This is a genomic window from Massilia sp. 05N420 (genome assembly GCF_056397205.1).
Genome location: NZ_JBFTMX010000024.1, coordinates 1 through 55943 on the forward strand (window position 1 = coordinate 1; position 55943 = coordinate 55943).

General features: G+C 65.3%; 55 protein-coding genes and 1 rRNA gene (1 of these 56 running past the window's edge). 35 read left to right on the forward strand and 21 right to left on the reverse strand.

Going from position 1 to position 55943, the window contains the following annotated elements:
• Positions 1–97, forward strand: a 5S ribosomal RNA gene (rrf, locus tag AC1DIX_RS16490); the annotation flags it as partial.
• On the opposite strand, the gene AC1DIX_RS16495 is transcribed toward rrf, so the two are convergent.
• The 4 genes from AC1DIX_RS16495 to AC1DIX_RS16510 all read right to left on the reverse strand — a co-directional run bounded on the left by AC1DIX_RS16495 (position 97) and on the right by AC1DIX_RS16510 (position 2942).
• On the reverse strand, positions 97–264 hold the full coding sequence (locus AC1DIX_RS16495) for a hypothetical protein (RefSeq protein WP_477325775.1): 168 nt from the start codon (positions 262–264) through the stop codon (positions 97–99). The two genes, rrf and AC1DIX_RS16495, sit on opposite strands and share 1 nt — an antisense overlap.
• Positions 265–315: 51 nt before the next feature.
• Positions 316–789 carry a YbhB/YbcL family Raf kinase inhibitor-like protein gene (locus AC1DIX_RS16500; protein WP_442123993.1) on the reverse strand — a complete coding sequence of 158 codons (474 nt, stop codon included), beginning with the start codon at positions 787–789 and terminating at the stop codon, positions 316–318.
• Between the two features lie 75 nt (positions 790–864).
• A complete protein-coding gene (locus AC1DIX_RS16505) occupies positions 865–2316 on the reverse strand; it encodes a DHA2 family efflux MFS transporter permease subunit (RefSeq protein ID WP_442123992.1) in 1452 nt (483 codons plus the stop codon).
• Between the two features lie 68 nt (positions 2317–2384).
• Positions 2385–2942 carry an acyloxyacyl hydrolase gene (locus AC1DIX_RS16510; RefSeq protein WP_477325777.1) on the reverse strand — a complete coding sequence of 186 codons (558 nt, stop codon included), beginning with the start codon at positions 2940–2942 and terminating at the stop codon, positions 2385–2387.
• A 111-nt stretch (positions 2943–3053) separates the two neighbouring features.
• Between AC1DIX_RS16510 and AC1DIX_RS16515 the strand changes: the two genes are divergently transcribed.
• Positions 3054–3956 carry an NAD(P)-dependent oxidoreductase gene (locus AC1DIX_RS16515; RefSeq protein ID WP_477325779.1) on the forward strand — a complete coding sequence of 301 codons (903 nt, stop codon included), beginning with the start codon at positions 3054–3056 and terminating at the stop codon, positions 3954–3956.
• Positions 3957–4013: 57 nt separating this feature from the next.
• On the opposite strand, the gene AC1DIX_RS16520 is transcribed toward AC1DIX_RS16515, so the two are convergent.
• The gene (locus AC1DIX_RS16520) at positions 4014–5207 is read right to left on the reverse strand and encodes a M20 aminoacylase family protein (protein WP_477251721.1); all 1194 of its coding nucleotides are present in this window, start codon (positions 5205–5207) and stop codon (positions 4014–4016) included.
• 129 nt (positions 5208–5336) lie between these two features.
• Here AC1DIX_RS16520 and AC1DIX_RS16525 point away from each other — a divergent pair, with 129 nt between their 5' ends.
• The 4 genes from AC1DIX_RS16525 (at position 5337) to AC1DIX_RS16540 (ending at position 12211) form a co-directional block, all read left to right on the forward strand.
• Positions 5337–7412: a molybdopterin-containing oxidoreductase family protein gene (locus AC1DIX_RS16525; protein ID WP_477325781.1), complete on the forward strand. Its 2076-nt coding sequence runs from the start codon at positions 5337–5339 to the stop codon at positions 7410–7412.
• 30 nt (positions 7413–7442) lie between these two features.
• Positions 7443–8570: an aminopeptidase gene (locus AC1DIX_RS16530; protein ID WP_477325783.1), complete on the forward strand. Its 1128-nt coding sequence runs from the start codon at positions 7443–7445 to the stop codon at positions 8568–8570.
• A 142-nt stretch (positions 8571–8712) separates the two neighbouring features.
• Positions 8713–10395 (forward strand): long-chain-fatty-acid--CoA ligase, encoded by a 1683-nt coding sequence (locus tag AC1DIX_RS16535; protein ID WP_477325785.1) that lies wholly within the window; start codon positions 8713–8715, stop codon positions 10393–10395.
• 142 nt (positions 10396–10537) lie between these two features.
• Positions 10538–12211 carry a long-chain-fatty-acid--CoA ligase gene (locus AC1DIX_RS16540; RefSeq protein ID WP_477325787.1) on the forward strand — a complete coding sequence of 558 codons (1674 nt, stop codon included), beginning with the start codon at positions 10538–10540 and terminating at the stop codon, positions 12209–12211.
• A gap of 36 nt (positions 12212–12247) precedes the next feature.
• Here AC1DIX_RS16540 and AC1DIX_RS16545 read toward each other — a convergent pair whose 3' ends face one another.
• The gene (locus AC1DIX_RS16545; RefSeq protein WP_477325789.1) at positions 12248–13828 is read right to left on the reverse strand and encodes an alkaline phosphatase D family protein; all 1581 of its coding nucleotides are present in this window, start codon (positions 13826–13828) and stop codon (positions 12248–12250) included.
• Positions 13829–13832: 4 nt separating this feature from the next.
• Positions 13833–14267, reverse strand: coding sequence for an acyl-CoA thioesterase (locus AC1DIX_RS16550; protein WP_442123983.1), 435 nt, complete (start codon positions 14265–14267; stop codon positions 13833–13835).
• Between the two features lie 185 nt (positions 14268–14452).
• On the opposite strand from AC1DIX_RS16550, the gene AC1DIX_RS16555 reads away from it, so the two are divergent.
• Together AC1DIX_RS16555 and AC1DIX_RS16560 are read left to right on the forward strand one after the other, a co-directional pair.
• Positions 14453–16303, forward strand: coding sequence for an ABCB family ABC transporter ATP-binding protein/permease (locus tag AC1DIX_RS16555; RefSeq protein ID WP_477325791.1), 1851 nt, complete (start codon positions 14453–14455; stop codon positions 16301–16303).
• An 11-nt stretch (positions 16304–16314) separates the two neighbouring features.
• Complete coding sequence (locus tag AC1DIX_RS16560; RefSeq protein ID WP_442123981.1) at positions 16315–17187, forward strand: Kdo hydroxylase KdoO; 873 nt, start codon at positions 16315–16317, stop codon at positions 17185–17187.
• 29 nt (positions 17188–17216) lie between these two features.
• Here the strand turns inward: AC1DIX_RS16560 and AC1DIX_RS16565 are convergent, their stop codons facing one another.
• Positions 17217–18110 (reverse strand): LysR family transcriptional regulator, encoded by an 894-nt coding sequence (locus AC1DIX_RS16565; protein WP_477325793.1) that lies wholly within the window; start codon positions 18108–18110, stop codon positions 17217–17219.
• 204 nt (positions 18111–18314) lie between these two features.
• Here AC1DIX_RS16565 and AC1DIX_RS16570 point away from each other — a divergent pair, with 204 nt between their 5' ends.
• The 4 genes from AC1DIX_RS16570 to AC1DIX_RS16585 all read left to right on the forward strand — a co-directional run bounded on the left by AC1DIX_RS16570 (position 18315) and on the right by AC1DIX_RS16585 (position 22488).
• The gene (locus tag AC1DIX_RS16570; protein WP_442123979.1) at positions 18315–19010 is read left to right on the forward strand and encodes an RraA family protein; all 696 of its coding nucleotides are present in this window, start codon (positions 18315–18317) and stop codon (positions 19008–19010) included.
• Positions 19007–19954 (forward strand): NAD(P)-dependent oxidoreductase, encoded by a 948-nt coding sequence (locus AC1DIX_RS16575; protein ID WP_477325795.1) that lies wholly within the window; start codon positions 19007–19009, stop codon positions 19952–19954. Before AC1DIX_RS16570 ends, AC1DIX_RS16575 begins: the two co-directional genes overlap by 4 nt.
• Positions 19955–20019: 65 nt before the next feature.
• Entirely contained in the window at positions 20020–21342 is a 1323-nt protein-coding gene (locus tag AC1DIX_RS16580) for an MFS transporter (RefSeq protein WP_477325797.1), read from the forward strand.
• Between the two features lie 90 nt (positions 21343–21432).
• A complete protein-coding gene (locus tag AC1DIX_RS16585; RefSeq protein ID WP_442123976.1) occupies positions 21433–22488 on the forward strand; it encodes a porin in 1056 nt (351 codons plus the stop codon).
• A gap of 24 nt (positions 22489–22512) precedes the next feature.
• On the opposite strand, the gene AC1DIX_RS16590 is transcribed toward AC1DIX_RS16585, so the two are convergent.
• The 4 genes from AC1DIX_RS16590 to AC1DIX_RS16605 form a co-directional block, all read right to left on the reverse strand.
• Complete coding sequence (locus AC1DIX_RS16590) at positions 22513–22995, reverse strand: sensor histidine kinase (RefSeq protein WP_477325799.1); 483 nt, start codon at positions 22993–22995, stop codon at positions 22513–22515.
• Between the two features lie 21 nt (positions 22996–23016).
• Positions 23017–23244: a hypothetical protein gene (locus AC1DIX_RS16595; RefSeq protein ID WP_477325801.1), complete on the reverse strand. Its 228-nt coding sequence runs from the start codon at positions 23242–23244 to the stop codon at positions 23017–23019.
• Between the two features lie 96 nt (positions 23245–23340).
• Positions 23341–24423, reverse strand: a complete 1083-nt coding sequence (locus AC1DIX_RS16600; protein WP_442123975.1) for a type II asparaginase — start codon at positions 24421–24423, stop codon at positions 23341–23343.
• Positions 24424–24534: 111 nt separating this feature from the next.
• Positions 24535–25806 carry a dicarboxylate/amino acid:cation symporter gene (locus AC1DIX_RS16605; RefSeq protein WP_442123974.1) on the reverse strand — a complete coding sequence of 424 codons (1272 nt, stop codon included), beginning with the start codon at positions 25804–25806 and terminating at the stop codon, positions 24535–24537.
• Between the two features lie 156 nt (positions 25807–25962).
• On the opposite strand from AC1DIX_RS16605, the gene AC1DIX_RS16610 reads away from it, so the two are divergent.
• Positions 25963–26688, forward strand: coding sequence for an amino acid ABC transporter ATP-binding protein (locus AC1DIX_RS16610; protein WP_442123973.1), 726 nt, complete (start codon positions 25963–25965; stop codon positions 26686–26688).
• Here AC1DIX_RS16610 and AC1DIX_RS16615 read toward each other — a convergent pair.
• A complete protein-coding gene (locus AC1DIX_RS16615; protein ID WP_477325803.1) occupies positions 26678–27571 on the reverse strand; it encodes a LysR family transcriptional regulator in 894 nt (297 codons plus the stop codon). The two genes, AC1DIX_RS16610 and AC1DIX_RS16615, sit on opposite strands and share 11 nt — an antisense overlap.
• A 95-nt stretch (positions 27572–27666) precedes the next feature.
• Between AC1DIX_RS16615 and AC1DIX_RS16620 the strand changes: the two genes are divergently transcribed.
• Positions 27667–28692: a YeiH family protein gene (locus AC1DIX_RS16620; protein WP_477325805.1), complete on the forward strand. Its 1026-nt coding sequence runs from the start codon at positions 27667–27669 to the stop codon at positions 28690–28692.
• Between the two features lies 1 nt (position 28693).
• Here the strand turns inward: AC1DIX_RS16620 and AC1DIX_RS16625 are convergent, their stop codons facing one another.
• The 3 genes from AC1DIX_RS16625 to AC1DIX_RS16635 all read right to left on the reverse strand — a co-directional run bounded on the left by AC1DIX_RS16625 (position 28694) and on the right by AC1DIX_RS16635 (position 31209).
• Positions 28694–29938, reverse strand: coding sequence for a cytochrome-c peroxidase (locus AC1DIX_RS16625; RefSeq protein ID WP_477325807.1), 1245 nt, complete (start codon positions 29936–29938; stop codon positions 28694–28696).
• Positions 29939–29946: 8 nt separating this feature from the next.
• Positions 29947–30396 (reverse strand): FixH family protein, encoded by a 450-nt coding sequence (locus tag AC1DIX_RS16630; RefSeq protein ID WP_477325809.1) that lies wholly within the window; start codon positions 30394–30396, stop codon positions 29947–29949.
• A 75-nt stretch (positions 30397–30471) separates the two neighbouring features.
• Positions 30472–31209 carry a sulfite exporter TauE/SafE family protein gene (locus AC1DIX_RS16635; RefSeq protein WP_442123968.1) on the reverse strand — a complete coding sequence of 246 codons (738 nt, stop codon included), beginning with the start codon at positions 31207–31209 and terminating at the stop codon, positions 30472–30474.
• 149 nt (positions 31210–31358) lie between these two features.
• Here AC1DIX_RS16635 and pyrC point away from each other — a divergent pair, with 149 nt between their 5' ends.
• From pyrC to AC1DIX_RS16670, 7 genes are all read left to right on the forward strand, one after another.
• Positions 31359–32408, forward strand: coding sequence for a dihydroorotase (gene pyrC, locus AC1DIX_RS16640; protein ID WP_477325811.1), 1050 nt, complete (start codon positions 31359–31361; stop codon positions 32406–32408).
• Positions 32409–32414: 6 nt separating this feature from the next.
• A complete protein-coding gene (locus AC1DIX_RS16645) occupies positions 32415–33236 on the forward strand; it encodes a DUF3025 domain-containing protein (RefSeq protein WP_477325813.1) in 822 nt (273 codons plus the stop codon).
• 8 nt (positions 33237–33244) lie between these two features.
• Positions 33245–34243, forward strand: a complete 999-nt coding sequence (locus AC1DIX_RS16650; RefSeq protein ID WP_477325815.1) for a Gfo/Idh/MocA family protein — start codon at positions 33245–33247, stop codon at positions 34241–34243.
• An 18-nt stretch (positions 34244–34261) separates the two neighbouring features.
• Complete coding sequence (locus AC1DIX_RS16655; protein WP_477325817.1) at positions 34262–34636, forward strand: 50S ribosome-binding protein YggL; 375 nt, start codon at positions 34262–34264, stop codon at positions 34634–34636.
• A gap of 141 nt (positions 34637–34777) precedes the next feature.
• Entirely contained in the window at positions 34778–35176 is a 399-nt protein-coding gene (locus tag AC1DIX_RS16660; RefSeq protein WP_477325819.1) for a hypothetical protein, read from the forward strand.
• Positions 35177–35263: 87 nt separating this feature from the next.
• Positions 35264–35644 carry a hypothetical protein gene (locus AC1DIX_RS16665; protein ID WP_477325821.1) on the forward strand — a complete coding sequence of 127 codons (381 nt, stop codon included), beginning with the start codon at positions 35264–35266 and terminating at the stop codon, positions 35642–35644.
• Between the two features lie 181 nt (positions 35645–35825).
• Positions 35826–36167, forward strand: coding sequence for a hypothetical protein (locus AC1DIX_RS16670; RefSeq protein WP_442123961.1), 342 nt, complete (start codon positions 35826–35828; stop codon positions 36165–36167).
• Between the two features lie 15 nt (positions 36168–36182).
• On the opposite strand, the gene AC1DIX_RS16675 is transcribed toward AC1DIX_RS16670, so the two are convergent.
• Positions 36183–36926 (reverse strand): lysostaphin resistance A-like protein, encoded by a 744-nt coding sequence (locus AC1DIX_RS16675; protein ID WP_477325823.1) that lies wholly within the window; start codon positions 36924–36926, stop codon positions 36183–36185.
• Positions 36927–37079: 153 nt separating this feature from the next.
• Between AC1DIX_RS16675 and AC1DIX_RS16680 the strand changes: the two genes are divergently transcribed.
• Positions 37080–37385 (forward strand): hypothetical protein, encoded by a 306-nt coding sequence (locus tag AC1DIX_RS16680; protein WP_477325825.1) that lies wholly within the window; start codon positions 37080–37082, stop codon positions 37383–37385.
• A 15-nt stretch (positions 37386–37400) separates the two neighbouring features.
• Here AC1DIX_RS16680 and recG read toward each other — a convergent pair whose 3' ends face one another.
• Entirely contained in the window at positions 37401–39485 is a 2085-nt protein-coding gene (gene recG / locus AC1DIX_RS16685) for an ATP-dependent DNA helicase RecG (protein ID WP_477325827.1), read from the reverse strand.
• A gap of 87 nt (positions 39486–39572) precedes the next feature.
• On the opposite strand from recG, the gene queA reads away from it, so the two are divergent.
• The 5 genes from queA (at position 39573) to secF (ending at position 45233) form a co-directional block, all read left to right on the forward strand.
• Entirely contained in the window at positions 39573–40592 is a 1020-nt protein-coding gene (queA, locus tag AC1DIX_RS16690) for a tRNA preQ1(34) S-adenosylmethionine ribosyltransferase-isomerase QueA (RefSeq protein WP_442123994.1), read from the forward strand.
• 6 nt (positions 40593–40598) lie between these two features.
• Complete coding sequence (tgt, locus tag AC1DIX_RS16695; protein WP_477325829.1) at positions 40599–41738, forward strand: tRNA guanosine(34) transglycosylase Tgt; 1140 nt, start codon at positions 40599–40601, stop codon at positions 41736–41738.
• 177 nt (positions 41739–41915) lie between these two features.
• The gene (gene yajC, locus AC1DIX_RS16700) at positions 41916–42251 is read left to right on the forward strand and encodes a preprotein translocase subunit YajC (RefSeq protein ID WP_477325831.1); all 336 of its coding nucleotides are present in this window, start codon (positions 41916–41918) and stop codon (positions 42249–42251) included.
• 51 nt (positions 42252–42302) lie between these two features.
• Positions 42303–44195: a protein translocase subunit SecD gene (gene secD / locus AC1DIX_RS16705; protein WP_477325833.1), complete on the forward strand. Its 1893-nt coding sequence runs from the start codon at positions 42303–42305 to the stop codon at positions 44193–44195.
• A gap of 15 nt (positions 44196–44210) precedes the next feature.
• Positions 44211–45233 (forward strand): protein translocase subunit SecF, encoded by a 1023-nt coding sequence (secF, locus tag AC1DIX_RS16710; RefSeq protein WP_477325835.1) that lies wholly within the window; start codon positions 44211–44213, stop codon positions 45231–45233.
• 213 nt (positions 45234–45446) lie between these two features.
• Here secF and AC1DIX_RS16715 read toward each other — a convergent pair whose 3' ends face one another.
• Positions 45447–46439: a MerR family transcriptional regulator gene (locus tag AC1DIX_RS16715; protein WP_477325837.1), complete on the reverse strand. Its 993-nt coding sequence runs from the start codon at positions 46437–46439 to the stop codon at positions 45447–45449.
• A 150-nt stretch (positions 46440–46589) separates the two neighbouring features.
• Between AC1DIX_RS16715 and AC1DIX_RS16720 the strand changes: the two genes are divergently transcribed.
• Entirely contained in the window at positions 46590–47045 is a 456-nt protein-coding gene (locus tag AC1DIX_RS16720; RefSeq protein ID WP_477325838.1) for a fasciclin domain-containing protein, read from the forward strand.
• A 42-nt stretch (positions 47046–47087) separates the two neighbouring features.
• A complete protein-coding gene (locus AC1DIX_RS16725; RefSeq protein WP_477251690.1) occupies positions 47088–48026 on the forward strand; it encodes a fasciclin domain-containing protein in 939 nt (312 codons plus the stop codon).
• Between the two features lie 444 nt (positions 48027–48470).
• On the opposite strand, the gene AC1DIX_RS16730 is transcribed toward AC1DIX_RS16725, so the two are convergent.
• Together AC1DIX_RS16730 and AC1DIX_RS16735 are read right to left on the reverse strand one after the other, a co-directional pair.
• Positions 48471–49304: an HDOD domain-containing protein gene (locus AC1DIX_RS16730; protein ID WP_477325840.1), complete on the reverse strand. Its 834-nt coding sequence runs from the start codon at positions 49302–49304 to the stop codon at positions 48471–48473.
• Positions 49305–49322: 18 nt separating this feature from the next.
• Complete coding sequence (locus AC1DIX_RS16735) at positions 49323–49604, reverse strand: hypothetical protein (protein WP_442123947.1); 282 nt, start codon at positions 49602–49604, stop codon at positions 49323–49325.
• 109 nt (positions 49605–49713) lie between these two features.
• On the opposite strand from AC1DIX_RS16735, the gene AC1DIX_RS16740 reads away from it, so the two are divergent.
• The 6 genes from AC1DIX_RS16740 to astD form a co-directional block, all read left to right on the forward strand.
• Entirely contained in the window at positions 49714–50625 is a 912-nt protein-coding gene (locus AC1DIX_RS16740; RefSeq protein WP_477325842.1) for a DMT family transporter, read from the forward strand.
• 30 nt (positions 50626–50655) lie between these two features.
• The gene (locus AC1DIX_RS16745; protein ID WP_442123945.1) at positions 50656–51597 is read left to right on the forward strand and encodes a GlxA family transcriptional regulator; all 942 of its coding nucleotides are present in this window, start codon (positions 50656–50658) and stop codon (positions 51595–51597) included.
• A gap of 279 nt (positions 51598–51876) precedes the next feature.
• On the forward strand, positions 51877–53118 hold the full coding sequence (locus AC1DIX_RS16750) for an acetylornithine/succinyldiaminopimelate transaminase (RefSeq protein WP_442123944.1): 1242 nt from the start codon (positions 51877–51879) through the stop codon (positions 53116–53118).
• A 63-nt stretch (positions 53119–53181) separates the two neighbouring features.
• On the forward strand, positions 53182–54225 hold the full coding sequence (locus AC1DIX_RS16755) for an arginine N-succinyltransferase (protein ID WP_477325844.1): 1044 nt from the start codon (positions 53182–53184) through the stop codon (positions 54223–54225).
• Between the two features lie 13 nt (positions 54226–54238).
• Complete coding sequence (gene astA / locus AC1DIX_RS16760; RefSeq protein WP_477325846.1) at positions 54239–55273, forward strand: arginine N-succinyltransferase; 1035 nt, start codon at positions 54239–54241, stop codon at positions 55271–55273.
• A protein-coding gene (astD, locus tag AC1DIX_RS16765) for a succinylglutamate-semialdehyde dehydrogenase (RefSeq protein WP_477325848.1) crosses the window boundary here: on the forward strand, positions 55266–55943 show its 5' portion. The gene runs 810 nt beyond the window's last position; 678 of the gene's 1488 nt are visible here — the first part of the coding sequence; it begins with the start codon at positions 55266–55268; its stop codon lies off the right edge, out of view. The genes astA and astD overlap by 8 nt, the downstream gene beginning before the upstream one ends.

Below are 55943 nucleotides of genomic sequence, written 5' to 3' on the forward strand. Positions count from 1 at the left end.
AGTCGGTACCACCCCTTCCCATCCCGAACAGGACCGTGAAACGACTTTGCGCCGATGATAGTGCTGCAACCAGTGTGAAAGTAGGTTATCGTCAGGCTAATTATTCGCAGAAGCCCGCTCAATTCGATTGAGCGGGCTTTTTGCTTTTCCAGCCAAGATCCGGGCATTCTGTCCGAGCAAATCGGCGGGCAGATAAAAGCAGGTTTTGTCCTGACCGGATTTTACGAAGACCACCAGCCGAATCCGCGCTTCGTGATCGACCATTACCTGCCGACCTTCCTCACCACGCAGGCCGGCAAACCCCGAGCGCTGAGGCTAGCGCTTGTGGTAAGTGCCGATCAGCTGCCCCTGCGCGAGCACATGCCCTTTCATCGCCTTTTCCAGCTCGGCCTTGGTTGGATGGCCGAGGTCCGGCAATTCCACATCCAGGGCGTAGAGCTTGTGCACATAGCGGTGCGTCCCCACCGGCGGGCAAGGGCCGCCATAGGCGCTCTTCTTCCAGTCGTTGAGGCCGGTGCGTGTGCCCGGCGGCAGGTCCGTGCCGCGCACGCTCGAGGGCAGGCTGGCCGCCGAGAGCGGGATGTTATACAGGACCCAGTGCACCCAGGTCATCTTGGGCGCCGCCGGGTCCGGTGCGTCGGGATCGTCGACGATCAGAGCGAAGCTTTTCGTTCCCGGTGGCGCGCCCGTCCACGACAGGGCGGGCGCGGTATCGGTTCCGTCGCAGGTGTGAATTGCCGGAATGTTGCCGCCGGCATCGAAGTCGGCCGAAACGAGTGACAGGCTCATGCTTTTCTCCTGACAGGACTGGATCTCTCCCTCGCTTCGACTCTATACCGCTCCGGCGCTTGCCGGCGCGAGGGATCAGGCTTGCGACAGCGGCGCCGAATCCTGGGTGGCGGCTTCCTCGGGGCGTTGCTTGCCGCGGCTGATGCTCTCTCCGTCGCTGCGGCGCAGGCGCCAGAACACGAAGGACGACAGCATCGTCGTGACTGCCAGCGTCAGGAAAGCGTGGTGCAGGGCCGAGGTCACCATCAACTGGTTGGTCTGCGGCACGCGGCCGAGGAACCAGGCCGTCACCAGCGAACCGCTCGCCAGTCCGAAACTCATCGACAGCTGCTGGAGGGAGCTGGCGATCGTGCTGGCCATGCTGGAATCCTGTTGCGGAACGTCCGCATAGGCTAGCGTATTCATGCTCGAGAATTGCAGCGAATTGAAGAAGCCCTGCAGCAGGCCGATGCCGGCGATCGCATACCAGGGCGTGCCCGGTCCCACCAGCGCGAACAGCGCGATCGTCAGGCCGATGCAGATGGTGTTCACGATCAGCACCTGGCGGTAGCCGAAGCGGGCCAGGACCCTGGGTGCGATCAGTTTCATGCCCATCGCCGCGGCTGCGGTCGGCATCATCAGGAGGCCGGACTGCCAGGCAGGCAGTTTCAGACCCAGCTGATACAGCAGCGGCAGCAGGAAGGGCAGGCCGCCGATACCCAGGCGGGTGATGAAACCGCCCAGCACCGCGATGCGGAAGGTGCGCACCTTCAGCAGCGCCAGGCGCAGCAGCGGGTGCTTGTGCTCGCTCGCATGCCAGGCATAGGCCGCCAGCAGGGCCACCGACAGGCCCAGCATCAGGACGATGGTCACGGTGTCGAGCGTGTGCTCGCCGAAGATCTCCAGCAGCCAGGACAGCAGGGCCGTACCCGAGCTGAACAGGATCAGGCCGATGGTGTCGAGCGGGCGCGGCTCGGCGCCCTTGTAATCCGGCATGTAGCGGTGCACGAGGAACAGGGCCAGCAGCCCGACCGGCACGTTGACGAAGAAAATCGCCCGCCACGAGGTCCAGTGCACGATCAGGCCGCCGACGGTCGGTCCGAGCAGGGGGCCGATCAGCGCGGGCAGGATCACGAAGTTCATTGCCCCCAGCAACTCGCTCTTGGGGAAGGTGCGGATGATGGCCAGGCGCCCGACCGGCATCATCATTGCGCCGCCAAGGCCCTGCAGCAGGCGCGCCACCACCATCATCTCGAGGTTGACCGACAGTCCGCACAGCACCGAGGCGAACGTGAAGATGGCGATTGCGATGCCGAACACGCGCCGGGTGCCGAAACGGTCGGCCATCCAGCCGCTCACGGGGATGCCGACGGCGAGGCTGAGGATATAGCAGGTAACGACGGACTTCAGGCTCAGTGGTGTGACCTGAAGGCTGGCCGCGATGCTGGGAACGGCGGTGTTGACGATGGTGGCGTCGAGCTGCTCCATGAACAGGGCAGTCGCCACCAGCCAGGGAAGGTAACTTTTGACGTTGCTGGTATCGGTCATTGGGCGATTGTCACATAAATCGCCCCGGGCCGACGTCTGCCAGAGGGCAGGGTCGGCCGCTACGTCAATCAGTAGTGATACGACGCCTTCACCATCAGCAGGTTCACGCCACCGTTCGGATGCTTGATGCCGCCGTTCGAGTAGTGCTGCAGGCGCGCGCCCAGTTCCCACTTGTTGGCGAACACGTAGCCGACGCCGACGTGGTCCGCGAATTCATAGGCGGTCGACAGCTGGCGGTGGGTGTTGCGGTACACATCCGAAAACAGGGCGGCGCCGATGCCGGCGTCGGCGTAGAAGCCGAGTTTGTCATCGGCTTCCCAGCGGAACACCGGGGTGATGCCGATCACGGCCAGGTTGTGGCGCTTGCCCGGCACGTCCAGCCACTGGTTGGCGCGCCAGTAGGCGATGTTGGCATCCCAGTAGCCCGACAGGTGGTGGCCGCTGGTAGCGAACCAGTTCTTGTTCCAGTCTTTCTGGGCCGACAGGCGCAGCACCTGCACGTGCTCGCCGCCGCCGGCTTCCACGGCGTAGGAGTCGACCAGGCCGTTCTGGGCGTGGCCTGCCTGTGCGGCGAACAGGGCGGCGGCTGCGGCCATCGAGGTCGCGATTTTCTTAGCGGAGAACATCTTTTTTATTTCCTTTCGATTGACGAATCCCGCTATTTTAGCGAGATGTGGGTTTTGGCGTGGCCTGTCCATCAATTGTTAGAATCGAACGATCTGCACAACGAGACCACCATGACACTTCCGACCCTGGCATTCCTCGGCATCGGCCTGATGGGCAAGCCGATGGCGACCCGGCTGGCGCAAGCCGGCTATCCTCTTCACGTCTGGAACCGTTCGCCGGCCAAGGCCGAGGCCTTGCGCGGCGTCGGCGCCATCCCCAGGCAAGACCTGCACGACGCGGTGCGCGATGCCGACATCGTGATCACCATCCTGGAAGCGGGACCGGTGGTCGGCCAGGTGCTGGCCGCCGCGCTGCCCGCGCTGAAACCCGGCGCGCTGTGGATCGACATGAGTTCCACCCGGCAGGACGAAGCCCTGGCCTTCCATGCACAGTTGCAGAAAGCCGGCTGCCGTTTCGTCGATGCGCCGGTGTCCGGCGGCGTGGTGGGCGCGGAGGCGGGCAAGCTGGCCATCATGGCCGGCGGCGATGCGGCCGATTTCGCGGAAGCCGCGCCCGTGCTCGAAAAGATGGGCTCGGCCACCCTGGTCGGCCCGGCCGGCAGCGGCCAGGTCGCCAAGCTGTGCAACCAGCTGATCGTCGGCGCGACCATCAATGTGGTCGCCGAGGCCTTGTTGCTGGCCCAGGCCGCGGGCGCCGATCCGGCCGCCGTGCGCGAGGCGATCCGCGGCGGCTTTGCCGGCAGCCGTGTGCTGGAAGTGCATGGACAGCGCATGCTGGAGCGGAACTTCGTGCCGGGCGGGCAGGTGAAAACCCAGCTCAAGGATCAGCGCAATATCCTGGCCGCAGCGGGGGAGGCGGGCGTGAAGCTGCCGGTGACCGAGTTGGTGACGCGTCAGTACGAGACGATCGAGGCGGATTTGCCGTCCGCCGATCATGCGGCGGCCTTGATTGCGTTGGAGAGGTTGAATCCGGGGAAGCGTGTTGGCGCCGGGGCGGACACGCTGCCGGAGTAGCGAGCAAAGCTGGGGGAAAGTGCCGGGGCACTATCCCGCCTTCGCGGGGCGACGAACTTAGGCCGGTGGCAAGCTCATCTCGGCCAACCTCACCCAGTAACTGGCCCCGATCGGCAACAACTGATCGTTGAAGTCATAGCTGCCATTGTGCAGCTGGCAAGGGCCGAGGCCATGGCCGCCGGCGCGGTGGGCGCCGTCGCCGTTGCCGAGGAAGACGTAGCAGCCCGGCTTGGCCTGCAGCATGAAGGCGAAGTCCTCGGCGCCCATGGTCGGCTCCACGTTGGCGTCGACATTGTCTTCGCCGACCACCGCCTTCATCGCCTCGACCGCGAAGGCCGTCTGTTCCGGATGGTTCACCAGCGGCGGGTAATTGCGCTTGAACGAGAAATCGACGCTCGCATTGAAGGCCGCGCAGACGCCCTGCGCAATCTCGCCCATGCGGCGCTCCACCAGGTCGAGCACCCCGGTGGTGAAGGTGCGCACGGTGCCGACCAGTACCGCTTCGTCGGGGATCACATTGGTGGCGCTGCCGGCGTGGATCTGGGTGATCGACAGCACGGCGGTATCCAGCGGGTTCTTTTCGCGCGAGATGATGGTCTGCCAGCTTTGCGCGATCTGCACCGCCACCATCACCGGATCGATGCCGCGGTGCGGCTGCGCGGCGTGGGCGCCCTTGCCCTTCACGACCGCGCGGAACTCGTTACTGGATGCCATCATCGGGCCGGCGACCACGCCGAACTTGCCGGCCGCCATACCCGGCCAGTTGTGCAGGCCATACACGGCATCCATCGGGAAGCGTTCGAACAGGCCGTCGTCCATCATGCGGCGGGCGCCGGCACCGCCTTCTTCGGCCGGCTGGAAAATCAGGTACACGGTGCCGTCGAAGTTGCGGTTCTGCGACAGATAGTGGGCTGCACCCAACAGCATCGTGGTATGGCCGTCATGGCCGCAAGCATGCATCTTGCCGGCATGGCGCGACGCGTGCTCAAATGTGTTGAGCTCCTGCATCGGCAGGGCATCCATGTCGGCGCGCAGGCCGATTGCGCGTTCGGACGTGCCGTTCTTGATGATGCCGACCACGCCGGTGACGCCAAGGCCACGGACCACAGGGATGCCCCATTCGGTCAGGCGGGCTGCCACGACATCGGCGGTGCGCTGTTCTTCGTAGCAGAGTTCGGGATGTGCGTGAATGTCGCGGCGGATGGTCTCGAGTTCCGCCTGGTGCGCGAGGATAGGTTCGACAAGTCTCATTCTGTTCTCCCTATACATGTTTTCAACTATTGTAGCCCTTCCGAAGCCGCCACGGCCAGTGCCGTCACAGGGGCCGCAGGAATCGTCTAAACTATTGGTTTCTCGACGTTTTTCCCCGGACCCGATTCCATGACCAAGACCCTTGTCAAGGCCACCTGCCCGCACGACTGCCCCGATACCTGCGCCATCCTCGTCACCGTGGAGGACGGCGTCGCAACGGAGGTCAAGGGGGATCCGGATCACCCGACCACGGCCGGGGTGCTGTGCACCAAGGTTTCGCGCTACATCGACCGCACCTATCATGCGGACCGCCTGCTGTACCCGATGCGCCGCATCGGCCGGAAGGGCGAAGGGAAATTCGAACGCATCAGCTGGGAGCAGGCCCTCGACGAGATCGCGGCGCGCCTTGCGCCGATCGCGGAACGCGACCCGCAGGCCATCCTGCCCTACAGCTATTGCGGCACCATGGGCCTGGTGCAGGGCGAGGCGATGGCGATGCGCTTCTTCAACAAGGTCGGCGCCTCCTTCCTCGATCGCACCGTGTGCGCGACCGCCGGCACGACCGGCTACAAATACACCATCGGTGGTTCGATCGGCACCGACATCGAACAGTTCCAGGATGCGAAACTGATCCTGATCTGGGGCGGCAATCCGATCGCCTCGAACCTGCACTTCTGGATGCGCGTGCAGGAAGCCAAGCGCCGCGGCGCGAAGCTGATCGCGATCGACCCGTATCGCTCCCTGACGGCCGAGAAGTGCCATCAGCACATTGCCGTCCTGCCGGGCACGGACAGCGCGCTGGCGCTGGGCATGATGCACGTGCTGGTCAAGGAAAACCTGCTGGACCACGACTACATCGCCCGGCACACCCTGGGCTTCGGCCAGCTGAAGGACCGCGTGGCCGAATGGACGCCGGAACGCACCGCCGAAACCTGCGGCATCAGGGCCGAGGAAGTGGTGAACCTGGCGCGCGAGTACGGCGACACCGCGATGCGCGGCGAGCCGGTGGCGATCCGCATGAACTATGGCCTGCAGCGCGTACGCGGCGGCGGCATGGCGGTACGCAACATCGCCTGCCTGCCGGCCCTGGTGGGCGCCTGGCGCCATCCGGCCGGCGGCGTGCAGCTGTCGACCTCGGGCTCCTTCCCGTCGAACAAGCTGGCGCTGCAGCGCCCGGACCTGCTGCGCGGCCGTATCCCGCGCACCATCAACATGAACACCATCGGCGACGACCTGCTGAAGGAGGCGTCCCCAAGCTTCGGTCCGAAGATCGAGGCCGTGATCGTCTACAACGCGAACCCGGTGGCGATCGCGCCGGACTCTTCGAAGGTGCAGCGCGGCTTCGAGCGCGAAGACCTGTTCACCGTGGTGCTGGAACACTTCCAGACCGATACCGCCGACTACGCGGACATCCTGCTGCCGGCCACCACCCAGCTCGAGCACGTCGACGCCCACCTGGCTTACGGCCACCTGTACATGATGGCGAACAACGCGGCGATCGCGCCCCTGGGCGAGGCCAAGCCGAACACCGAGATCTTCCGCCTGATCGCCAGGCGCATGGGCTTCGACGACCCGGCCTTCAGCRAGACCGACGACGAACTCGCGGCCCAGGCCTTCGACAAGAAGAACGCGCGCGCCGTGCACTTCGACTGGGAATCGCTGAAGCGTACCGGCTGGAGCAAGCTGAACATGCCGGCCGCGCCCTTCGCGGAAGGCGGCTTCCCGACCCCTTCCGGCAAGTGCGAGTTTTATAGCGAGTCGATGCTGGCGGACGGTCTCGATCCGCTGCCGACCTATATTCCGAATTACGAATCCGTGGCATCCAATCCCGAACTGGCAGAGAAATATCCATTGGCGATGATTTCTCCGCCGGCCAGGAACTTCCTCAACTCAAGCTTTGTCAATGTCCAGAGCCTCCGCGCCACGGAAGGTGAACCTCACCTGGACATCCATCCCGTCGACGCCGCAAGCCGCGGCATCGAGCACGGCGAGATGGTGCGCATCTTTAATGACCGGGGCTCGTTCGTCGCGCGAGCCCGTGTCACGCCCAAGGCGCGGGCCGGCCTCGTGGTCGGCCTGTCGATCTGGTGGAAAAAGCTCGCCAGCGACGGCAAGAACGCCAACGAAGTAACCAGCCAGCGCCTGACCGACATGGGCCGGGCGCCGACTTTCTACGACACGCTGGTGCAGGTGGAGAAAGCATGACCACCGGCCGCACCATGAACCTTTTGACACATGAAACTTTCGCGAATCACCCCGCGGCTCCGCGCCGTGCTCCTGGCGGGCACGGCGGCGGGGCTGCTGGCCAGCTGCTCCACGCTGAACTACTACTCGCAGGCGGCCCAGGGCCAGCTTGAACTCCTGTCGGACGCCCGTCCGATCGACGACTGGATCGCCGACCCCGGCACCAGCTCCAAACTGCGCCTCCGCCTGGAGACGGCGCGCCAGATCCGCCGCTACGCTGTTAGCGAAATGTCATTGCCAGATAATGACAGTTATAAAAAATACGCCTCCCTGAAACGCCCTTACGTGCTGTGGAACGTGGTCGCCACGCCCGAGCTGTCGCTGCGGCCCCTGCAATGGTGCTTCCCGGTGGCTGGCTGCGTGAACTACCGCGGCTACTACAACAAGGATGCCGCCATGACCTACGCCAAGGAGCTGAAGGCGGACGGCAACGACGTCGAAGTCGGCGGCGTGCCGGCCTACTCGACCCTGGGCTGGTTCAGCGATCCCCTGATCTCCACCTTCATCAACTACCCGGATGCCGAACTGGCGCGCATGATCTTCCACGAACTGGCGCACCAGATCGTGTACGCGCAGGGGGATTCGCAGTTCAACGAATCCTTCGCCAGCACCGTGGAAGAGGTGGGCGTGGAACACTGGATGGAGCGCTTCGGCAACCAGGCCATGCGCGACAGCTATGCCCGCTACAAGAGCCGCAAGCACGATTTCCTTGCCCTGTTGCTCAAGTATCGCAAGGCGCTCGAACAGAACTACGCCGTGGTCGACCGCAGCGACGACGAGAAGCGCGCGGTCAAGGCGCGCCTGTTCCAGGAACTGAAGGACGAGTACCAGGTCCTGAAGGGCAACTGGGGCGGCTATGCCGGCTACGACCGCTTCTTCGAACAGCCGTTGTCGAACGCCCACCTGGCCTCGATCGCGACCTACGAGGACTTCGTGCCGGCCTTCCGCGCCATGCTCAAGCGCGACGGCAACTTCCCGGCCTTCTACAAGTCGGTCAAGCGCCTGGCCGAGCTGGACCGCTCGGATCGCCACCGCATCCTGAAGACCCTGGCGCCGCCGGTGTCCACGGCGCCGCTGATGGTGCAGCGCAGCGAGGCGCCACCTATGGTCGGGCACTAGAATTCGTGTTCGAATTGCTTTAAAAATGCTTGCTATCGGGCGCGCTGCCCGATAGCATCATGAAAGCAAACACAGCACGACCGTGCGTTTTTTTTCGGTTGGGCGGCCCACACAGAAAAAATACACTGGAGACAGGCACCCGATGGACAAGATTTGGCTCAAGTCGTACCCACCCGGCGTCCCCGCTGAAATCGATCCCGACCAGTACGGCTCCCTCGTGCAGCTGCTGGAAGAGTCGTTCCAGAAGTACGCCGCGAACAACGCCTTCGTCTGCATGGACAAGTTCCTCACCTATGCGGAACTGGACGCGATGTCGAAGCGCCTCGCGGCCTGGCTGCAGAGCCGCGGCATGGCCAAGGGTGCGCGCGTGGCGGTGATGATGCCGAACGTGCTGCAGTATCCGGTGGCGCTGGCCGCCATCCTGCGCGCCGGCTATACGGTCGTGAACGTGAATCCGCTGTACACGCCGCGCGAGCTGGAGCACCAGCTGAAGGACTCGGGCAGCGAAGCCATCATCGTGCTCGAGAACTTCGCGCACACGCTGCAGCAGGTGATGGGCAAGACACCGGTGCGTCACGTGGTGGTGGCGAGCATGGGCGAGATGCTGGGCGGGGCCAAGGGCATGCTGGTGAACTTCGTGGTCCGCAACGTCAAGAAGATGGTGCCGGACTACTCGCTGCCGAGCAGCGTGCGCTTCAAGGATGCGCTGGCCCAGGGCGCGAAGATGCCCTTCCAGCCGGCCCAGCTGAAGAACACGGACGTCGCCTTCCTGCAGTACACCGGCGGCACCACCGGCGTGTCGAAGGGCGCGACCCTGACGCACCGGAACGTGATCGCCAACCTGCTGCAATCGGAGGCATGGTCCTCCGTGGCGATGAGCCGGCCGCCGGCGGTCGAGCATCCTGTCATCGTGTGCGCGCTGCCGCTGTACCACATCTTCGCGCTGACGGTGTGCGCGCTGTGGGGCATGCGGGTGGGGGCGCTGAACATCCTGATCCCGAATCCGCGCGACATCCCGGGCTTCATCAAGGAGCTGGCCAAGTACAAGTTCAATGCGCTGCCGGCGGTGAACACGCTGTACAACGCGCTGGTGAACCATCCGGACTTCAGGCACCTGGACTTCTCGGGTCTGAAGCTGGCGAACGGCGGCGGCATGGCGGTGCAGCAGGCGGTCAACGACCAGTGGAAGGCCATCACCGGCACCCACATCATCGAGGGTTACGGCCTGTCGGAGACCTCGCCGGTGGCCACCGCGAACCGCTGCGACATCTCGTCCTTCACCGGCACGATCGGCCTGCCGATCCCGTCGACCGAGGTGGCGATTCTGGACGACGACGGCAAGGAACTGCCGATCGGCAGCGTGGGCGAGATCGCGATCCGCGGTCCGCAGGTGATGGCCGGCTACTGGAACCGTCCGGACGAAACGGCCAAGGTCATGACGCCTGACGGCTTCTTCAAGTCGGGCGACGTCGGCGTGATGGACGAGAACGGATACGTGAAGATCGTCGACCGCAAGAAGGACATGATCCTGGTCTCGGGCTTCAACGTCTATCCGAACGAACTGGAAGGCGTGATCGCCGCCCACCCCGGCGTGCTGGAGTGCGCGGTGATCGGCGTGCCGGACGAGCATTCCGGCGAAGCGGTCAAGGTCTTCGTGGTCAAGAAGGACCCGAACCTGACGGCCGAGCAGCTGATGGACTACTGCAAGCGCGAGTTCACCGGCTACAAGAGACCGAAGTACATCGAATTCCGCAGCGAGCTGCCGAAGACCAACGTCGGCAAGATCCTGCGGCGCGCATTGCGCGAGGAAAAGCAGGCAGCATAAAGATAGGCATGAACCCGTCGTCCCCGCGCAGGCGGGGACCCAAGGCAGAACTTGGGTCCCCGCCTTCGCGGGGAGTCATTTTTGGCAGTGCTAAAAATGACAAAAGCGGAGAGTTAAATTGATTAGAAAGATAGGCAATAACATGGACAAATTCTGGCTGGAGTCGTACGAGACGGGCGTACCGGCGGAGATCGACTGGACGCAATACCGTTCCCTCACGCACCTGCTGGAGGAAGCCTTCCGCAAGTACGCGGACCGCAAGGCCTATGCCTGCATGGGCAAGTCCATGACTTTCGCCGAACTCGACAAGCTGTCCGCCCAGATGGCGGCGTGGCTGCAGAGCCGCGGCCTGCAGCCGGGCGCGCGCGTGGCCATCATGCTGCCGAACGTGCTGCAGTATCCGGTGGCGATGGCGGCCATCCTGCGCGCCGGCTACACCATCGTCAACGTCAACCCGCTGTACACCGCGCGCGAGCTGCAGCACCAGCTGAACGACTCGGGCGCGGAAGCCATCGTGGTGCTGGAAAACTTCGCCCACACGGTGGCGGAAGTCGTCGCCCAAACCAAGGTCAAGCACATCATCGTCGGCACCATGGGCGACCTGCTGGGCGCGAAGGGACTGATCGTCAACTTCGTGGTCCGCACCGTCAAGAAGCTGGTGCCGGCATGGTCGATTCCGAACGCGGTGCCGTTCAAGCGCGTGCTGGCGGAAGGCGCGCGCCAGACCCTCAAGCCGGTCCAGGTCGGCCATGACGACGTCGCCTTCCTGCAGTACACAGGCGGCACCACCGGCGTGTCGAAGGGCGCGGTGCTGCTGCACAAGCACGTGATCGCCAACGTGCTGCAGAACGAAGCCTGGTTCGCCCCGACCCTGGCCAAGGCCGGCGCCGACCTGCAGTTCGTGTGCGCGCTGCCGCTGTACCACATCTATGCGCTGACCGTCTGCGCCCTGCTGGGCCTGCGCGTGGGCGGCATGAACCTCCTGATCCCGAACCCGCGCGACATTGGCGGCTTCATCAAGGAACTGCGCAACTACCGCATCAACGTCTTCCCGGCCGTGAACACCCTGTACAACGGCCTGCTGAACCACCCGGACTTCGCCAGCCTCGACTTCTCCGGCCTGCTGGTCTGCCCGGGCGGCGGCATGGCGGTGCAGAAGCCGGTGGCGGACAAGTGGCTGCAGGTCACCGGCACCCCGATCGTCGAGGGCTATGGCCTGTCCGAGACCTCGCCGGTGGTCGCCGCCAACCGCTGCGACATCACGGGCTTTACCGGCACCATCGGCCTGCCGATCCCGTCGACCGAGATCCGCATCCTCGACGAAGCCAGCCAGGAAGTCCCGTTCGGCACCGCCGGCGAAATCGCCGTGCGCGGCCCGCAGGTGATGGCCGGCTACTGGAACCGTCCGGACGAAACCGCCAAGGTCATGACCGCGGACGGCTTCTTCAAGACCGGCGACATCGGCATCATGAACGAGCAAGGCTACATCAAGATCGTCGACCGCAAGAAGGACATGATCCTGGTCTCGGGTTTCAATGTGTACCCGAACGAGGTCGAGGAAGTCGTGGCAAGCCACCCGGGCGTGCTGGAAGTGGCCTGCGTGGGTGTGCCGGACCAGCATTCGGGCGAGGCGGTCAAGCTCTACGTGGTCAGGAAGGACAAGGCGCTCACCAAGGAAGAGCTGATGGCCTTCTGCAAGGAGCAGCTGACCGGCTACAAGCGTCCGAAGTACATCGAGTTCCGCGAGACGCTGCCGAAGACCAATGTGGGCAAGATCCTGCGGCGTGAGTTGCGGGATGAGAAGCAGCCGGCGTAAGAAACCCCGTCATCCCCGCGAAAGCGGGAATGACGGCTAGCCGTTCACCACCTCCACCCCAGCCTTCCCATCCACCACCCTGAAAGCCGCCAGCTCCCGCTGCGCGGTCTTCGGATCCCGCACCTCATCCAGCCCCATGAAGCGCGACCGCGTCTCGCTGGGCGTTACCTCCAGCAGCATGTAGCCGCGCCTGTCGCTGCGCCCGAACTTGATGTGGGGGTTCATTTCGACGTATTCCGCGGTGCGCTGCTGCGGGCGCGAGCTCGAGGTGACCGAGGTGCCGACGAACTCGGTGGCGATCACCGGATTGTCCTTCGATGCCGGGCGCTTGAAATCCGCACGCAGTTCGGTGGCGTAGAAGGTGTGGACGTCGCCGCCCAGCACCAGGGGATTGGCGGCTTGTGAAGCCGCCAGGGTGTCCAGCAGCAGCCGGCGTGCGACCGGATAACCGTCCCAGCCATCGGTCCAGAAGCGCCCGCCGTCGGCGCCGACGATCGGCACCTGGGTCGATTGCGCCATCAGGGTCTGCTGGGCCAGGATGTTCCAGCGCGCCCTCGAGCTTTGCAGGCCGTCCTGCAGCCAGGCTTCCTGTTCCCTGCCCAGCATGCTGCGCGACGGATCCAGCAGGGCAGGGCAGGCGCGCGGGCTCACGGAATTCGAGCCGCCCCGGCCCGGCTTCGGGCAGGCTTCGTAGGCGCGGTACTGGCGGTCGTCCAGCACGTGGAAGCGCGCGAGGCGCCCCCAGTCGTAGCGCTGATACATACGCACATTCGCAAAGCTGCGAGGCGGCGGCAGGCGCAGCGGCATGTGCTCGTAGAAGGCCTGGTAGGCCGCCGCGCGGCGCGCCGCGAAATCGCTCGAGAGCCGCTCGTCGCGGTCGGCGGCGTAGTCGTTGGCGACTTCGTGGTCGTCCCAGGTCACGATCCAGGGGGCCGCCAGGTGGGCCGCCTGCAGGTCCGGGTCGCTCTTGTACTGGGCATAGCGCTGGCGGTAGCTGGCCAGGTCGAAGGATTCGTTCTGGCGCACCGCGCGTTGCGGATGCTGGCGCTGGAAAGGGCCCCATTCGTAGATGTAGTCGCCAAGGAAGGCGACCAGGTCGGGCTGGGCCTCGGCGATGTAGCGGTGCGCCGCATAACTGCCGAATTCCCAGTGCTGGCAGGAGGCCACCGCCAGCTTCAGCATGTCGGGCATGCTGCCGGCGCTTGGGGCGGTGCGGGTGCGGCCGACCGGGCTGACGGCGTCGCCGAACAGGAAGCGGTACCAGTACCAGCGGCCAGGCTCCAGGGCCGTCACGTTCACGCGCACGCTGTGCGCCAGCTCCGGCGTGGCGATGACGCTGCCCTTGGCCGCGATCCTGCGGAAGCCTTCGTCCTGCGCGACTTCCCAGCGCAGCGGCATCGCCAGCCTGGGCGCCGAATTCGCATCCAGCGGATCGGGCAGGATGCGGGTCCAGAGGATCACGGAATCGGGCAGCGGCGAACCGGAAGCGACGCCCAAGCTGAACGGATAGCCGGCTGCGTTCGATGGCGCCGCGTGCAGTACCGAAGGACCAGCGGCGGTGAAGGCCGCGGCCAGGCGCGCCGCATCCAGCAGGAACAGGCGGCGCGACGGCGTCAAGGGCTTACTCGGCGATCAGGGATTCGAGCGGCGGCAACTGGCGCGGCTTGCGGTCCGGGCCGGTGGCGACATAGGTGAGGGTGGCCTCGGTGACTTTCACGACATTGGTCTGCAGGCGGTTACGTTCGGCGTAGACTTCGACGTAGACCGTGATCGAGGTATTGCCGACCTTGACGATGTCGGCGTAGAAGGACAGCAGGTCGCCGACGAAGACCGGATTCTTGAACAGGAAGGAGTTGACGGCGATGGTGGCCACGCGGCCGTTCGCGCGGCGCACGGCCGGCAGCGAGCCGGCGACGTCGACCTGTGCCATGATCCAGCCGCCGAACACGTCTCCGTACACATTGGCGTCGGACGGCGCCGGCATCATCCGCAGCACTGGCATCTTTCCTTCAGGCAGGCGGGTGGTGGAAAGTGTCTGGTTTTCTGGCTGGGTCATCTTGAAATCTCGGTAAAAAGTTGGGACTCGAAAACCGTCGCGAGCGGCCGCAGTTTCGGTTGAGAAGCGCAGCTGTACTTGAGTACAGCGAGCATCGCAGACCGAAAATGCAACGTGTAGCAGGTTTTCGAGCTCCCAAACGCTACAATCGTCCCAGATTGAACCATAAATAAAGAATCTCTGTCATGCGACGCACTCCCGCAAGCTCCTCCCTTCCATCGCCCGCCGACCCGGCTGCCCGCCGCAACGACTGGGCCGTGATCGGCACCTTGATGCCCTATCTGTGGGTCTACAAATGGCGCGTGATGGCCGCACTGGTCTGCCTGATCGGCGCCAAGGTGGCGAATATCGGCGTGCCGCTGGTGCTCAAGAATATCGTCGACAGCCTCAGCATCTCGCCCACCCATCCTTACGCGCTGCTGGTGCTGCCGCTCGGCGCCCTGTTCGCGTATGGCGCGCTGCGCTTCTCGACCACGCTGTTCACCGAGCTGCGCGAATTTCTGTTCGCGCGCGTGACCCAGCGCGCGGTGCGCACCATCGCACTGAAGGTGTTTCGCCACCTGCACGCGCTGTCGCTGCGCTTCCACCTGAACCGCCAGACCGGCGGCATGACGCGCGATATCGAACGCGGCACGCGCGGCGTCAGCTCGCTCGTGTCGTATTCCTTGTTTTCGATTTTGCCGACCCTGGTCGAGATCACGCTTGTGCTGGGCTACCTCGGGGCGCGCTACGACAAGTGGTTCTCGATCATCACCGGGGCGGCGCTGGTCACCTACATCACCTTCACCATCGTCGTCACCGAATGGCGCACCCACTTCAGGCGCACGATGAACGAGCTCGATTCGAAGGCCAACACCAAGGCCATCGACTCGCTGATCAACTACGAGACCGTCAAGTACTTCGGCAACGAGGATTACGAAGCCAAGCGCTACGACGCAGGACTGCAGGACTACGAGCGCGCCGCCGTGCGTTCGCAGACCTCGCTGTCCTTCCTGAACTCGGGCCAGTCGCTGATCATCGCCGCCGCCGTCACCGCCATCCTGTGGCGCGCTACCGCCGGCGTGATCGACAAGACCATGACCCTGGGCGACCTGGTGCTGGTGAACTCCTTCATGCTGCAGCTCTACATTCCGCTTAACTTCCTGGGCGTGATCTACCGCGAGATCAAGCAGAGCCTGGCCGACATGGAGCGCCTGTTCGGCCTGCTGGAGCAGAACCGCGAAGTGGCCGATTCGCCGGATGCGAAACCGCTGGCCACGCGCGGCGCCCAGGTCGCGTTCTCGCACGTCGAATTCAGCTACGACCCCAAGCGCCAGATCCTGTTCGACGTCGACTTCACGATCCCGGCCGGCACCACCACCGCCGTAATTGGCCACAGCGGCTCGGGCAAGTCGACCCTGTCGCGCCTGCTGTTCCGCTTCTACGACGTGCAGCAGGGCGCGATCAGCATCGACGGCCAGGACATCCGCAAGGTGACCCAGGATTCGCTGCGTCACGCGATCGGCATCGTGCCCCAGGATACGGTGCTGTTCAACGACACCATCGAATACAACATCGCCTACGGCCGTCCCGGCGCCAGCCGCGAGGACATCGTGGCGGCGGCGCGCGCAGCCTCCATCCACGACTTCATCGAAAGCCTGCCCGACGGCTATGCGACAATGGTGGGTGAGCGCGGCCTGAAGCTGTCCGGCGGCGAGAAGCAGCGGGTCGCGATCGCGCGTACGCTGCTGAAGAATCCGGCGATCCTGATCTTCGACGAAGCGACGTCGGCGCTGGACTCCCGCGCGGAGCAGGCGATCCAGGCGCAGCTGAAGGAAATCGCGAAGCAGCGCACCACGCTGGTGATCGCGCACCGCCTGTCGACCATCGCCGACGCGCACCAGATCCTGGTGCTCGACCACGGCCGCATCGTCGAACGCGGCACGCACGGACAGCTGATCGCGCAGAACGGCTTGTATAAACAGATGTGGGACCGGCAGCTGGCAAGGCAGGACGAAGACCTGGCCTCGCCTCCTTTGGCCCTCGAACAGGATTAAGAAAGACAAACATGGAAAACCAGATCGTCGAGATCGACATGAAGGAGGTCGGCCACGGCAATCCGGCCTGGATCGCCGCGCTGGAAGCGGGGAAGGTGCTGTACTTCCCGAACTTCGGCGAGCACGGTTTCGCGCCCCAGAAGGAAGAGCTGGCGCTGTTTCGCGAAGACATCCGCGACCCCAAGATCCGCAACATCAGCCTCGACCCTGCTGGCCGGCTGAAAGGCGTGATCGGCGACGACGCCACGCAGGCGCTGGCCGCCGGCATGATCGGCCGCTTTCGCGCCCAGGCCGAGGGCCTGCTGGGCAACCTGGTGCCGCGCTACGGCGAGCACCTGCGCCGCGGCTCGGTCAGCTTCCGTCCGTCGAAGGTCGAGACCCGGGTCCAGTCCTGGCGCGCCGACGACCGCCGCCTGCACGTCGACGCCTTTCCCTCGCGTCCGAACCGCGGCGAACGCCTGCTGCGCGTATTCACCAACGTGAACCTGGAAGGCGTGCCGCGCGTGTGGCGCGTGGGCGAACCGTTCGAGGATGTGGCGAAACGCTTCCTGCCGCGCGTGAAGAAGTACGTGCCCTGGCAGGCCAAGGCCTTGGCCGCGCTGCACGTGACCAAGTCGCTGCGCAGCGAATACGACCACCTGATGCTGCAGCTGCACGACTCCATGAAGGCCGACCTCGACTACCAGAAGAACGCGCCGCAGGTCACCTTCGGCTTCCCGCCCGGCTGCGCCTGGGTGTGCTTCTCGGACCAGGCCTCGCACTCGGTGATGTCGGGCCAGTACATGCTGGAGCACACCTTGCTGCTGTCGCCGATGCAGCAGTACGACAAGGAATCGAGCCCGCTGGCCATTCTGACGCGGCTGCAGGGGCACGCCCTCGTGTGATTCGACGTTTGCGTGGGCTCGGTGTGCCCTCAGACCGACAACAACGCGTTCCCTTGCGCGCGGAGGATCTCCGCGACGCGCGCCGCCACCGGCGACAGATAACCGTTCCGCCGGTAGGCCAGGCCGAGGCGGCGCTGCATCTGGGTGTCGGCCAGTATCACCTCGCGCACACGGGCCTTGCCCGAGACGAGATTGAAGCGGGTGACGAAACCCAGTAACGGCGTCTTCTCGAGGATAGGCAGGATCGCATTCAGCACGTTCGATTCGATCTGTACCTGCGGACGCGGAAGACCATGCCGCTCGAATGTCTGGTTCAGCCATTGGCGCGAGGCGACCGTTGCCGCCGGCAGCATCCATTTGTAGTCGAGCAGGCCCGCGAGCGTGCAGGGCGAATCGAATACCGGGTGGTGCTCGTTCGCCATCACGACTACCGTGTCTTCCGCAATCTRCTCCCACACGATATCCCGCTCGGTCTCCGTGATCGGGCTCAGCACCAGATCCAGCTCACCCTCCTGCAGGCTGGCCATCAGGTTGGCATTCATCGCTACCGCCAGGTTCACGGTAATGCCGGGTGCTTCGGCCAGTAATTGCTGGAACACGGCAGGCATCAGATGTTCGGCCAGCGTCGGCACGCAGCCGATGCGCACATTCCCCTGCAAACCACCGGCGTAATCCTGCATCTCGCGCGCCGTCTCCTCCACCATGATCGCCATCTGCCGCGTGCGCCGCACCAGGACCTCGCCGGCGACGGTCAGCCGCATGCCGCGCCCATCCTTTTCGAACAGTTTCGCGCCCAGGTCTTCTTCCAGGCGGTCGATGCATTTGGTCAGCGCAGGCTGGGTCCGGTGCAGGCGCTCGGCGGCCCGCCCCAGGTTGCCTTCCTCGGCGATCACTTCGAAGTATTTCAGGTCGCGGAAGTCCATCGATATATTCCCGAAAGTTTAAGAATTCGAAAAATAAGTGAATATACATTATAGATCGTGCTTCCTATACTCGGCTCATACAAGAATCTGCCTGACAAAAAAGCAGCCGCATCGGAGGAGACATCCATGGCATCCCGCATCTCGCGTGCCGTCCTGCGCCCGTCCCTCCTCGTGGCTGCCTCCTACCTACGACGAGGACCCACCATGAGCCATACCACCCCACCCGACGTCATCCGCAACATCGAGCGCATCGACCCGGAACTGGTCGCGCGCGCCGCCCAGTACCCGTCTTCCATCCTGGCCGACGTCGCCGGCCGCCGCGGCGCCCTGAGCAGCCGCATCGCGCCGCTGGCGCCGAGCATGCGCCTGGCCGGCCCGGCGCTGACGGTCGAAGTGCGCCCCGGCGACAACCTGATGATCCACGCGGCGATGGCGATCGCCAAGCCGGGCGACGTGCTGGTCATCGACGGCAAGGGCGACGATACCAGCGCCCTGATGGGCGAGATCATGGTCAGCCAGTGCATGGCGATCGGCATCGCCGGCATCGTCGTCTACGGCGCCGTGCGCGATACCGAGGCGATCCGCGCGCTGGGCTTCCCGATGTATGCCACCGGCGCCAACCCGAACGGGCCGACCAAGCAGGTGCCGGGCCGGATCAACTGGCCGATTTCCGTGGGCGGCGTGACGGTGCGCCCGGGCGACCTGGTGGTGGGCGATGCCGACGGCATCGTCATCGTCGAGCCGGTCAAGGTGCCGGCCGTACTGGACGCGGCCAGGCAGAAGCTGGCCGATGAAACCGCGCGCATCGAAGGCATCCGCAGCGGCGCCCAGCTGCGTCCGGCCTGGCTCGACGCCGCCCTGCGCAAGGCCGGCGTGCTGGCCGAAGGAGAAACGCTGTGAGCGCCGTCCTCGAGGAACAAGCCAAGCGCGACGTGATCCTGGTGACCGGCGCCGACCTGGCCGGCAAGGCGGTCGCGCTGCTGTCGACCTACGACCTGGTCTACGCCGGCAAGACGCCGACCGAGGACGAGCTGGTCGCCCTGTGCCGCCAGCACCAGCCGGTCGCGATCATCGTGCGCTACGGCCGCATCACCGAGCGCGTGATCGAGGCCTGCACCCGCCTGCGCGTGATTTCCAAGCACGGTTCCGGCACCGACACCATCGACAAGGAAGCGGCGGCAAAGCGAGGCATCGCCGTCAAGGCGGCGGTCGGCGCCAACGCGGCCGCCGTGGCCGAACATGCCTGGGCGCTGATCTTCGCCTGCGCCAAGGACGTGCCGGCGCTCGATCGCCGCATGCATGAGGGCCACTGGGACAAGGCCACCCACAAGAGCCTGGAGCTGAAAGGCCGCACGCTCGGCCTGGTGGGCCTGGGCGCGATCGGCGCGCGCGTCGCCACCGTCGGCAGCGCACTGGGCATGCAGGTGATCGCGCACGACCCGTTCGCGCAAACGGCGCCGGATGGCGTCAGCCTGTTGCCGCTGGCGGACGTGATCGCGCAGTCGGACGTGCTGTCCCTGCATTGCCCGCTCACCAAGGACAACGCCAACATGCTGAACGCGCAAACGCTGGCCACCATGCGTCCCGGCGCCATCGTCGTCAACACCGCGCGCGGCGGCCTGATCGACGAAGCGGCGCTGGCCGATGCCCTGCGCAGCGGCGCCCTGCGTGCCGCTGGGCTGGACAGCTTCCAGGTCGAACCCTTCACCCCCGGCCACCCGTTCACCGGGATTCCGAACGCCATCCTGTCGCCACACATCGGCGGCGTGACCGGCGATGCCTACGTCGGCATGGGCACGGCGGCGGCGGCCAACGTGCTGGCGGTTCTGGAACAGCAAGCCTGACGTCACACAAAAACCACAGGCGCGCACCCAAGACGCGCTTTAACCCTTACAGTATGGGAGACGACATGAACGACATCGACAACAACCCCCGCCTCGAGGCGGAAACGATGCGCAAGGTAACTTGGCGCATCATTCCCTTCCTGATCGTTTGCTACCTGATGGCCCTGATCGACCGCGGCAACATCGGCATGGCAGCCCTGCAGATGAACGGCGACCTCGGCCTCACCAAGAAAGTGTTCGGCTTTGCCGGCAGCCTGTTCTTCATCGCCTACTTCTTCTTCGAAGTGCCGAGCAACCTGGCGCTGCAGAAGTACGGCGCCCGCAAGTGGATCGCGCGGATCATGATCACCTGGGGCCTGGTGTCGGCCTGCACCGCCTTCGTGCAGGGCCAGAACTCGCTGTTCTTCATGCGTTTCCTGCTCGGCGCGGCCGAAGCCGGCTTCTTCCCCGGCGTCGTGCTGTACCTGACCTACTGGTTCCCGGCCGCCTACCGTGCGCGCATCGTCGCCACCTTCATGGTGGCGGTACCGATGGGCAGCTTCATCGGTTCGCCGATCTCGGCCCTGCTGCTCCAGACCGACGGGATGTTCGGCATGCGCGGCTGGCACTGGCTGTTCATTCTCGAAGGCCTGCCCACCGTCCTGCTGGGCATCGTCTGCCTGTTCTTCCTGACCGATCGCCCCGAGCAGGCGAAGTGGCTCAGCGACGAGCAGCGCAACTGGCTCTCCACGCGCATCGAGAAGGAACGCAGCGAGAAGAAGACCGCGGCCCGTGTGTCGGTCTGGAAGCTGTTCCGTACCAAGGAAGTGCTGGGCATGGCGCTGGTCTGCTCGGCCGCCTCGGCTGCAGGCAGCGTCCTCAACGTGTGGCAACCGCAGCTGTTGAAATCCTTCGGCCTGACCGTCATGCAGACGGGCCTGGTCAATTCGATACCGTACGTGATCGCCTCGGTGCTGATGATCCTGTGGGGCCGCCATTCGGACAAGAAGGGCGAACGCCGCTGGCACACCGCCATTCCGCTGCTGCTGGTCGCCGGCGGCATGCTGTTCACCTCGGCCACCAGCGCGCTGATCCCGACCGTGGTCCTGCTGTCCTGCGTGCTGGTCGGCGCCTATTCCTTCAAGGGACCGTTCTGGGCGCTGAGCTCGACCTGGATCGCGCCCTCGGCGGCGGCAGCCGGCCTGGCCGCCATCAACGCCACTTCCAACCTGATCGGCGGCGGCCTCATGGTCAACGTCTACGGCTGGATCAAGGAAGAAACCGGCAGCTATGCGCTGGCCCTGATGCCGATTGCCGGCCTGGCCGTGGCCAGCGTCCTCATCCTCCTGTCGCTCAGCAGTGACGCCAGCCAGGCGGCGCGCAAGGCGGCGGCCAAGGCAACCGCTTAAATCCCGCATCACCTCCCTGTAGTTTTTCATCGGCAACCGCCGAGGGCAGCCCACGCCCTCGGCCACCATAAATCCATCAATAACGAGACAATGAAAACCCAAGCTACCCTGATGCTGGCCCTCGCGGCCCTGTTCCCGGCCGCCGCATTCGCCCAGGCCAGCGTGACCGTCTACGGCTCCGTCGATGCCGGATTGCGCTACCAGACCAATGTCGACGCCGAAGGCCACGGCATGTGGACCACGAGCTCCGGCAATTACTACTCGAACCGGCTGGGCTTTCGCGGCGTGGAGCAGCTCGGCAATGGGCTGAACGCGCACTTCCAGCTGGAGAGCGGCTTCAACAGCAAGACCGGCGCCCTGGACAACACCAACAACGTCCTGTTCAACCGTACCGCCGCGGTCGGGCTGGGCGGCAGCTGGGGTTCGATCGACATCGGCCGCCAGTACACGATCGGCTTCCGGACCGAGAAATTCCTCGACCCCTTCGATCACCACTACACGCCCATCGTGCCGTTGTCCTCGGGCGCCGGTACCAGCTTGCCGGCGGCGGCGAAAACGGCCGGCCTGAGCGCATCGTCGTCGTCCGGCACGCGCTTCAACAACGACATCCAGTACACCGGCAGCTTCGACGGCCTGACCCTGCGCGCCGAATACGCGCCGGGCGAAGTCGCGGGAGATGCCGGGAAGGGGACGGCGAAGGCAGTGGGCTTCAGCTACGCCAAGGGAATGCTGCTGGCGGCGGGTGCCTGGACGGACAAGCAGACCACCACCGGCTTCGACAATCACGCCTTCGTGGTGGGCGGCGGCGTCAAGGTCCATGCCTTCACCGTCAAGGCCGGCCTGTCGCGCGAACGCCAGGAGACCGCGAGCGCGGGCAGCTACCAGTTGGAGACGCGCTTCGGCGGCGTCAACTACCAGGTCAACCAGCCGGTGGAAGTCACCGCCGCCTTCTATCGCTCGGACTACGACAGCCGCACGGGCGGCGGCCGGCGCGACCTGACCCTGGTGGGCGCTGCGTACCACTTTTCGAAGCTGACCAACCTGTATGCGGAGGTCGACTTCAACCGCTATGACGACGCCCTGGTCCCGTCGACCAAGCAGACCTCCCAGCGCGCGGTGCAGCTGGGCGTGATGAAGATGTTCTGAGGTCCGGGAGAGACCGTCCAGGCTTCAGGCCGCCGGCCGTAGGGAGGCCGGCGGCGTGATCGGCAGCCGGATGGTGAAAGTCGTCCYGGCCTCGGGCGTCGATGCGACCTCGATGCGTCCGCCGTGCTTGTTGATGACGCTGTAGGACAGCGACAAGCCCAGTCCCGTGCCGCTGCCGACCGGCTTGGTGGTGAAGAAGGGTTCGAAGATGCGGTTCATGTTCTGCGCCGGGATGCCGCAACCGGTGTCGCTGATCGCCACCCACACCCAGTCGCCGTCGACCCCGGTGGCGATGGTGATCACGCCGCGCTCGCGAATCGCCTGGGCGGCGTCGACGAGCAGGTTCATGAACACCTGGTTCAGTTGCGAAGCCAGGCACTTCACTTCGGGCAGCTTGCCGTAGCGCCGCTCGGCCGTGGCCTTGTACTTGATCTCGTTGGCGACGATGGTCAGGGTCGTCTCGAGGCCGGTGTGCAGGTCGGCGAAATGCCAGTCGGTTTCGCCCATGTGCGAAAAGTCCTTGAGCGACTACACGATGTCCCGGACCCGCTTGAGCCCATCCAGCGACTCGTTCACCAGGTCGCCGATGTCTTCCTGCAGGTACGCGAGATCCGCATCGCGGTTGATTGCCTCGGGCGCCGGCGGCGGGCTGCACGCGAAGGATTCGACTTCTTCAAACCGCATGGCCATGGCGGATTCGGCGGACGATGAAAGCACGATTCCATTATCGCGGCGAACGATAAATACGGAACGCATTCTTGATTTTTCCGCAAGGCAATATTGCGAAATATGGCCCCGATACAACAAAAAAGCCGCCCGAAGGCGGCTTGTCGTCGCTGGCGGGCGCCAGGATCAATAGGTGTAGAACATGCGCTGGATTTCTCTGGTGCTGTTCGTTTTGGTCAGCGCCAGCATCAAGAGGATGCGCGCCTTCTGCGGATTCAGCGTGTCCGAGACGACGAAGTCGAGCTGGTCGTCGTTGGCTTCGCCGTTGCGCGCCACGATGCCCTGGCCGACGCGGCTCGAACGCACGACGACCACGCCCTTTTCGCGCGCGGCGGAGAGGGCCGGGCGCACCTTGTTCGGCAGGCTGCCGTCGCCCACGCCGGCGTGGACCAGGCCCCTGGCGCCGGCGGCGACGAAGGCGTTGACCGCGGTCGGACCGACGTTGGCGTAGCTGTAGGCGATCTCCACGGCCGGCAGCGACGTCAGGTTCGACACGTCGAACTCGGTGTCGACGGTGTGCTTGCGGGTCGAGGCGCGGTAGAAGTGCGGCTGGTTGCCGACCACATAGCCCAGCATGCCCAGCTCCGGCGACTTGAAGGTGTCGGTGGTGACGGTGTTGGTCTTGGTGACTTCGCGCGCGGCGTTGATCTGGTCGTTCATCACCACCAGCACGCCTTTGCCCACCGCTTCCTGGCTGCCGGCGGTCAGCACGGCGTTGTACAGGTTGATCGGGCCGTCGGCCGAGATCGCGGTCGAGGGACGCATCGCGCCGACCACCACGACGGGCTTCCTGCTTTTGACGACCAAGTCCAGGAAGTAGGCGGTTTCCTCGATGGTGTCGGTGCCGTGGGTGATCACGATGCCGTCCACGTTCGGCTGGGCCAGCAGGGCGTTGACGCGCTTGGCCAGGATCAGCCACTGCTCGTTGCCCATGTTCTCGCTGGCGATCTGGAACACCTGCTCGCCGCTCACGTGGGCGACCTTCTGCAGTTCCGGCACCGCCTTGATCAGGGCGTCGACGCCGACCGTGGCGGCGGTATAGCCGACCGTGGTGGTGCTGGTGGCGCCGGTGCCGGCGATGGTGCCGCCGGTGGCGAGGATGACCACGTTCGGCAGTTTGGCCGGGGCGGCGGTCTGGGCCTGGGCGGCGAGGGCGAACAGGCAGAGGAAGAGCGCGAACAGCGTGCGCGCGGATTTCAGGTAAGTCATATGGTCTCCAGAAAAGCGTCGCCCCCGCGCAGGCGGGGCCCAAGTTCTGCGTGAGCTAACAAGACGCATGCAAACTTGGGCCCCCGCCTGCGCGGGGGCGACGGATGAAAATCAGCGCAGCGGCGACGTCGCAATATCCGTGCCGGCCGCCTTCGGGTCGCTCAGCTCGCCTTCCCACTTCGCGACCACGGCGGTGGCGATGCCGTTGCCGATCACGTTGGTGGCCGAGCGCGCCATGTCCAGGAAGTGGTCGATGCCCAGCAGGAGCAGCAGGCCGGCTTCCGGAATGTGGAACTGGTTCAGGGTCGCGGCGATCACCACCAGCGAAGCGCGCGGCACGCCGGCCATGCCCTTCGAGGTCAGCATCAGCACCAGCATCATGGTCAGCTGGGTCGACAGCGGCACTTCGATGCCGTAGGCCTGGGCGATGAAGATGGTGGCGAAGGTGCAGTACATCATCGAACCATCGAGATTGAACGAGTAGCCGATCGGCAGCACGAAGGCGGCCAGGCGGTTCTTCACGCCGAAGCGCTCCAGGCCTTCCAGGGTTTTCGGGAAGGCGGCTTCCGACGAGGCGCAGGTGAAGGCCAGGATGGTCGGTTCGCGCAGTTCGCGCAGCAGCTGCAGGATGCGCGGGCCGACGAACAGGATGCCGATCGCGATCAGCACGATCCACAGCAGCGCGATGCCGAGGTAGAACTCGCCCATGAACACGCCGTAGGTCGACAGCACGCCGACGCCGCTCTTGGCGATCACGCTGGCGACCGCCGCGAACACCGCGACCGGCGCGAAGTTCATGACGTAGCCGGTTACCTTCAGCATCACGTGGGCGGCGCCGTCGATGGCGTCGATCAGCGGGGTGGCGCGCGCGCCCACGGCGGCGGCGCCGGTGCCGAAGAAGATCGAGAAGATCACGATCTGCAGGATCTCGTTCTTGGCCATGCCGTCGGCGATCGAGGTCGGCACCAGGTGGGTGATGAATTCCTTGAGCGTCAGGCCGGTCACGGCGATGCCCGAGGATTCGGTCACGGCCGGCAGGTGGCCGGCGGCGGCCATCGCGTCGCCCGGACGGAACAGGTTCACCAGGATCAGGCCCAGGGTCAGCGAGAGGATCGAGGCGATGATGAACCAGCCCAGCGCCTTGACGCCGATGCGGCCCACCTCGGAGGCGTCGCCCATCTTGGCGATGCCGACCACCAGGGTCGAGAACACCAGCGGCGCGATGATCATCTTGATCAGGCGGAGGAAGAGGGTGGTTACCAGCGACAGCGTGTCGGCGAAGCCGGCAGCGCTTTCCAGGTAATTGTGTGCGAAGTAGCCGACGGCGATGCCAAGCACCAGCCCCACGAGGATGTAAGTGGTCAGGCGATTACGATTATTCATAGGGTTCCTTCCGGTGATGGCGGTGCGACGGAAAACAGGGGCGATCGTCCGACCTGTTCCGCTGACTTTTCTGGCGCGGTACTGACAATCTTGGCAAGTTCCGCAGTATCCTAGGGGCCGATGGTGCTGTCAAGCACGCCCAAGGCACACAACTATATGATTGAAATAGACAATGTCAGCAAGTGGTATGGCAGCTTCCAGGTGCTCAGCGATTGCAGCACGCGGGTGGCGCGGGGCGACGTGGTGGTGGTGTGCGGCCCCTCCGGTTCCGGCAAATCGACCCTGATCAAGACCGTCAACGGCCTCGAGCCCTTCCAGCAGGGCAGCATCCACGTCGACGGCACCTCGGTCGGCGACCCGGCCACCCGGCTGCCGGCGCTACGCGCGCGGATCGGCATGGTGTTCCAGAACTTCGAGCTGTTCCCCCACCTGTCGGTGCGCGACAACCTGAACCTGGCCCAGATGAAGGTGCTGAAGCGCTCGCGCGAGGAGGCGACCGCCAACGGCCTGAAATACCTGGAGCGGGTCGGCCTGCTGGCGCACCAGGACAAGTTCCCCAGCCAGCTCTCGGGCGGCCAGCAGCAGCGCGTGGCGATCGCGCGCGCGCTGGCGATGGACCCGGTGGCGATGCTGTTCGACGAGCCGACCTCCGCCCTCGATCCGGAGATGGTGGGCGAGGTGCTGGACGTGATGACGGGCCTGGCCCAGGACGGCATGACCATGATGGTGGTGACCCACGAGATGGGTTTTGCGCGCCGGGTGGCCGACCGCATCCTGTTCATGGACCACGGCCGCATCGTCGAGGAAAGCGCCAAGGACGATTTCTTCGACGCGCCGAAGTCGGAGCGGGCGCGCGAATTCCTCGCGCGGATCATTCACTGACTAGAGCGCGCCGGCACAGCGCCAGCAGCGCCTCGATGCCCTCGGTGCGGTACTTCTGCCGGTGCAGCACGATGTGCAGCGGCCGCACCAGGCGCAGGAAGGGCGTCTCCACCAGCGCCAGGCTGCCGCGTTCTACTTCGCCGGCCAGGGTGGTCGAGGACAGGCAGGAGATCCCGATCCCGCTTTCCACCGCCCGCTTGATCGCCTCGGTGCCGCCCAGCTCCATCGCCAGCGCGATCTCGCCCAGCTGGCCGGTCAAGAGCTGCTCGACCACCTCGCGCGTGCCCGAGCCGCGCTCGCGCAGGATCCAGCGCGCACGCCGCAAGGTGTCGATGCTGGCGCCGCCCGGCCGGGCCAGCGGATCGTCCGGCCGCACGCACACCGCCAGCTGGTCTTGGCGCCAGGCGATGGATTCGATGTCCGCGTGCAGGCAGGGGCCTTCGACGAAGCCGACGTCGATCTCGAAGCGCAGCAGTGCATCCAGCACCTGCTGGGTATTGCCGACGTCCAGCCGCAGCTGGCTGCTCGGCCGCGCCGTCTGGAACTGTCCGATCAGGCGCGGCAGCAGGTAGTTGCCGATGGTGGAGCTGGCGCCCAGGCGCAGGTTCACCGCGCGCCCGCCTTCATGGAACAGCTGTTCCATCTCCGCCGCCCGCTCGACCATCTCGACCGCCTTCGGGTACAGCACCCGGCCGTCGCCGTTCAGCACGAGCCGCTTGCCGACCCGGTCGAACAGCCGGGTGCCGAGCTGGCGCTCGAAATCGGCCAGGGCCATGCTGGCCGCCGACTGGGTCAGGCCGATCGCGGCGGCGGCCTGGGTCACGCTGCCTTTGCGGGCGGTGGCGACGAAGACTTCGAACTGCCTGAGGGTCGTGTGGAGCATTGCTTATCAGTTATGCTGATTAATCATATCAATATAACTTGTTTTTCTTATGAATGGGAAATGTTTAACCTGCATGGGTACAACAGGAGAAACCCATGCCTCACCCATCCCGCCCTTGTCTTCCCTACGTCCACGGCCTCGCGCTGGCGGCGCTGCTCGCCGCGCTGGCGATGTGGGGCGCCGCGCTGCCGGTATTCCAGCGCCTCGGCCTCAGCGCGCTGACCCTCGCCATCGTCGCCGGCATCGTGCTCGGCAACACGGTCTTCCCGCGCATCGCGCCCTTCAGCCAGGAAGGCGTCGACTTCGCCCGCAACCGCCTGCTGCGCCTGGGAATCGTGCTGTACGGCTTTCGCATCACCTTCCAGCAGATCGGCCACATCGGCTGGGCCGGCGTGCTGATCGACGCGCTGGTGATCGTCGCCACCTTCACTCTGGCGGTGCAATTGGGCACCCGGGCGTTCGGGCTGGACCGCCAGACCGCGATGCTGATCGGCGCCGGCAGCGCGATCTGCGGCGCCGCCGCCGTGATGGCGGCCGAGCCGGTGGTGCGCGGCCAGGCGCACAAGGTGTCGGTGGCGGTGGCGACCGTGGTCGTGTTCGGCACCTTGTCGATGTTCGTGTATCCGCTGCTGTATCCCTGGCTGCACCTGTCCGAGACCGCCTACGGCCTGTATGCCGGTTCGACCATCCACGAGGTGGCCCAGGTGGTGGTGGCCGGACGCGCCGTCAGCGAAGCCGCGGCCTCGAGCGCCGTGATCGAGAAGATGCTGCGGGTGATGATGCTGGCGCCCTTCCTGGTCGTCCTGAGCAGCCGCCTCGGCGCCGAAGAGGGAACCGAAGCTGCCGCCAGGCGCCGCATCACCATTCCCTGGTTCGCGCTGTTGTTCGTCGGCGCCAGCGGCCTGAATTCGCTGCGGCTGCTGCCGGCCGGCCTGGTCGACGCCATCCTGCAGCTCGACACCGTGCTGCTGGCGATGGCGATGGCGGCCCTCGGCCTGCGCACCCACGTCGGCGCGATCCGCCAGGCGGGCATCAAGCCGATCCTGCTGGCCAGCGTGCTGTTCCTGTTCCTGGTGGTCGGCGGCTACCTGATCAACCGCCTGGTCACCATGATCGCCTGATTCAGCGGCGTCCTTCGACGACGGGACTGGACAGCGTTCCCAGGAATGCGGCCAGGTCGCGCACCTCGCTGTCGCTCAGGCGCAGCGGTTTCAGTTCGCTGTGTCCGGCGGCGGCGGCCGGCGCGCGGCGGTAATGCTCCAGCACCTCGCCCAGCGACGCCAGCTGGCCCGCGTGCATATACGGCGCCCGCGCTGCCGCATTGCGCAGGCCGGGCACCTTGAAGGCGCCGTCCAGCGTGTGGTCGTCGGCCGACAGGAAGCGCAACTCCTCGCACTGTTCCGGTTTGGCGTCGCTGTAGGGGCCGAGGCAGTTGAATTCGTCCCTCAGGAGTTGCGTCAGCGCCGCGCCGCGGCCGAAGTCCGGCTTGCCCGGCGTGCGCGGAGCGATGCCGGTGTTGTGGAACTGCTGGTCGCTGAACAGCGGGCCGTTATGGCAGGTCACGCATTGCGCCTTGCCGATGAACAGGCGCAGGCCGTTCTTTTCCTGCGCGCTCAGGCGCTGCGGCGCCGCCGGGTCGGCGTGCAGCAGGTCTTCGATATAGCCGTCGAGCCGCGACTCGCCGTAGTGCAGCGTCTTCTCGTAGGCGGCGATCGCCTTGCCGAGGTTGGCGAACACGCGCGACACCGCACGCCGGTCGTCCTCGCGCATCGCGGCCCAGGCGGCGCGCTGCGCCGGCGTGCCCAGCGGACCGCCTTCCGCCGGCAGCCGGCTCAGGTCCGGCATGGGACCGAACAGCGCTTCGTACTGCGCGCGGTAGTGGGCGCGCACCAGGTGGGCATAGGCCAGGCGGCTGCCGCCGTGCTCGAGCTGGTCTTCGAGCGGACCGAGGGCCTGCGACCACAGGCTGTCCTTGCGGCCATCCCAGAAGGTGAAGGGCGCATGGCCGGCTTCGGCCAGCGGCATCGTGCGGCGCCGGCCGGTGCCGACGCCTTGGCCCAGCGGCCGGCCGTCCTGGAACTGCTTGTCCGGCTGGTGGCAGCTGGCGCAGGACACCGCGCCGTTGCGGCTGAAGCGGGTGTCGGCGAACACCTGCTTCCCGAGCTGCACGGCGTCCGGCCTGGCCTCGACCGCATTCGAGGGGTCTGGCGCTGGCGGCGCCAGTTGGCTCAGCCTGAGCGTGGACAGGATCTGCAGTTCGCCGTCGCTCCAGCCATCCCGGCCGGCCGAGGTGAATGCGGCGAGCGCGGCGCCCGTGGCCAGCAGGGCGGCCAGCGCCAGCAGGAGCTTCCGGAAAGGCGCTTTCACGGCCGGCCTCAGCGCGCCGCCAGCCGCCCGCCGCGGCCGTCGACGATGGTGTTGAAGGTGACGGTGTCGCTGCCCGCGGCGCCGTCGATCTTCAGCTTGATCTCCCACCAGCCGGTCATGCTGAACTTCATGCCTTCCATCAGGTAGCGGCCGGCGCCGAGCTGGCGGGTGACGCGCGGCCGCGTCGGCAGGCCGTGGCCGTGCTGGGGCATGCCGCCGTCGACCGCGATTTTCAGGCCGTCGACGGGCTGGCCGGACGGCGAGCTGACGTCGACTTCCCAGGCGTGGATGCGGTTCAGGTCGGCAGGGCCGTCGACCGGACGGATGTCGACCACGTAGCGCTGGTTGGCGGTGGTCCGGTGCGTGGACAGGTCCAGGTCGCTAGGTGGGGACATGCAGCCCRCCAGGAAGGACAGCGACAGGAAGGCCAGCAGCGGCAGGATTTTCTTGGTAACCATGATGTGCTTTCAAAAGTGAGGTGGATCGGAACCCTCACTTTCGAGCTTCCCATCATTGGAAGGTCAAGGGGTCAATCAAACATTTTTTATGATGAGGCTGATGCCGCCGATCACCAGCACGCCCCAGATCGCCTGCACCACCCGCGCCGCCGGCAGCCGGCTGTGCAGGTGATTGCCGAGCCACAGGCCGCCCATCGCGAACGGGAACAGGAGCGCGGCCAGCACCAGCAGCGTATGGTTGCGATACAGACCGGCGCTCGAGAACAGGGCCAGGCGCGCCAGGCCGCTGAAGAAGATCACGCCGCTGATGGTGGCGCGCAGCACCAGCTTGTCGCGCAGGCGGCGCGTCAGGTAGATCGTGTAGAAGGGGCCGCCGGTGCCGAACATGGCGGTGAACATGCCGCCGACCACGCCGAAGGGGAGGACCCAGCCGGCGCCGAGCGGTTTCGGCGGCTGCCGCAGCAGCAGGCTCCAGGCCGAATAGCAGAGGATGAAGGCGCCCAGCACCACCAGCAGCACGCGCTCCGGCGCCCGCACCAGCGCGAACACGCCCAGGCCCATCCCGGCCAGCATGAAGGGAATCAGGCGCAGCACTTCGCGGCGCTCGATCGTCTTCAGGTTCTTCAGGCCCAGCAGCAGGCCGGCGCTCAGGTCGAATACCAGCATCAGCGGCACCGCCATGCGCAGCGGGATCAGTTGCACCAGCAGCGGCATCGCCGTGACCGAGGAGCCGAAGCCGGTCAGGCCGAACACGGTGTAGGCGAAGACGATGATGAGCGCCAGCGGCGCGACCGTGCCGAAATCGAGATCCATGCCGATAGTCGAATAGTGAATAGCTAAATTTTATCTTCTTCTATCGATTTAGTTCTTTTAGGAAACGTATCGTGCGCGAGCCGTGCCGGGCGCGTGCCGTCTTCCATACGTGCAGGTAAAATGCCGGGGTTCGCAATCCGAGAGCCGCCATGTCCATCATCGAATCCCCCGACACCATCACCCTCATCCGCCCCGACGACTGGCACCTGCACCTGCGCGACGGTGCGCAGATGGCCAGCGTGCTGCCGCACACCGCGCGCCAGTTCGCCCGCGCGATCGTCATGCCGAACCTGAAGCCGCCGGTCACCACCGCTGCCGACGCAGCCGCCTACCGCGACCGCATCCTGGCCGCGCTGCCGGAAGGCATGCAGTTCGAGCCGCTGATGACCCTGTACCTGACCGACAACACGGACCCGGACGAGATCCGCCGCGCCCAGGACACCGGCTTCATCCACGCCGTCAAGCTCTACCCGGCCGGCGCCACCACCAACTCGGCGGCCGGCGTGACCGACCTGCGCAAGTGCTACAAGACCCTCGAGGTGATGCAGGAACTCGACATGCCGCTGCTGGTGCATGGCGAAGTGACCAACCACGAGATCGACCTGTTCGACCGCGAAGCCGTGTTCATCGAGCGCGTGATGCGCCCGCTGCGCCGCGATTTCCCGGAACTGAAGATCGTGTTCGAGCACATCACCACGCGCGACGCCGCCCAGTACGTGGCCGAGGCCGAAGGCCCGATCGCGGCCACCATCACGGCCCACCACCTGCTGTACAACCGCAACGAGATCTTCAAGGGCGGCATCAACCCGCACTACTACTGCCTGCCGGTGCTCAAGCGCGAGGAACACCGCCTGGCGCTGGTGACCGCCGCCACCAGCGGCGACGAGCGCTTCTTCCTCGGCACCGACTCGGCCCCGCACGCCGTGCACGCCAAGGAAAGCGCCTGCGGCTGCGCCGGCTGCTACACCGCCCTGCACGCGATGGAGCTGTACGCCACCGCCTTCGAACAGGCCGGCGCACTGGACAAGCTGGAGGCTTTCGCCAGCCTGAACGGCCCGAACTTCTATGGCCTGCCGGTCAACGAGGGCAGCATCACCCTCAAGCGCGAAACCTGGACCATCCCGCCGAGCGTGCCGATGGGCGAACACCAGCTGGTGCCGCTCGACGCCGGCCAGCAGCTCCACTGGAAGATGCTGTAAGCAGGAATGTTCGAGCAGTTCGAGCAGATCGGGTGGGCGCAGCCGTGGTATGACGCGGTGCGCCCGGCCTTCGACAGCCTGGAGCCGGCCGCGGGTTCAGCTGATCATTTCATCGACCGCTTCAATGCGAATGCGGCCCGCCTCCAGCTGCAGAACCACCGCGGCCAGCCTGTCCGCTTCGTGCCCCAGGCCGCGCTGCCGCCCAACACCGCCTACGAAGAATTCATCGGCGCCACCGGCTGCGTGCCGACGCGCGAGAACCTGCACGACTTCTTCAACGGCCTGGTGTGGCAAACCTTCCCGCTCATCAAGCGCGAGCTGAACGCACTACAGGCGGCGCAGATCGCCGCCGCCGGCATCAAGCAGTCGCGCGGACCGGCGCGCGATGCCGCCACCATCTTCGACGAGAACGCCGCCCTGCTGGTGGTGCGTGACACCGGCGATGGCCGCGCCCTGGTCGAGGGTCTGCGCGGCCACCGGTGGCACGACACGCTGTACCTGCGGCGCGCCGCGTTCGAGCGCGATGCCGAGGTCTGGCTGTTCGGCCACGCCCTGATGGAAAAGCTGGTGGCGCCGCGCAAGGCGATCACGGCGCACACGCGGGTGCTGTTCGCGCCCGATGCCTGGTTCGGCCTGGCCTGGGACGACCGGCGCGCCTGGATCGACATGCAGGTGGCCGCCCAGCTGTGCACCGAGGGCCTAGCCACGTCCGGCTTCACCCCGCTGCCGGTGCTGGGCGTACCCGGCTGGTGGCCGCAGCAGGACGAGGCGTTTTATCTCGACCAGACCGTATTCCGGCCCAAGCGGCCGGCCAAAGAGCTGACTTAGGAGGAAACATGACTGATGTGGTCCGCTGGGGCATTCTCGGTACCGGGAAGATCGCCAAGGCCTTCGCCAATGCGCTGAAGGATACGCCGGGGGCGGTGCTCGCCGGCGTCGGCTCGCGCAGCTTGCCGGGCGCGCAAGGCTTCGCCGACGAATTCGGCGGCACCGCTTACGGCTCCTACGAGGAGCTGGCGCAGGCGCCTGACGTCGACCTGATCTACGTGGGCACGCCGCATTCCGCCCACGTCGACAACGTGCGCATGGCCCTGAACGCCGGCAAGGGCGTGCTGTGCGAGAAGCCCTTCACCATGAACCGCGCCGAGGCCGAAGAACTGGTGGCGCTGGCGCGCGCGAAAAACCTGTTCCTGATGGAGGCGATGTGGACCCGCTTCATGCCGGCGCTGGCGGAAGTGCGGCGCGTGGTCGACTCCGGCGAGATCGGCAAGGTGACGCAGGTGATCGCCGACCTGGGCTTCAAGGCCGACTTCGGCCATGAACACCGCGTGTTCAATCCGGTGCTGGGCGGCGGCGCGCTGCTCGACCTGGGCATCTATCCGCTGTCGATCGCGGTGGCGCTGCTGGGCCCGGTGGAATCGGTCGCGGCCCAGGCCGAACTCGGCCCCACCGGCGTCGACGAACAGACCGGCTTCGTGCTGCGCCACCGCGGCGGCGGCATGTCGATGTGCAGCTGCTCGCTGCGCGCGCGCCTGCCGAGCGAGCTGACGATCGCCGGCGAACGCGGCCACGTGCGCATGAACACCATGTTCCACCGCGCCCAGACGGTGACGGTGGTGCGTGCCGACGGCATCAACCGCACCATGCCCACGCCTTTCCTGGGCAACGGCTATGTGCACGAGGCGATCGAGGCCCAGCGTTGCTGGCAGGCCGGCCTGATCGAGAGCCCCGGCATGCCGCATGAAGACACGCTGGCCCTGATGGGCGTGATGGACGAAGTGCGGCGCCAGATCGGCGTGCACTACGCGGCCGACGACGGCACCGCCAAGGAATAACCAACAAGGAGAAAAACCATGAAACGCGATCCCCGTACCACCAGCCGCATGCGGCGCCTGAACGCACGCCAGCGCAAGAAGGCGCGCGTCGGCGAATTCAAGGAGCACTGCTTCGACATCGAATTCGTGTTCCACAGCCCGATGCGCGGCGAACCTTACCACGACTTCATCAACGATTTCTTCGGCTTCCTGGAGCAGCGCGGCCTGCTGGGCGGCGGCTTCGGCGGCAAGGAGCCGTTCAGCGAGACCGAAGGCGTGATCGCCAACATCGAGCGCGGCTCGCCCGCCGAGGAAGACCGCGAGGCGGTGGTGCAGTGGCTGCGCGCCCGTCCGGAAGTCGTCGACGCCCGTGCCAAGGACTTCAAGGACGCCTGGCACGGCTACGGCTTCTGATTGCCTCCGATTGTAAGCATTTGTCAGCGCGGTAAGGCTTTGTAAGGAGCGTCAACAGGACAGTGAGGGTCCTCGTTTTAGGGACAAGTGACACGCAAACGACGTGCACTCCGAACCCGATAACCCTGAGGACCCTTCATCATGAAAAAGACCATCGCTACCCTGATCGCCGGCCTGTTCGCTACCGCAGCATTCGCAGCACAGACTCCTGCCACCACGACGCCGGCGGCTACCACCCCGGCAGTGGCGAAGACGGAAGTGAAAGAGACCAAGGCTGCGACCAAGGCTGCGACCAAGGCCGACGTCAAGGCTGAAGTCAAGGAAGCCAAGGCCGACGCCAAGGAAGCCAAGGCCGATGCCAAGGAAGCCAAGGAAGTCGCCGCCAAGGCCGACGTGAAGGAAGCCAAGGCCGAGCACAAGGCTGTCCACAAGACCGCTCACAAGACCGCCCACAAGACCAAGAAAGCTGCGCACAAGGACACCACCGTCGCCGCAGCGACCCCGGAAGCTGTCGCCACGCCGGCACCGGCTACCAAGTAATCCCTGATGCCGATTTACGCACGGCGGCCGATGGCGGCTGCCGCGCGGCTTCCCTGACTACACGAGACAAAACCTGAGGATCGCACCATGAAAAAGACCATCGCTACCCTGATCGCCGGCCTGTTCGCTACCGCAGCATTCGCGGCACAAACTCCCGCCACCACGACGCCGACGGCTACCACGCCGGCAGTGGCGAAGGCCGAAGCCAAGCAAGAAAAGCAGGCTGCGAAGGCTGAAGTGAAAGAAACCAAGGCTGCGGCCAAGGCAGACGTCAAGGAAGCCAAGGCCGATGCCAAGGCCGAAGTAAAAGAAGCCAAGGCCGACGCCAAGGAAACCAAGGAAGCCGCCAAGGCGGACGTGAAGGTCGCCAAGGCAGAGCACAAGGCCGCCAAGACCCATCACAAGGCTGCGGTCAAGGCCGAAGCGCACAAGGACACCACGGTCGCTGCCGCTACGCCGGCCAAGTAAGCCCGCCCTTTGTATGTCGTTTCCGGCATTGCCGGAAACGACTTCGCGCTTTCGCGGGAATGACGTTTTACGGGCAGCCGGCGTGAAATGCATATCCGGATTTGTTTGACATCGCGAACGGAAGCAATCGATACTTTTCGCTATCCGTTCCCCCGGTGTCCGACAAACGAAAGGAAGCCCCATGCTCCGCCGTGCCATCCTGCTCGCCGCCTGCCTGTGCGCAGCCCAACCCAGCTTCGCGGACCCGGTGCCGGTCCCCGCCGACAAATCAGCCTACGTGGGCGAATGGATCGGCGAGAAGATGCGGCTGAAGATACAGCAGAACGGCCAGGTCGAATACAAGCGCGACCGGCCGGGCAAGAACGTGGATCTCCACGTCGACCTGCAGGGCTTCAACGGCGACAATTTCGACGTCGGGGTCAGCCTGGTCCGCTCCACCTTCGTGGTCAGCAAGCCGCCGCACCGCGAGGGCGGCAAGTGGAAGATGACGGTGGACGGCGTCGACCTGACCAAGGTGAACTGAGAGCCTGGGCCGCCATCAGGCCGCGGCCGGCGTCGACGCCGCCCGGCGTGCGCCGAAGACCACCCAGGCCGCCAGCGCCAGCTCGATCACGTTGGCGGCGCGCTCCACCAGGAATACCGTCGACGCGGCGGCGTCCTGCACCTTCGAATACATCATGCACAGGTTCAGCACCATGTGCAGCACCACGCAGAGCCACAGGCTGCCGCTGCGGTAGCGCACGGCGGTGAACATCATGCCGGCGATCGAGGTCACCACCATCTTCCAGCAGGCGGTCTTCCAGTCGGTGTCCATGAAGCCGTGGATCAGGTGCATGGCGCCGAACAGCAGGCCGTTCAGCACGATGGCGCGCCATACCGGCAGCGACAGCAGCAGCGCGAAGATCACGCCGCGAAACAGCAGCTCCTCGCCGAAGGCGTTGAAGAGCTGGATCGTGAAGTCGGAGAGGATCTTGCCGCCGTCGGCGCTGCGCAGGCCCCAGGGCAGGAACAGCGCGGCGGTCGACAGGCTGGCCAGGAACACCGGTTCCGGGCGGATGCGGCCCAGGCCGAGCGCCAGCCGCTTCCACAAGCCGAAGGCATGGGCCAGCATCAGCGGATAGACGATGGTCGAGGCGAAGGCGAGCAGCTTGACCTTGCCGTAGGCTTCGGGCGGGGCCAGGCTGAAGCCGAACTTGAGGATCAGGATCGTCAGCAGGAACTGGCCGACGGCGCAGGCGATGGCGAAGGGAACCGGGGTCTCGTTGTGATAAGTGGATTGCATGGCGCGTCTCGTTGTTGTTGTATTGACGTGCGCACTGTAATGAAAGGCGCTGTGCCGGGCGGTCCGTTTGCGACAGACGGCAGAAATCGCGGAACAGGCCGTCTTTACAACAGGTGTACATTAGGGCCTACGACAACGCGGAGGAGCCTCGAAATGAAAAACACGACCGCCATCCTGATCGCCGGCCTGTTCGCCGGCACCGCATTCGCCCAGACCGCGCCTGCCCCGGTGCCGGGCCAGACCACCACGCCGGATTCGAGCACCTCGCCGGAAGTCGCCAAGGCCGCCGCCGCCCACGAGAAGGACGCCACCAAGGATGCCAAGTCCGATGCCCGGCAAAAGAAGGACGCTGCGAAGCCCGCCACCGGCAAGGGAAAAGGCAAGAGCAAGCCGACCCGGGCCAAGATCAAGGTCCCGCCCGACAACGGCCATACGAGCAAGGAAGACCCGACAGCTTAGAACCTATCCCGGTTCTTAGACCTTGAGGAACTCTTCCCGTCCGCCCAGCCAGCGCAGCAGGTGGGCGTCGACGACGGCATCAAGCTCCGGCCGGTCGGAGCCCAGCAGCCAGGCGGCGACGTCGCGCGCCTGTTCGACGATCCACTGGTCGGTCTCCAGGTTGGCGAAGCGCAGCATGGCTTCGCCGGACTGGCGCGCGCCGAGGAATTCGCCGGGGCCGCGGATCTCGAGGTCGCGGCGGGCGATCTCGAAGCCGTCGGTCGTCTCGCGCATCGTCATCAGGCGCTGCTTGGCCACCTGGCCGAGCGGGCTCTGATACAGCAGCAGGCACACGCTGGCCGCCGAACCGCGGCCCACGCGCCCGCGCAGCTGGTGCAGCTGCGAGAGGCCGAAGCGCTCGGCGTGCTCGATCACCATCAGCGAGGCGTTCGGCACGTCGACCCCGACCTCGATCACGGTGGTGGCCACCAGTACGTGCACCTCGCCTCTTGAAAAGGCGTCCATGATGACCTGCTTTTCCGCCGGCTTCATGCGGCCGTGGACCAGGCCGACCACCAGGTCGGGCAGGGAAGCGGCCAGGGTCTCGAAGGTGTCGGTGGCGGTCTGCAGCTGCAGCGCTTCCGACTCTTCGATCAGCGGACAGACCCAGTAGACCTGGCGTCCCTCCAGCGCGGCGGCGTGCACGCGCTCGATCACCTCGTCGCGGCGGTTCTGGTCGATCGCGCGGGTGACGATCGGCGTGCGGCCCGGCGGCAGCTCGTCGATCACGGACACTTCCAGGTCGGCGTAATAGGTCATCGCCAGGGTGCGCGGGATCGGCGTGGCCGACATCATCAACTGGTGCGGCACCAGGCCGTCGCTGCCCTTGTTGCGCAGGGTGAGGCGCTGGCCGACGCCGAAGCGGTGCTGTTCGTCGACCAGCACCAGGCCCAGCTTCGCGAACTGCACCGAGTCCTGAATCAAGGCGTGCGTGCCGATCACCAGGTTGGCTTCGCCCGATTCCGCCATCTCGCTGGCGGCCTGCTTTTCCTTCTTTTTCAGGCTGCCGGTCAGCCAGGCCACCTTCACGCCCAGCGGTTCCATCCAGGCCGCGATCTTGCGGAAGTGCTGCTCGGCCAGGATCTCGGTCGGCGCCATCAGGGCCGCCTGGTAGCCGCTGTCGATGGCCTGGGCGGCCGCCAGCGCGGCGACCACGGTCTTGCCGCTGCCGACGTCGCCCTGCAGCAGGCGCTGCATCGGATAACCCTCGCGCAGGTCCTTGCTGATTTCCTGCACCACGCGCTGCTGGGCATTGGTCAGCTGGAAGGGCAGGGCCTTCAGGAAGGCCTCGGACAGCGCGCCGACGCTGGTGAGCTGGGGCGCGCCCTTTTCGCGGCGTGCCTGCTGGGCGCGTTTCAGTGACAGCTGCTGGGCCAGCAGTTCGTCGAACTTCACCCGGGTCCAGGCCGGGTGGGTCTTTTCGATCAGTGCGTTCTCGTCGACGTCCGGCGGCGGATAGTGCAGCAGGCGCACCGCCGGCTGGAACTCGGCCAGCGACAGTTTTTCGCGCACCGCGCGCGGCACGGTGTCGGTCCAGTCGACCCGCTTCATGGCATCGGAAATTGCGCGCCTCAGCACGGTCTGCGACAGGCCTTCGCCGGACGGGTAGACCGGCGTCAGGGAAGTCGGCAGGGGCGCGCCTTCGTTGACGACTTTATAAACGGGATGGACCATCTCGGCGCCGAAGAAGCCGTGGCGCACCTCGCCGCGCGCCCGCACGCGGGTGCCTTCGGCCAGCTGCTTGACCTGGCTGCCGTAGAAATTCATGAAGCGCAGCTGGATGTCCGAGGTCTCGTCGGCGATCGAGACCAGCAGCTGCTTGCGCGGCTTGTACGTGATTTCGTTTTTGCTAACGATGCCTTCGACTTGCGAGACGTGGCCGCCGCGCAGGCAGGCCTCGCGGATCGGCACGATCTCGGTTTCGTCCTCGTAGCGCATCGGCAGATGCAGCACCAGGTCCATGTCGGTGCGCAGGCCGAGCTTGGCGAGTTTGCTCTCGATGGTCTTCTGAACCGGGGTTGTTGCGGGCTTGGCTGCGGCTTTGTCTTTGGTTGCGGGCATAAAGGCTGGTGTAAAATAGAGGGTTCGCCGCATACGCTTGAGCTTATATTGTAAGGCTCCTGGCACTGTTTTCCCATCATGAGCAGAATCTACTCCCTCTCCGATTTCGATTTCGACCTGCCCGACGAGCGCATCGCCCAGGTGCCGCTGCCGGATCGCAGCGCTTCGCGCCTGCTGCAGCTCGACGGCGACCGCATCACGGATCGCACATTTTCAGATATCGTCGACCAGCTTGCCGCCGGCGACGTGCTGGTGATGAACAATACCCGCGTGCTGAAGGCGCGCTTCTTCGGCCAGAAGGAATCCGGCGGCCAGGTCGAGGTGCTGGTCGAGCGCGTGCTCGACAACCGCACCGTGCTGGCGCAGGTCCGCGCGTCCAAGTCGCCCAAGCCGGGCAACCGCATCCGCCTGGCCGATGCCTTCGACGTCACCACCGGCGAACGGGCCGGCGAGTTCTTCACGCTCCACTTCGAAGGCGACGTGTTCGAGCTGATCGAGGCCCACGGCCGCCTGCCGCTGCCGCCCTATATCGCCCACGACGCCGACGAATTCGACGAGCAGCGTTACCAGACCGTCTATTCATCGGCGCCGGGTGCTGTCGCCGCGCCGACCGCCGGCCTGCACTTCGACCAGCCGCTGCTGGACAAGCTGGCCGCCAAGGGCGTGAACATCGCCTACGTCACCCTGCACGTGGGCGCCGGCACCTTCCAGCCGGTGCGGGTCGAGAACCTGGCCGAGCACAATATGCACAGCGAGTGGTACACGATCTCCTCGGCGACCGTCGATGCGGTACGCGCCGCGCAGGCCGCCGGCCGCGACGTGGTGGCGGTCGGCACGACCTCGCTGCGCGCGCTGGAGTCGGCCTCCCAGTCCGGCAGCCTGCAGGCCGGCAGCGGCGACACCCGCCTGTTCATCACCCCGGGTTACCAGTTCAAGACGGTGACCCGCCTGATCACGAACTTCCACCTGCCCAAGTCGACCCTGATGATGCTGGTCTCGGCCTTTGCCGGCTACGACGAGATCCGCAAGGCCTATGCACACGCGATCGCCAGCGAATACCGCTTCTTCAGCTATGGCGATGCGATGCTGCTAACCCGGAAAAATTAATCCAATATGCTGGAATTTACCCTTCTCAAAAAAGATACGAGCGGCCTGTCGCATGCGCGCCGCGGCCGCCTGAAACTCAACCACGGCACCATCGAGACCCCGATCTTCATGCCGGTCGGGACCTACGGTTCGGTCAAGGCGATGGACCCGCTTGAACTGAAGGAAGTCGGCTCGCAGATCATCCTCGGTAACACCTTCCACCTGTGGCTGCGCCCGGGCACCGAGGTCATGGACAAGTTCGGCGGCCTGCACGGCTTCATGGGCTGGGACAAGCCGATCCTGACCGATTCCGGCGGCTTTCAGGTGTTCTCGCTGGGCGCGATGCGCAAGATTACGGAAGAGGGCGTGAAGTTCGCCTCGCCGATCGACGGTTCGCGCCAGTTCCTGTCGCCGGAAATCTCGATGCAGATCCAGCGCTCGCTGAATTCGGACATCGTGATGCAGTTCGACGAATGCACCCCTTACGAGATCGACGGCCGTCCGGCCACCGCTGATGAAGCGGCCAAGTCGATGCGCATGTCGCTGCGCTGGGCCCAGCGCTCGATGAACGAGTTCAAGCGTGGCGAGAACCCGAACGCGCTGTTCGGCATCGTCCAGGGCGGTATGTACGAGCGCCTGCGCGACGAATCGCTGGCCGCCCTGGAAGACATCGACTTCCCGGGCCTGGCGATCGGCGGCCTGTCGGTGGGCGAGCCGAAGGAAGACATGATGCGCATCCTCGAGCACGTCGGCCCGCGCCTGCCCGAGAACAAGCCCCACTACCTGATGGGCGTCGGTACGCCGGAAGACCTGGTGGCCGGCGTGGCCAACGGCGTCGACATGTTCGACTGCGTGATGCCGACCCGAAACGCGCGCAACGGCTGGCTGTTCACCCGTTTCGGCGATCTCAAGATCAAGAACGCGCGTTACAAGGATGACACGGCGCCGCTGGACGAGAGCTGCACCTGCTACTGCTGCAAGAATTTTTCGCGCGCCTACCTGCACCACCTGCACCGCTCGAAAGAGATCCTGGGCGCGCGCCTGAACACCATCCACAACCTGCACTACTACCTTAACCTGATGCAGGAAATCCGCGATGCGATCGATGCCGACCGCTTCCACGAATTCCGCCTGCAGTTCAACGCCGACCGCGCCCGCGGGGTGTAATCCCCAGGGTGGGCACACCGTGCCCACGCGTAAATATCGCTGCACGTGGGCACGGTGTGCCCACCCTACTTGTAATTTACGCAACCGCTCCCACATGGCCGGAAACTGGCTGTTGACAGTTTGCGGGTGCTAGAATACAGCGCTTGTTTTTTCACATTCTTATAAATCGGAGTCCTTGTGTTCATTTCCAACGCTTATGCGCAAACCACCGCCGGCGCCGCCGACCCTGGCATCATGGGCAGCCTGACGACGTTCGCGCCGATCATCATCATGTTCGTGGTCATGTACTTCATCATGATCCGTCCGCAGCAGAAGCGCCAGAAAGAAATGAAGTCGATGATGGAGGCGCTGGCCAAGGGCGACGAAGTGATCACCATCGGTGGCGTGCTGGGCCGCGTGTCCAAGGTCGCCGACGCCTATGTCACCATCGAGGTGGCTGCCGGTACCGAAATCGTGGTGCAGAAGAACGCCGTCACCACCCTGCTGCCGAAGGGCACCCTGAAGGCCCTGTAACCAGCCTTGCGGCTTCGGCCGCACCCGCTCAATTCTGAACGCTGGAACATCATGAATCGCTATCCCCTCTGGAAGTACATACTGATCCTCGTGGCGGTGCTGCTGGGCCTCCTGTACACGGCGCCGAACTATTTCGTCGATTCGCCGGCGCTGCAGGTCACCACCTCGAAGGCGACGGTCAAGATCAACAGCGACACCGTGGCCCAGGTGACCGCGGCGCTCAAGCGCGACGGCATCCCGCCGGAAGCCGTGAGCCTGGAAGGCTCGGGTGACACGACCGCCGTGCGGTCGCGCTTCGCGTCCACCGACGCCCAGTTCAAGGCCAAGTCGGCCCTTGAGCGCGACCTCAACCGCGACCCGACCGATCCGGACTACATCGTCACCGTCAACCTGGCGAAGAACACCCCGATGTGGATGCAGAAGCTGGGCGCGCAGGCGATGAACCTGGGCCTGGACCTGCGCGGCGGCGTGCACTTCCTGCTGCAGGTGGACTCCAAGGCGGTCCAGGAAAACCGCATCAAGAGCCTGCAAACGACCATCCGCAGCCAGCTGCGCGACAAGAACGTGCGCCACGCCGGCATCGACCGCGTCGGCAACCGCATCGAGGTCCGCTTCCGCGACGCCGACACCCGTGTCCAGGCGCGCAACGTGCTGGCCCAGGATCCGGACCTGACCTTCGCCGACACCACCGACGGTACCGACCTGAAGCTGGTCGTGACCCTGAAGGCGGAAGCGCTGCAGCGTGCCGTGGAAGAGGGCGTGAAGCAGAACATCTCGACCCTGGGCAAGCGTATCAATGAACTCGGCACCACCGAGCCGGTGATCCAGCAGCAGGGCCGCGACCGCATCGTGGTGCAGCTGCCGGGCGTGCAGGACGTGGCCCATGCGAAAGACATCATCGGCCGCACCGCGACCCTGGAATTCCGCACCGTCGACGATACCGTCACCCCGGGCACCGAGCTGAGCGCCGCGGTTCCGCTGAACTCGGAACTGTTCACCACCGGTCCGGGCGCCCCGGCCGTGGTGTCGAAGGACGTCTTCCTGGGCGGTGACTCGATCACCAGCGCGACCGCCAGCTTCGACCAGCAGAACCAGCAGCCGGTCGTCAGCATCAGCCTGAACGGCGAAGGCGGCCGCAAGATGCGCCAGATGACCCGCGAGCGCGTCGGCAAGCGCATGGCGGTGCTGCTGAAGGAAAAAGGCAAGTACACCGTGCTGTCGAACGCGACCATCCAGGGTGAATTCGGTTCGTCCTTCCAGATCACCGGCATGCCGTCGGCGGAGAAGGCGGCCGAACTGGCCCTGCTGCTGCGCTCGGGCGCGCTGTCGGCGCCGATGGAATTCGTCGAGGAACGCGTGGTCGGTCCGCAACTGGGCGCCGAGAACATCTCCAAGGGCCTGCACTCGACCGTGTGGGGCTTCGTGGCGATCGCGATCTTCATGATCATCTACTACCAGCTGTTCGGCTTCTTCAGCGTGGTGGCGCTGGCCTGCAACCTGCTGTTCCTGCTGAGCCTCCTGTCGATGCTGCAAGTCACGCTGACCCTGCCGGGTATCGCCGCAATCGCGCTGGCACTCGGTATGGCGATCGACGCCAACGTGCTGATCAATGAGCGCATCCGCGAGGAACTGCGTGCCGGTAACACGCCGCAGGCGGCGATCTCGGCCGGCTTCAGCCACGCCTGGGCGACCATCCTGGACTCGAACGTGACCACCCTGATCGTCGGCGTGGCCCTGCTGGTCTTCGGTTCGGGCGCGGTGCGCGGCTTCGCGGTCGTGCACTGCCTGGGCATCCTGACCTCGATGTTCTCGGCCGTGTTCCTGTCGCGCGGCGTCGTGAACCTGTGGTACGGACGCAAGAAGAAGCTGGGCAAGATCGCCATCGGTACCGTCTGGGAACCGGGCATCACGGCAGCGGGCGCCAAGTCCGCGGCCAAGAAATAAGCAGCGAGGAAAGCCATGGAATTTTTCAAGATTAAACGGGACATCCCGTTCATGCGCCACGCGTTGATCTTCAACGTGATTTCGGCGCTGACCTTCGTTGCCGCGGTGTTCTTCCTGGTGACCCGGCCGCTGCACTACTCGGTGGAATTCACCGGCGGCACCACCATGGAACTGCGCTACCCGCACGCGGCCGACCTGGAGAAAATCCGCAGCAGCCTGGAAAAGCTGGGCTACGAACATCCGGAAGCGACGCCGTTCGGCACCGCCCAGGACGTCCTGCTGCGCCTGCCGATCCGCAAGGACCTGCCGGGCGCGACCGCCTCGGCCACGGTGTTCAACGGCCTGTGCGCCGCCGAGAACGGCACGACCAGGCAGGTCCAGCAGACCACTGACAAGGGCGAGACCGTCACCCGCAGCACCTGCGTCAATGCGGCCGGCGCCGAAGCCGTGCACCTGCAGCGCGTCGAATTCGTCGGCCCTTCGGTCGGCGACGAGCTGGCGCAGAACGGCCTGAACGCGCTGATCATGGTGGTGATCGGCGTGGTGATCTACCTTGCCGTGCGCTTCGAGTGGAAATTCGCGGTGGCGGCCATCGTCGCCAACCTGCACGACGTCGTGATCATCCTGGGCTTCTTCGCCTTCTTCCAGTGGGAATTCTCGCTGACCGTGCTGGCCGCGGTGCTGGYGGTGCTGGGCTACTCCGTCAACGAATCGGTCGTGATCTTCGACCGGATCCGCGAGACCTTCCGCAAGCAGCGCAAGATGAGCGTGACCGAGGTCATCGACCACGCGATCACCAGCACCATCTCGCGTACCATCATCACCCACGGTTGTACCGAGATGATGGTGCTGTCGATGCTGTTCTTCGGCGGCCAGGCCCTGCATTACTTCGCCGTGGCGCTGACGATCGGTATCCTGTTCGGTATCTATTCGTCCGTGTTCGTGGCGGCCGCGATCGCCATGTGGCTGGGCGTCAAGCGCGAAGACCTGATCAAGCCGATCAAGGAACGCGACGAGACCGACGGCGCCGTCGTGTAATCGCCGTCAATACGGAAAAGCCGCCCGGGCCTTGGCCTTGGCGGCTTTTTTGTTTATTGCGCACGATTTCTTCAGGTGTGTGAAACAACGCACAGAGTGTCCCTTAAGGTGGCCTTAAGATGGACTCGTCTCTTTCAGGACATCCCTAGTTTTGGACTTCACCCGCTCCGCTGGAGCGGGTTTTTTTTTGCCGACCGGCGCTGCGATATCCGTTCAAATCCGGTCGCTTGAATCTCGCGGCGCCAGCGGCAGACCTTCGGCGAGTGCCAGGCGCTCCAGCGCCATTTCCAGGATCGTGCGAGCGCGTCCCGCAGCATGGCCTAGATCCTGGTGCAACTGTGCATCCATGCTGTTGCGTGAAGCGCATTGATGGCTGTAGCGCTCGAAGCTGCCGATCATCAGCAACAGCTCCGCCATATGGCGCGGGCACTCGCAGGCAAGCTTGGTGCTCGCGGCGGTCAGGTTCGCCAGCGACTCTTCATCGAAGCGCGGTGCCGGCGGGGCCTGCTCGGCCGGGCGTGCGGGCAGGCGCTGCCCATCGAGCGCCTGGCGGCACAAGGCGATGAGCTCGCCCATCTCGGACGGCACGCGCGCCACCAGCCACCCGTGCGAACGCAGCGCCCGGATAGTCGCATTCGAGCAGAAGCGGTAGAGGACGACGGTTGCCGCCGCCTGCAGGGCCTGGCCGGTCGAAGCGATCAGGGGAATGGCACCTTCGTCCAGTTCCGCCAGTTCCACCAGCAGGACGTCCGCATGCAGCCCGGGGCGTGGAAACACCGATGTGTCCAGGCGTGGCGCGCTGTCCACGATGTTCAGTAGCGCCGTGTCGCGTGGGCTGGCGCCAATGCGGCGCGCCAGGCCCGGGCCGGCCACCGCCACATCGATCGGTCCCGGTAACGCGCTGTCGCCGGCCTGCTTGCCGCCGAGCGTATGCAATTCATCGATCGAAAGATGGGCGAGCTGTCCGATCGGATGTCCCTGGTCGACCAGTTGTTTCAGCAGGCCCAGGCGCTGTACCTGTGACGCCGTGTACAGCCGCTGCCCATGGGCGGAGCGGCGCGTCTCGGACAAGTCGTAACGGCGCTCCCATACCCGCAAGGTTTCGACCGGCAAGCCGGCGAGGCGTGCCGCCACGCCGCTGCGATACGTGATCTCGTCCGACGCTCCATGTTCGCTGCCCCGGATTTCTTCGCTGTGCTCTGTCATGATGAACCGTTTTTGAACCGTGATATTTAGATTATAGCGATACAAAGCCTGGACATGCGAAATTGTCCATCCTATATTTCACAACGTGGTCACCCATGCATCGCTGGTTTGTCCAGCTTCCCGGTTCAACATTTATTAAAGGAATCGATAATGAAAAAGCTCTGGCTCGTTACGAGTTTCATGTTGTCCTGCGCCGCGGCCCAGGCGGCCGATATCGTCGACACCGCGAAATCCGCGGGCAATTTCACGACGCTGGTCAAGGCGGTGCAAGCAGCCGGGTTGGTCGATACCTTGAAGGGGCCGGGGCCTTATACCGTGTTCGCACCGACGGACGAAGCATTTGCGAAAGTGCCCAAGGCGACACTGGATGCCTTGCTGAAGGATAAGGCTGCGTTGACCAAGGTGCTGACCTACCACGTGGTGCCTGGCAAGGTGATGGCTGCCGACGTCAAGCCGGGAATGGTCAAGTCGGTGGAGGGCAGTCCTCTGCACTTCAGCATGAAAGGTGGCAAGGTCCATGTCGACAAGGCGACCGTGGTCGCTGCCGATGTCGCCGCCGATAACGGCGTCATCCACGCCATCGATACGGTGCTGATGCCGAAGTGATCCCCAATCCCATCGCGGCGTCACTCTGAAGGGAGGTCCATCATGTTTCGTTGGATAAAAGGAATCGCCGGCCTGTTACTGGTCGCTTCGATGGCGGCGTGCGGCGGGGGCGGCGGCGACGGTGGCAATCATCCCGGCAACATCGTGCAGGTGGCCCAAAAGGACAGCCGTTTCAGCACCCTGGTGGAAGCCGTCCAGGCTGCGGGCCTGGCCGACACGCTGTCCGCACCGGGGCCGCTGACGGTGTTTGCCCCGACCAACGATGCCTTTGCGGCCCTCCTTACCGAGCTAGGGCTGAGCAAGGATCAATTGCTGAGCAATAAGGCCTTGTTGACCGCGGTATTGAAGTATCACGTCGTCTCCGGCAGCGTAACCAGTACCCAGGTGCCGATCGGCAAGCCGATCATGCCGGCGGCGGGTGGCTTCTTCAAAGCGGACAAGGTGGGAGCCGATCTGGTCATCTCCGACGGACGCAACCGGACCAGCAAGATCGTGCAGGCGGATATTCCCGCATCGAATGGCGTCATCCACGCCATCGACAAGGTGCTCTTGCCAGCTGATAAGACAGTGGTGCAGGTGGCGGCAGCCAACCCGGATTTCAGTATCCTGGTTGAAGCAGTCACAGCCGCGGGACTGGCCGACACCTTGAGCGCGCCCGGCCCATTCACGGTCTTTGCGCCGACCAATGCGGCGTTCGCCTCCTTGCTGGCAGAGTTGGGCCTCACCAAGGAACAACTGCTGGGCAATAAAGCGCTGTTGACCAAGGTGCTGACCTACCACGTGGTGCCGGGACTGGTACTGAAGGCGCAAGTGCCGCTCAATACGCCGATCACGACCGTGGAAGGCGAGACCTTCCAGGTGAGTTCGACGCTCGTCGTCACCGACCGCCGTAGCCGCATGGCGAACATCACCGCCGCCGACATCCTGGCGTCGAATGGCGTCGTGCACGTGATCGACAAAGTGATCCTGCCCGCTCCCTAGCGATACAAGGATGCAGGCTCAGCGTTCACTCGCGGCGACGTTCTCTCCGGTGTTTAACCGTTGCCCGTTTTGCGCCATCTTGCGGTGGCGCATTTTTTTTTACAAAGTTCGCGCGAAATGTTAAAAAATGTGAGTTCGCGCACAGAGTGCTCAGGTTCAGGGAACTAAGATGGACTCGTCTCTTTCAGGACATCCCTAGTTTTGGACTTTACCCGCTCCCTGGAGCGGGTTTTTTTTGCCTGCTCGTTTGCCTGCAGGATGGATGGGGCGTCATACTTTTCTCATCTATACGGTATTCGGTCCGCCCGCCGAAAATCTCCACAGCATCGCCGATACCGTCGCCGCCGGCGCCTGCATCAATCGGCTTGCCGGCAGGCGCAGCGCGCTCGCGCATGCCGGCCTGGCGCGGACAAGGCGCTGCCGGGCTTCGGCTGAGGGCCGGCCTCAGTCCAGCGCCGCCACCAGGCTGCGCACCTCGTCTTCCGATTCCTGCAGGATCAGCGCCAGGGTGCCGTCTCCGACCGCGAAGTCGATGGTGGCGCTGGCCTGGGTCGGGCTGAAGCCCGGGCGTTCGAGCAGGGGAGAGGGAACCGGGGCCAGGTCCTTGGCCAGCATCAGGGTGTCGCCCAGGGTTTCCGGCGGCAGGGCGCGCATGCCGTTCCACAGGGCTTCGATCGCATCCATCACCGGGCCCGGGACGCCCAGCTTGAGCAGGACGCCGCGGCCGATCTCGATCTGGCCGTGCTCGATCCATTCGTCGGCGCCGCCGTCCAGCAGGCCGGGGAACTCGCCTGCTCTCGACAGCAGATAGAAGCCGCCGACCTCGTGCACGATGCCGGCGAACATCGCCGTGTCCGGATCGACGAAGGAAACGCGCCGCGCGATCACCAGCGCCAGCGCGGCGACGTTGGCCGAGTGCTGCCACAGCTGGTCGGCCTTGGCGCGCAGCAGCGGGTCGCTGACGCCGCTGGCCAGCTGGCGCACGATGACGGAGGCGGCCAGCGCCCCCAGCGTGCGAAAACCGACCCGCTGCACGGCCGCGCGGACGTTGGTGACGTCGTTGCCGGCGCGGTTATAGGCGGCCGAGTTGGCGATGGCGACGGTGCGCGCGGCCAGCAGCGGCTCGGTCTGCACCAGGCGTGCGGCTTCCTCGACGTGGCAGTCGGGATCGCTCAGCGCGCGCTGCAATTTCAGCGTCGCGTTGACGTGGGTCGGAAAGGCCAGCTCGCCGCGCCCGGCTTGCGCGGCGATGCTCTTGAGGGCGTCGAGTCTGTCCATGGGGAAATATTATACGGCTTAGGGCTCGCTGAAAATGGCGTCGCAGCCATCTTTCGGCTCTTCCGTGTCTTGCAATTCGTCGACCAGGCCCAGGTCGAACAATTCCTCGACCGCGTTCATGAAGCTGTTGATTTTGGTGGCGCCGATCAGGCGATAGATTTCGCCGGCTTCGTTGCGCACGCCGATCAGCATCTTTTCCTGCTTCACCTCGTCGGGCGGGGCGACGTCGAGCAGCAGGTTGCCGATGATGTGCTTGTCGAAATGGGCGGGCTTTTTACCTTCGAGCAGGGCGGTTTTCACGGGTGGGTCTTCCTTTCTTGTGTGCTGGATCGGATTATAGCGGTCGGCGCGCGCGGAGGGTCGCCGCCCGGGATTCGCGTTTTGCGGCCGCGACAGTTACCATATCGCCATGACCCAGCAGCTGCGCGGCATTGCCGCCCTCATCCTCGTCGTCCTCGTGTGGGGCACGACCTTCCCGGCCATGAAAGACCTCACCGTGACCTTTTCTCCGGTGTGGATCATTTTGACGCGCTTTGCGCTGGCGCTCGTCATCCTGTCGCCCTTCCTGTGGCGCGCGCATTGGAGCGACCTGCGCTCGGGCGTGCTGCTGGGCCTGGTCCTGTTCTTCTGCTACCTGTTCCAGGTCGAGGGCCTGGCGCTGACCAGTTCGAACCGCAACGCTTTCATCACCGGCCTGAACGTGCTGGTGGTGCCGCTGCTGGGCATCCTCGGCGGACGCCTGCCGGAGCGCCGCATCGTGTTCGCGCTGGTGCTGGCGGTTGCCGGCCTGGCGGCCCTGTGCTGGGACGGCGGCGCCTGGGGCACGGGCGACACGCTGGCGCTGCTGGGCGCCTTCTGCTTCGGTGCCTACGTCAAGATCATGGAGATCCGCACCCGCACCGCGAAACAACTGCTGAGCGTGACGGCGGCCCAGATCGGCACCGTGGCCGTGTGCGCGGCCGTGTGGCTGCTGCTGCGCGAAGTGCCGCGCGGCGTCGGCGTGCTGGAGGACGCGAACAATTACTGGCGCTACATCGGCGCCAGCCTGCTGGCCTACTGGCCGAACTTCACCTACCTGGGCGTGGTCTGCACCGCCGCCATCATCTCGCTGCAGACCTGGGGCCAGTCGCGCACCAGCGCCAACGAGGCGGCCGTGATCTATGCCTTCGAGCCGGGAGCGGCGGCCTTCTTCGGCTATTTCTGGCTGGGCGAGGCGATGACGGCCCGCGGCTGGCTCGGCGCCGCCCTGTTGATATCCGGTATGATTGTCAGTCAATGGAATACCGAGAGCCGCCCGGCGGGCGCGCTCGCCCCCGAGTGATGATCCCGACCCCTGTTCCGCATCGTTTCGATGTCGCACGCTGAACTGTCCAGCCTCGCGCAGGAAGCGCCCTTGCGCGTGCTGCTGGTGAATGCCGGCGAGCCGGATTCCCTGACCTGGGCCGGGATCGTGCAGCCCTTGCGCCTGGCGGCCAAGATGGTGGGGCCGCAGCGCCTGATCGTCGACGTGCGCACCCCCGATAAATTCGGCGGCGACGGCCAGCGCCAGTGGCACCTGGTGCTGCTGGTCGCCGACGAGGCCGAGGCCGGCCTGCGCCCCGCCAATATGCGTCTGCTGGCCCAGCGCTGCCGCGCCGCGCCCTGCTGGGGAGGCGTGGGCGCCGGCGTGCTGTGGCTGGCCGAGGCGGGCGCCTTCAACGGCGTGCGCACCGCGCTGCCGTGGTCGCTGTACCCGGATGCCGAGACCTTTGCCGACCAGGCCCTGTTCAGCCCTCACCTGTTCGAGATCGACGGCGCGCGCCTGACCTGCTGCGGCGGCGGCGCCAGCATCGACTTCGCCCTGACCCTGGTCGACATCCTGTTTGGCGCCACGGTCCAGGCCCAGGTCAAGGAAATTCTGTGCGTGGACCGCGTGCGCGGCCAGGAAGAGCGCCAGCGGGTCGCCCTGCAGGCCCGCTTCGGCGTGCTGCAGCCCAAGCTGACCGAGGCCGTGACCCTGATGGAAGCCAACATCGAAGAGCCGCTCTCGACCGACGAGATCGCCCAGCTGGCCGGCATCTCGCGGCGCCAGCTGGAGCGCCTGTTCAAGCAATACCTGGGCAGCCTGCCGTCGCGCTACTACCTCGAACTGCGCCTGAAACGCGCCCGCCAGCTGCTGCGCGACACCAACCACTCGATCGTGCAGGTGGGCCTGATGTGCGGCTTCTCCTCCGGCTCCCACTTCTCCACCGCCTTCGGCGCCCTGTTCGGCAACACCCCGCGCGAAGAACGCCAGCGCAAACTCGCCGAGTAATTTCCCAACTTCGGCAACTTCGGGGTCAGGTCCATTTTCCTCGGCGAGATGGGCGAGGATGACCGATATTGCCGGAGCATGCGTGCAAAATTGAAGAAGTTGACAAAATAAAGTGCTCTGACCCCGAATTTTGCTTGAGATAGCGCAAAAGTTGCTCGTCCAAAAATGAAAATGCCTGTCGCAGTTTGGAAAGAACTGCAAGGGTCGTGTTTCTATAATGGGTCGCTCGGCGCGGCTGCTGGAGTTCGCGCGACTCTTATCTGGATGAGGAAGAACGTCATGAATGCTAAGCTCGAATCGGGTGTCACCACGCGGCCAGTTACACGCCAGACTTTCGACGAGGTCCTCGTCCCGACCTACGCTCCGGCTGCGATGGTCCCGGTGCGCGCTTCCGGCCTGGATGTCTGGGACCAGGAAGGCAAGCATTACCTCGACTTCACCTCCGGCATCGCCGTCTCCAGCCTCGGCCACTGCAACCCGCTGCTGGTCGACGCCGTGACGCGCCAGATCAATACCCTGTGGCACCTCGGTAACGGCTACACCAACGAGCCGGTGTTGCGCCTGGCCTCGGCCCTGACCGAAGCGACCTTCGCCGACCGCGCCTTCTTCTGCAACTCCGGCGCCGAAGCCAACGAAGCCGCCCTCAAGCTGGCCCGCAAGTACGCGCACACCAAGTTCGGCCCGCACAAGTCGCGCATCGTGTCCTGCCTGTCGTCCTTCCACGGCCGCACCCTGTTCACCGTCTCGGTCGGCGGCCAGCCGAAGTACACCGAAGGCTTCGAGCCGCTGCCGCAGGAAATCAATCACATCGCCTACAACGACATCGAGTCCGCGCGCGCCGCGATCCTTGACGACGTCGCCGCCGTGATCGTCGAGCCGATCCAGGGCGAGGGCGGCGTGATCCCGGGCGATATCGAATTCCTGAAAGTCCTGCGCGAGCTGTGCGACAAGACCGGCGCCCTGCTGGTGTTCGACGAAGTGCAGTCGGGCGTGGGCCGCACCGGCGCCCTGTACGACTACATGAACGTGGGCGTGACCCCGGACATCCTGACCTCGGCCAAGGCCCTGGGCAACGGCTACCCGATCGGCGCCATGCTGACCCTGGAGGAGATCGCCCAGCACTTCAACGTCGGCTCGCACGGCACCACCTACGGCGGCAACCCGCTGGCCGCGACCGTCGCCCTGAACGTGCTCGAGCAGATCAACCAGCCGGCCTTCCTGGCCCGCGTGAACGAAGCCAGCGCCAAGCTGTTCGCCCAGCTGGAAAAACTGTCGGCCGACTTCCCGCAACTGTTCGGCAAGCCGCGCGGCAAGGGCCTGCTGATCGGCCTGCCGATGGCAGAAGGCTTCAAGGGCCGCGCCAAGGACTACACCAAGGCCGCCGAAAAGCTCGGCCTGATGCTGCTGATCGCCGGCCCTGACGTCGTGCGCCTGGCGCCGGCCCTGGTCGTCAGCGACGCCCAGCTGCTCGAAGCCGACCGCATCATGCGCGACACCGCCCAGGCCTTCATCGCCGGCTGATACGCGCCATCCGCCGGCTGCTTCGACGCAGCCGGCCTGCCTGACTCTTGATCGGGAGTTCCCATGTATGTTGTCCGTCCGGTAGAGCCCGCGGATGTCGGCGCCCTCGAGACGCTGCTGGCCACCGCCATGCCGGGAGTGCATACCCTGCCGCGCACGCGCGAGAAGATCGCCGCCCTGGTCGAACGATCAAGCGCTTCGTTCGCGGCCCACGTCGACATCCCCAGCGAGGAAACCTATCTGTTCGTGCTGGAAGACCTCGAGCACCATGAACTGGTGGGCACCGCCTCGATCCACGCCTCGGCCGGTTCGAACGGCACCTATTTCGCGTTCCGCAACGATGTGATCCAGCAGGTCTCGCGCGACCTGAACATCAGTCACAGCGTGCATGCGCTGACCCTGTGCTCGGAGCTGACCGCCTACTCGCAGCTGTCGGGCTTCACGATCCGCCACCGCAATAAGGCCAACTACCGCGCCGGCCCCGAAGCGGCCCTGCTGTCGCGCGCCAGGCTGTTGTACGCCGTGCTGGCGCCGCACCGCTTCGGCGACCGCTTCTTCGTGCCGCTGGCCGGCGTCACCGACGACGACGGCCAGTCGCCGTTCTGGGATGCGCTCGGCCGCAAGTTCTTCAAGATGGATTTCCTCGACGCCGAACGCACCATCGGCGGCGCCCGCAACCGCACCCTGATCGTCGAGCTGATGCCGCACTATCCGGTGTACGTGCCGCTGCTGCCGGGCCCGGCGCAGGCGGCCATGGGCCAGATCCACCCGGATGGCCAGCTGGCCTTCGACTTATTGACAGAGGAAGGCTTCGAGGCCGACGAGTACATCGACATCTTCGACGGCGGCCCGATCCTGCAGGCGCACAAGAACGCGCTGCGTTCCTTCCGCGGCTCGATGGTGCGCCGCGTCGCGACCCAGGACCAGCCGCCGGGCGCGCCGGACACCATGGCCAGCTACGCGGTGGCCAGCAGCGAGCGCAAGTTCCGCGCCATCGTCGTGTCCTGCGCGCCGGCCGAAAGCAGCGAGGCGCTGTGCCTGCCCGCCTGGGCCCAGCAGGCGCTCGGCGTCGCGCCGGGCGATAACGTCATCTGCGTGCGCATTTAAAGGAAACCGATCCATGCTCTTGATTCGCGCAATCACCCTGGACGACATCGATCCGCTGATCGAGATGGCGCGCCAGGTCGGCAGCGGCATGACGACCCTGAAACCGGACCGCGACATGCTGGGCGAACGCGTGAACACCGCGGTCGCTTCCTTCGCCCAGGCCATCCCGCCGGAACAGCGCGACTACATGTTCGTGCTGGAGGACACCGCCAACCATCGCCTGGCCGGCGTATGCGCCATCAAGGGCGCGGTCGGCCTCACCGAACCCTTCTACAACTACCGCATCGGCACCCTGGTCCACTCCAGCCGCGAGCTGGGCGTGTTCACCCGCATGGACACGCTCTACCTGTCGAACGACCTGACCGGTTCGAGCGAACTGTGCTCGCTGTTCCTGATGCCGGAATACCGTACCGGCCATAACGGCAAGTGGCTCTCCAAAAGCCGCTTCCTGTTCATCGCCCAGTTCCAGCACCTGTTCACCGAGAAGATCATCGCCGAGATGCGCGGCTTCCAGCTTGATGACGGCTCCTCGCCGTTCTACGAAGGCCTCGGCCGCCACTTCTTCAAGATGGATTTCGACCACGTCGACGGCCTGACCGCGATCGGCAAGAAGTCCTTCATCGCCGAGCTGATGCCGCGCCAGCCGCTGTACGTGGCCTACCTGCCGGAAGACGCCCAGGCCGTGATCGGCCAGGTGCACCGCTCCACGCTGCCGGCGAGGAAGCTGCTCGAGCAGGAAGGCATGCACTACGAGGGTTATGTCGACATCTTCGACGCCGGCCCGGTGCTGCAGGGCCGCGTGGCCGAGCTGCGCGCGGTGCGCGACAGCGTGCTGACCGTGGCCGGGGAAGGCGCGCCGGAAGGCGAGTGCGACACCACCCTGGTCTCGAACACGAAGCTCGACGATTTCCGCATGATCCTCGCGCAAACCTGCGATGGCGGCACCAAGGTGGCGCTGTCGGTACGCGAACTGCAGCTGCTGCATTGCCAGGCGGGCGACCCAGTGCGCACGCTGTCACTCAATGTAAGGAAGAATACGAATGGCTGATACCAACCTCTCGAATTACATCGGCGGCGAATGGCTCGCCGGCAGCGGCCAGGAACTGGTCACCATCGATCCGTCGACCGGCCGCCAGACCTGGACCAGCAAGGAATCGAACGCCGATGACGTGGCCCGCGCAGTCGAAGCGGCGCGCGATGCCTTCGAAGACTGGGCCCTGACCCCGCTCGAGCAGCGCATTGCGATCTGCCAGCGCTTCCGCGACCTGCTCAAGGAGCATAACGAGGAACTGGCCGCGATCATCGCCGAGGAAGTCGGCAAACCGCTGTGGGAAGCCCGTACCGAAGTCACGACCATGGCCAACAAGGTCGATATTTCGGTGCAGTCCCATGGCGCGCGCACCGGCGAGACCGCCGCCAGGGTCGCCGACGGCAATGCCGTCCTGCGCCACCGCCCACATGGCGTGTTCGCCGTCTTCGGCCCGTATAACTTCCCCGGCCACCTGCCGAACGGCCACATCGTGCCGGCCCTGATCGCCGGGAACACCCTGGTCTTCAAGCCCAGCGAATATGCGCCGCGCACCGCGGTGCGCACGGTCCAGCTGTGGGAACAGGCCGGCCTGCCGAAAGGCGTGCTGAACCTGGTCAACGGCGGCCGCGAGACCGGCATCGCGCTGGGCGCCAACCCGATCGTCGACGGCGTGCTGTTCACCGGCAGC

What these genes read in the sequence shown, in the direction of transcription:
- AC1DIX_RS16680 (WP_477325825.1), top strand. Translation starts at nt 37,080, where the DNA reads ATGAAAAACACGACCGCCATCCTGATCGCCGGCCTGTTCGCCGGCACC.
- AC1DIX_RS16715 (WP_477325837.1), bottom strand. Translation starts at nt 46,439, where the DNA reads ATGACAGAGCACAGCGAAGAAATCCGGGGCAGCGAACATGGAGCGTCG.
- AC1DIX_RS16635 (WP_442123968.1), bottom strand. Translation starts at nt 31,209, where the DNA reads ATGGATCTCGATTTCGGCACGGTCGCGCCGCTGGCGCTCATCATCGTC.
- AC1DIX_RS16670 (WP_442123961.1), top strand. Translation starts at nt 35,826, where the DNA reads ATGCTCCGCCGTGCCATCCTGCTCGCCGCCTGCCTGTGCGCAGCCCAA.
- AC1DIX_RS16595 (WP_477325801.1), bottom strand. Translation starts at nt 23,244, where the DNA reads ATGCGTTCCGTATTTATCGTTCGCCGCGATAATGGAATCGTGCTTTCA.
- pyrC (WP_477325811.1), top strand. Translation starts at nt 31,359, where the DNA reads ATGTCCATCATCGAATCCCCCGACACCATCACCCTCATCCGCCCCGAC.
- AC1DIX_RS16515 (WP_477325779.1), top strand. Translation starts at nt 3,054, where the DNA reads ATGACACTTCCGACCCTGGCATTCCTCGGCATCGGCCTGATGGGCAAG.
- AC1DIX_RS16665 (WP_477325821.1), top strand. Translation starts at nt 35,264, where the DNA reads ATGAAAAAGACCATCGCTACCCTGATCGCCGGCCTGTTCGCTACCGCA.
- AC1DIX_RS16585 (WP_442123976.1), top strand. Translation starts at nt 21,433, where the DNA reads ATGAAAACCCAAGCTACCCTGATGCTGGCCCTCGCGGCCCTGTTCCCG.
- AC1DIX_RS16530 (WP_477325783.1), top strand. Translation starts at nt 7,443, where the DNA reads ATGAAACTTTCGCGAATCACCCCGCGGCTCCGCGCCGTGCTCCTGGCG.
- AC1DIX_RS16495 (WP_477325775.1), bottom strand. Translation starts at nt 264, where the DNA reads ATGGTCGATCACGAAGCGCGGATTCGGCTGGTGGTCTTCGTAAAATCC.
- AC1DIX_RS16740 (WP_477325842.1), top strand. Translation starts at nt 49,714, where the DNA reads ATGACCCAGCAGCTGCGCGGCATTGCCGCCCTCATCCTCGTCGTCCTC.
- AC1DIX_RS16755 (WP_477325844.1), top strand. Translation starts at nt 53,182, where the DNA reads ATGTATGTTGTCCGTCCGGTAGAGCCCGCGGATGTCGGCGCCCTCGAG.
- AC1DIX_RS16610 (WP_442123973.1), top strand. Translation starts at nt 25,963, where the DNA reads ATGATTGAAATAGACAATGTCAGCAAGTGGTATGGCAGCTTCCAGGTG.
- AC1DIX_RS16720 (WP_477325838.1), top strand. Translation starts at nt 46,590, where the DNA reads ATGAAAAAGCTCTGGCTCGTTACGAGTTTCATGTTGTCCTGCGCCGCG.
- AC1DIX_RS16570 (WP_442123979.1), top strand. Translation starts at nt 18,315, where the DNA reads ATGAGCCATACCACCCCACCCGACGTCATCCGCAACATCGAGCGCATC.
- AC1DIX_RS16540 (WP_477325787.1), top strand. Translation starts at nt 10,538, where the DNA reads ATGGACAAATTCTGGCTGGAGTCGTACGAGACGGGCGTACCGGCGGAG.
- AC1DIX_RS16550 (WP_442123983.1), bottom strand. Translation starts at nt 14,267, where the DNA reads ATGACCCAGCCAGAAAACCAGACACTTTCCACCACCCGCCTGCCTGAA.
- AC1DIX_RS16605 (WP_442123974.1), bottom strand. Translation starts at nt 25,806, where the DNA reads ATGAATAATCGTAATCGCCTGACCACTTACATCCTCGTGGGGCTGGTG.
- AC1DIX_RS16655 (WP_477325817.1), top strand. Translation starts at nt 34,262, where the DNA reads ATGAAACGCGATCCCCGTACCACCAGCCGCATGCGGCGCCTGAACGCA.
- AC1DIX_RS16505 (WP_442123992.1), bottom strand. Translation starts at nt 2,316, where the DNA reads ATGACCGATACCAGCAACGTCAAAAGTTACCTTCCCTGGCTGGTGGCG.
- AC1DIX_RS16650 (WP_477325815.1), top strand. Translation starts at nt 33,245, where the DNA reads ATGACTGATGTGGTCCGCTGGGGCATTCTCGGTACCGGGAAGATCGCC.
- secD (WP_477325833.1), top strand. Translation starts at nt 42,303, where the DNA reads ATGAATCGCTATCCCCTCTGGAAGTACATACTGATCCTCGTGGCGGTG.
- AC1DIX_RS16500 (WP_442123993.1), bottom strand. Translation starts at nt 789, where the DNA reads ATGAGCCTGTCACTCGTTTCGGCCGACTTCGATGCCGGCGGCAACATT.
- AC1DIX_RS16675 (WP_477325823.1), bottom strand. Translation starts at nt 36,926, where the DNA reads ATGCAATCCACTTATCACAACGAGACCCCGGTTCCCTTCGCCATCGCC.
- AC1DIX_RS16580 (WP_477325797.1), top strand. Translation starts at nt 20,020, where the DNA reads ATGAACGACATCGACAACAACCCCCGCCTCGAGGCGGAAACGATGCGC.
- AC1DIX_RS16615 (WP_477325803.1), bottom strand. Translation starts at nt 27,571, where the DNA reads ATGCTCCACACGACCCTCAGGCAGTTCGAAGTCTTCGTCGCCACCGCC.
- recG (WP_477325827.1), bottom strand. Translation starts at nt 39,485, where the DNA reads ATGCCCGCAACCAAAGACAAAGCCGCAGCCAAGCCCGCAACAACCCCG.
- AC1DIX_RS16745 (WP_442123945.1), top strand. Translation starts at nt 50,656, where the DNA reads ATGTCGCACGCTGAACTGTCCAGCCTCGCGCAGGAAGCGCCCTTGCGC.
- AC1DIX_RS16620 (WP_477325805.1), top strand. Translation starts at nt 27,667, where the DNA reads ATGCCTCACCCATCCCGCCCTTGTCTTCCCTACGTCCACGGCCTCGCG.
- AC1DIX_RS16510 (WP_477325777.1), bottom strand. Translation starts at nt 2,942, where the DNA reads ATGTTCTCCGCTAAGAAAATCGCGACCTCGATGGCCGCAGCCGCCGCC.
- AC1DIX_RS16730 (WP_477325840.1), bottom strand. Translation starts at nt 49,304, where the DNA reads ATGGACAGACTCGACGCCCTCAAGAGCATCGCCGCGCAAGCCGGGCGC.
- AC1DIX_RS16560 (WP_442123981.1), top strand. Translation starts at nt 16,315, where the DNA reads ATGGAAAACCAGATCGTCGAGATCGACATGAAGGAGGTCGGCCACGGC.
- AC1DIX_RS16555 (WP_477325791.1), top strand. Translation starts at nt 14,453, where the DNA reads ATGCGACGCACTCCCGCAAGCTCCTCCCTTCCATCGCCCGCCGACCCG.
- AC1DIX_RS16660 (WP_477325819.1), top strand. Translation starts at nt 34,778, where the DNA reads ATGAAAAAGACCATCGCTACCCTGATCGCCGGCCTGTTCGCTACCGCA.
- AC1DIX_RS16520 (WP_477251721.1), bottom strand. Translation starts at nt 5,207, where the DNA reads ATGAGACTTGTCGAACCTATCCTCGCGCACCAGGCGGAACTCGAGACC.
- astA (WP_477325846.1), top strand. Translation starts at nt 54,239, where the DNA reads ATGCTCTTGATTCGCGCAATCACCCTGGACGACATCGATCCGCTGATC.
- AC1DIX_RS16600 (WP_442123975.1), bottom strand. Translation starts at nt 24,423, where the DNA reads ATGACTTACCTGAAATCCGCGCGCACGCTGTTCGCGCTCTTCCTCTGC.
- AC1DIX_RS16750 (WP_442123944.1), top strand. Translation starts at nt 51,877, where the DNA reads ATGAATGCTAAGCTCGAATCGGGTGTCACCACGCGGCCAGTTACACGC.
- AC1DIX_RS16535 (WP_477325785.1), top strand. Translation starts at nt 8,713, where the DNA reads ATGGACAAGATTTGGCTCAAGTCGTACCCACCCGGCGTCCCCGCTGAA.
- AC1DIX_RS16725 (WP_477251690.1), top strand. Translation starts at nt 47,088, where the DNA reads ATGTTTCGTTGGATAAAAGGAATCGCCGGCCTGTTACTGGTCGCTTCG.
- tgt (WP_477325829.1), top strand. Translation starts at nt 40,599, where the DNA reads ATGCTGGAATTTACCCTTCTCAAAAAAGATACGAGCGGCCTGTCGCAT.
- AC1DIX_RS16645 (WP_477325813.1), top strand. Translation starts at nt 32,415, where the DNA reads ATGTTCGAGCAGTTCGAGCAGATCGGGTGGGCGCAGCCGTGGTATGAC.